Annotated in this window: 54 protein-coding genes, 1 tRNA gene and 2 pseudogenes (1 of these 57 cut by a window edge); 37 read left to right on the top strand and 20 right to left on the bottom strand. The window is 72.1% G+C overall.

Annotated elements, in window-relative coordinates:
• The 4 genes in view from AC1VM9_RS05020 to AC1VM9_RS05005 are tightly spaced (at most 20 nt apart) and all read left to right on the top strand, a layout consistent with a single transcriptional unit that may run on beyond the window.
• Positions 1–882: the 3' portion of an aldo/keto reductase gene (locus tag AC1VM9_RS05020; protein ID WP_483121520.1), read on the top strand. It extends 105 nt beyond the left edge of the window; 882 of the gene's 987 nt are visible here — the last part of the coding sequence; the start codon falls outside the window, past its left edge; the stop codon is at positions 880–882.
• Positions 879–1,691 (top strand): HpcH/HpaI aldolase family protein, encoded by an 813-nt coding sequence (locus AC1VM9_RS05015; RefSeq protein WP_481343818.1) that lies wholly within the window; start codon positions 879–881, stop codon positions 1,689–1,691. Before AC1VM9_RS05020 ends, AC1VM9_RS05015 begins: the two co-directional genes overlap by 4 nt.
• Positions 1,688–3,055: a sialidase family protein gene (locus AC1VM9_RS05010; protein ID WP_483121518.1), complete on the top strand. Its 1,368-nt coding sequence runs from the start codon at positions 1,688–1,690 to the stop codon at positions 3,053–3,055. The genes AC1VM9_RS05015 and AC1VM9_RS05010 overlap by 4 nt, the downstream gene beginning before the upstream one ends.
• A 20-nt stretch (positions 3,056–3,075) precedes the next feature.
• Complete coding sequence (locus tag AC1VM9_RS05005) at positions 3,076–3,795, top strand: SDR family NAD(P)-dependent oxidoreductase (protein ID WP_483121516.1); 720 nt, start codon at positions 3,076–3,078, stop codon at positions 3,793–3,795.
• A gap of 269 nt (positions 3,796–4,064) precedes the next feature.
• Here AC1VM9_RS05005 and AC1VM9_RS05000 read toward each other — a convergent pair whose 3' ends face one another.
• From AC1VM9_RS05000 to AC1VM9_RS04990, 3 genes are read right to left on the bottom strand one after another with little or no spacing between them, the layout of a single operon-like run.
• Positions 4,065–6,050: a multicopper oxidase domain-containing protein gene (locus AC1VM9_RS05000; RefSeq protein ID WP_483121514.1), complete on the bottom strand. Its 1,986-nt coding sequence runs from the start codon at positions 6,048–6,050 to the stop codon at positions 4,065–4,067.
• Positions 6,047–6,544 carry a DUF6220 domain-containing protein gene (locus AC1VM9_RS04995; protein WP_483121512.1) on the bottom strand — a complete coding sequence of 166 codons (498 nt, stop codon included), beginning with the start codon at positions 6,542–6,544 and terminating at the stop codon, positions 6,047–6,049. The genes AC1VM9_RS05000 and AC1VM9_RS04995 overlap by 4 nt, the downstream gene beginning before the upstream one ends.
• Positions 6,545–6,571: 27 nt before the next feature.
• On the bottom strand, positions 6,572–8,641 hold the full coding sequence (locus tag AC1VM9_RS04990; RefSeq protein WP_483121511.1) for an MMPL family transporter: 2,070 nt from the start codon (positions 8,639–8,641) through the stop codon (positions 6,572–6,574).
• 361 nt (positions 8,642–9,002) lie between these two features.
• Between AC1VM9_RS04990 and AC1VM9_RS04985 the strand changes: the two genes are divergently transcribed.
• Both AC1VM9_RS04985 and AC1VM9_RS04980 read left to right on the top strand, forming a co-directional pair.
• Positions 9,003–10,259 (top strand): sensor histidine kinase, encoded by a 1,257-nt coding sequence (locus AC1VM9_RS04985; protein WP_483121509.1) that lies wholly within the window; start codon positions 9,003–9,005, stop codon positions 10,257–10,259.
• Entirely contained in the window at positions 10,256–10,945 is a 690-nt protein-coding gene (locus AC1VM9_RS04980; protein WP_483121507.1) for a response regulator transcription factor, read from the top strand. Before AC1VM9_RS04985 ends, AC1VM9_RS04980 begins: the two co-directional genes overlap by 4 nt.
• A 188-nt stretch (positions 10,946–11,133) precedes the next feature.
• Here the strand turns inward: AC1VM9_RS04980 and AC1VM9_RS04975 are convergent.
• The 4 genes from AC1VM9_RS04975 to AC1VM9_RS04960 all read right to left on the bottom strand — a co-directional run bounded on the left by AC1VM9_RS04975 (position 11,134) and on the right by AC1VM9_RS04960 (position 15,222).
• Positions 11,134–11,209: transfer RNA gene (locus AC1VM9_RS04975), tRNA-Lys, on the bottom strand.
• A 212-nt stretch (positions 11,210–11,421) separates the two neighbouring features.
• On the bottom strand, positions 11,422–12,672 hold the full coding sequence (locus tag AC1VM9_RS04970; RefSeq protein ID WP_483121505.1) for a M24 family metallopeptidase: 1,251 nt from the start codon (positions 12,670–12,672) through the stop codon (positions 11,422–11,424).
• A gap of 12 nt (positions 12,673–12,684) precedes the next feature.
• Complete coding sequence (locus AC1VM9_RS04965; protein WP_483121503.1) at positions 12,685–13,542, bottom strand: creatininase; 858 nt, start codon at positions 13,540–13,542, stop codon at positions 12,685–12,687.
• 99 nt (positions 13,543–13,641) lie between these two features.
• On the bottom strand, positions 13,642–15,222 hold the full coding sequence (locus AC1VM9_RS04960) for a purine-cytosine permease family protein (protein WP_483121501.1): 1,581 nt from the start codon (positions 15,220–15,222) through the stop codon (positions 13,642–13,644).
• A gap of 153 nt (positions 15,223–15,375) precedes the next feature.
• Here AC1VM9_RS04960 and AC1VM9_RS04955 point away from each other — a divergent pair, with 153 nt between their 5' ends.
• The 7 genes from AC1VM9_RS04955 to AC1VM9_RS04925 all read left to right on the top strand — a co-directional run bounded on the left by AC1VM9_RS04955 (position 15,376) and on the right by AC1VM9_RS04925 (position 21,854).
• Positions 15,376–16,890, top strand: a complete 1,515-nt coding sequence (locus AC1VM9_RS04955; RefSeq protein ID WP_483121499.1) for a PucR family transcriptional regulator — start codon at positions 15,376–15,378, stop codon at positions 16,888–16,890.
• A 154-nt stretch (positions 16,891–17,044) separates the two neighbouring features.
• Positions 17,045–17,998, top strand: a complete 954-nt coding sequence (locus tag AC1VM9_RS04950) for a hypothetical protein (RefSeq protein WP_483121497.1) — start codon at positions 17,045–17,047, stop codon at positions 17,996–17,998.
• A gap of 34 nt (positions 17,999–18,032) precedes the next feature.
• Positions 18,033–18,647 (top strand): phosphoribosylanthranilate isomerase, encoded by a 615-nt coding sequence (locus AC1VM9_RS04945; protein WP_483121495.1) that lies wholly within the window; start codon positions 18,033–18,035, stop codon positions 18,645–18,647.
• A 228-nt stretch (positions 18,648–18,875) separates the two neighbouring features.
• Entirely contained in the window at positions 18,876–19,487 is a 612-nt protein-coding gene (locus AC1VM9_RS04940; protein WP_481343597.1) for a hypothetical protein, read from the top strand.
• A gap of 345 nt (positions 19,488–19,832) precedes the next feature.
• On the top strand, positions 19,833–20,102 hold the full coding sequence (locus tag AC1VM9_RS04935; RefSeq protein WP_481343596.1) for a hypothetical protein: 270 nt from the start codon (positions 19,833–19,835) through the stop codon (positions 20,100–20,102).
• A gap of 119 nt (positions 20,103–20,221) precedes the next feature.
• On the top strand, positions 20,222–20,842 hold the full coding sequence (locus tag AC1VM9_RS04930; protein ID WP_481343595.1) for a DUF47 domain-containing protein: 621 nt from the start codon (positions 20,222–20,224) through the stop codon (positions 20,840–20,842).
• A 7-nt stretch (positions 20,843–20,849) separates the two neighbouring features.
• On the top strand, positions 20,850–21,854 hold the full coding sequence (locus AC1VM9_RS04925; protein WP_481343594.1) for an inorganic phosphate transporter: 1,005 nt from the start codon (positions 20,850–20,852) through the stop codon (positions 21,852–21,854).
• Between the two features lie 203 nt (positions 21,855–22,057).
• On the opposite strand, the gene pstB is transcribed toward AC1VM9_RS04925, so the two are convergent.
• The 7 genes from pstB to mshD all read right to left on the bottom strand — a co-directional run bounded on the left by pstB (position 22,058) and on the right by mshD (position 30,581).
• The gene (pstB, locus tag AC1VM9_RS04920) at positions 22,058–22,834 is read right to left on the bottom strand and encodes a phosphate ABC transporter ATP-binding protein PstB (RefSeq protein ID WP_481343371.1); all 777 of its coding nucleotides are present in this window, start codon (positions 22,832–22,834) and stop codon (positions 22,058–22,060) included.
• Between the two features lie 20 nt (positions 22,835–22,854).
• Positions 22,855–23,814, bottom strand: coding sequence for a phosphate ABC transporter permease PstA (pstA, locus tag AC1VM9_RS04915; RefSeq protein ID WP_483121492.1), 960 nt, complete (start codon positions 23,812–23,814; stop codon positions 22,855–22,857).
• On the bottom strand, positions 23,811–24,818 hold the full coding sequence (pstC, locus tag AC1VM9_RS04910) for a phosphate ABC transporter permease subunit PstC (RefSeq protein ID WP_481343373.1): 1,008 nt from the start codon (positions 24,816–24,818) through the stop codon (positions 23,811–23,813). The genes pstA and pstC overlap by 4 nt, the downstream gene beginning before the upstream one ends.
• Positions 24,819–24,934: 116 nt before the next feature.
• Positions 24,935–26,059, bottom strand: coding sequence for a phosphate ABC transporter substrate-binding protein PstS (pstS, locus tag AC1VM9_RS04905; RefSeq protein ID WP_483121490.1), 1,125 nt, complete (start codon positions 26,057–26,059; stop codon positions 24,935–24,937).
• 231 nt (positions 26,060–26,290) lie between these two features.
• Positions 26,291–27,241: an NUDIX hydrolase gene (locus AC1VM9_RS04900; protein WP_481343375.1), complete on the bottom strand. Its 951-nt coding sequence runs from the start codon at positions 27,239–27,241 to the stop codon at positions 26,291–26,293.
• Positions 27,242–27,279: 38 nt separating this feature from the next.
• The gene (locus tag AC1VM9_RS04895; RefSeq protein WP_481343376.1) at positions 27,280–29,592 is read right to left on the bottom strand and encodes an RNA degradosome polyphosphate kinase; all 2,313 of its coding nucleotides are present in this window, start codon (positions 29,590–29,592) and stop codon (positions 27,280–27,282) included.
• Between the two features lie 71 nt (positions 29,593–29,663).
• Entirely contained in the window at positions 29,664–30,581 is a 918-nt protein-coding gene (gene mshD, locus AC1VM9_RS04890) for a mycothiol synthase (RefSeq protein WP_481346812.1), read from the bottom strand.
• Positions 30,582–30,741: 160 nt separating this feature from the next.
• Here mshD and AC1VM9_RS04885 point away from each other — a divergent pair, with 160 nt between their 5' ends.
• Positions 30,742–32,532 carry a bifunctional metallophosphatase/5'-nucleotidase gene (locus AC1VM9_RS04885; protein WP_481346813.1) on the top strand — a complete coding sequence of 597 codons (1,791 nt, stop codon included), beginning with the start codon at positions 30,742–30,744 and terminating at the stop codon, positions 32,530–32,532.
• Between the two features lie 120 nt (positions 32,533–32,652).
• Here AC1VM9_RS04885 and AC1VM9_RS04880 read toward each other — a convergent pair whose 3' ends face one another.
• Positions 32,653–33,339, bottom strand: a complete 687-nt coding sequence (locus AC1VM9_RS04880) for a response regulator transcription factor (protein ID WP_481346814.1) — start codon at positions 33,337–33,339, stop codon at positions 32,653–32,655.
• A 66-nt stretch (positions 33,340–33,405) separates the two neighbouring features.
• Here AC1VM9_RS04880 and AC1VM9_RS04875 point away from each other — a divergent pair, with 66 nt between their 5' ends.
• Entirely contained in the window at positions 33,406–33,723 is a 318-nt protein-coding gene (locus tag AC1VM9_RS04875) for a MoaD/ThiS family protein (RefSeq protein WP_481343741.1), read from the top strand.
• Between the two features lie 15 nt (positions 33,724–33,738).
• Positions 33,739–34,662 carry a hypothetical protein gene (locus AC1VM9_RS04870; protein WP_483121485.1) on the top strand — a complete coding sequence of 308 codons (924 nt, stop codon included), beginning with the start codon at positions 33,739–33,741 and terminating at the stop codon, positions 34,660–34,662.
• A gap of 10 nt (positions 34,663–34,672) precedes the next feature.
• Here the strand turns inward: AC1VM9_RS04870 and AC1VM9_RS04865 are convergent, their stop codons facing one another.
• Positions 34,673–35,044 (bottom strand): DsrE family protein, encoded by a 372-nt coding sequence (locus tag AC1VM9_RS04865; protein WP_481343743.1) that lies wholly within the window; start codon positions 35,042–35,044, stop codon positions 34,673–34,675.
• Positions 35,045–35,067: 23 nt separating this feature from the next.
• On the opposite strand from AC1VM9_RS04865, the gene AC1VM9_RS04860 reads away from it, so the two are divergent.
• The 9 genes from AC1VM9_RS04860 (at position 35,068) to AC1VM9_RS04820 (ending at position 41,690) form a co-directional block, all read left to right on the top strand.
• Positions 35,068–35,565: a heme-binding beta-barrel domain-containing protein gene (locus tag AC1VM9_RS04860; RefSeq protein ID WP_481343744.1), complete on the top strand. Its 498-nt coding sequence runs from the start codon at positions 35,068–35,070 to the stop codon at positions 35,563–35,565.
• A gap of 51 nt (positions 35,566–35,616) precedes the next feature.
• Complete coding sequence (ygfZ, locus tag AC1VM9_RS04855; protein ID WP_481343745.1) at positions 35,617–36,669, top strand: CAF17-like 4Fe-4S cluster assembly/insertion protein YgfZ; 1,053 nt, start codon at positions 35,617–35,619, stop codon at positions 36,667–36,669.
• A 103-nt stretch (positions 36,670–36,772) separates the two neighbouring features.
• Positions 36,773–37,627: a beta-keto acid cleavage family enzyme gene (locus AC1VM9_RS04850; RefSeq protein WP_481347274.1), complete on the top strand. Its 855-nt coding sequence runs from the start codon at positions 36,773–36,775 to the stop codon at positions 37,625–37,627.
• 84 nt (positions 37,628–37,711) lie between these two features.
• Positions 37,712–38,179 (top strand): helix-turn-helix domain-containing protein, encoded by a 468-nt coding sequence (locus AC1VM9_RS04845; RefSeq protein WP_481347273.1) that lies wholly within the window; start codon positions 37,712–37,714, stop codon positions 38,177–38,179.
• A gap of 1 nt (position 38,180) precedes the next feature.
• Entirely contained in the window at positions 38,181–39,155 is a 975-nt protein-coding gene (locus tag AC1VM9_RS04840; RefSeq protein ID WP_481347272.1) for a hypothetical protein, read from the top strand.
• 82 nt (positions 39,156–39,237) lie between these two features.
• Positions 39,238–40,272 carry an asparaginase gene (locus AC1VM9_RS04835; RefSeq protein WP_481347271.1) on the top strand — a complete coding sequence of 345 codons (1,035 nt, stop codon included), beginning with the start codon at positions 39,238–39,240 and terminating at the stop codon, positions 40,270–40,272.
• Between the two features lie 32 nt (positions 40,273–40,304).
• Positions 40,305–40,730, top strand: coding sequence for a D-aminoacyl-tRNA deacylase (gene dtd, locus AC1VM9_RS04830; RefSeq protein ID WP_481347270.1), 426 nt, complete (start codon positions 40,305–40,307; stop codon positions 40,728–40,730).
• Between the two features lie 97 nt (positions 40,731–40,827).
• On the top strand, positions 40,828–41,142 hold the full coding sequence (locus AC1VM9_RS04825) for a DUF2516 family protein (protein WP_481343952.1): 315 nt from the start codon (positions 40,828–40,830) through the stop codon (positions 41,140–41,142).
• Between the two features lie 92 nt (positions 41,143–41,234).
• On the top strand, positions 41,235–41,690 hold the full coding sequence (locus AC1VM9_RS04820) for a phosphomannose isomerase type II C-terminal cupin domain (RefSeq protein ID WP_481343953.1): 456 nt from the start codon (positions 41,235–41,237) through the stop codon (positions 41,688–41,690).
• A 76-nt stretch (positions 41,691–41,766) separates the two neighbouring features.
• Here AC1VM9_RS04820 and AC1VM9_RS04815 read toward each other — a convergent pair whose 3' ends face one another.
• Together AC1VM9_RS04815 and AC1VM9_RS04810 are read right to left on the bottom strand one after the other, a co-directional pair.
• Positions 41,767–42,780, bottom strand: a complete 1,014-nt coding sequence (locus AC1VM9_RS04815; protein ID WP_481346559.1) for an MEDS domain-containing protein — start codon at positions 42,778–42,780, stop codon at positions 41,767–41,769.
• 78 nt (positions 42,781–42,858) lie between these two features.
• Entirely contained in the window at positions 42,859–43,653 is a 795-nt protein-coding gene (locus tag AC1VM9_RS04810; RefSeq protein ID WP_481346560.1) for a class I SAM-dependent methyltransferase, read from the bottom strand.
• Between the two features lie 128 nt (positions 43,654–43,781).
• Here AC1VM9_RS04810 and mshA point away from each other — a divergent pair, with 128 nt between their 5' ends.
• The 3 genes and pseudogenes from mshA to AC1VM9_RS04795 all read left to right on the top strand — a co-directional run bounded on the left by mshA (position 43,782) and on the right by AC1VM9_RS04795 (position 46,388).
• Positions 43,782–45,101: a D-inositol-3-phosphate glycosyltransferase gene (gene mshA / locus AC1VM9_RS04805; protein WP_481346561.1), complete on the top strand. Its 1,320-nt coding sequence runs from the start codon at positions 43,782–43,784 to the stop codon at positions 45,099–45,101.
• A gap of 41 nt (positions 45,102–45,142) precedes the next feature.
• Positions 45,143–45,620: pseudogene (locus AC1VM9_RS04800) on the top strand (type III secretion system chaperone family protein).
• A gap of 24 nt (positions 45,621–45,644) precedes the next feature.
• On the top strand, positions 45,645–46,388 hold the full coding sequence (locus AC1VM9_RS04795; RefSeq protein ID WP_481342547.1) for a phosphoglyceromutase: 744 nt from the start codon (positions 45,645–45,647) through the stop codon (positions 46,386–46,388).
• A 71-nt stretch (positions 46,389–46,459) separates the two neighbouring features.
• On the opposite strand, the pseudogene phoU reads toward AC1VM9_RS04795, so the two are convergent.
• Positions 46,460–47,171: pseudogene (phoU, locus tag AC1VM9_RS04790) on the bottom strand (phosphate signaling complex protein PhoU).
• Between the two features lie 253 nt (positions 47,172–47,424).
• Here phoU and AC1VM9_RS04785 point away from each other — a divergent pair.
• Positions 47,425–48,666 (top strand): sensor histidine kinase, encoded by a 1,242-nt coding sequence (locus tag AC1VM9_RS04785; RefSeq protein ID WP_483121479.1) that lies wholly within the window; start codon positions 47,425–47,427, stop codon positions 48,664–48,666.
• Positions 48,667–48,765: 99 nt separating this feature from the next.
• Positions 48,766–49,449, top strand: a complete 684-nt coding sequence (locus tag AC1VM9_RS04780; protein ID WP_481342544.1) for a response regulator — start codon at positions 48,766–48,768, stop codon at positions 49,447–49,449.
• Between the two features lie 112 nt (positions 49,450–49,561).
• Here the strand turns inward: AC1VM9_RS04780 and AC1VM9_RS04775 are convergent, their stop codons facing one another.
• On the bottom strand, positions 49,562–50,083 hold the full coding sequence (locus AC1VM9_RS04775; RefSeq protein WP_483121477.1) for a hypothetical protein: 522 nt from the start codon (positions 50,081–50,083) through the stop codon (positions 49,562–49,564).
• 340 nt (positions 50,084–50,423) lie between these two features.
• Between AC1VM9_RS04775 and AC1VM9_RS04770 the strand changes: the two genes are divergently transcribed.
• From AC1VM9_RS04770 to AC1VM9_RS04740, 7 genes are all read left to right on the top strand, one after another.
• Positions 50,424–50,906 (top strand): CarD family transcriptional regulator, encoded by a 483-nt coding sequence (locus AC1VM9_RS04770; protein WP_076261794.1) that lies wholly within the window; start codon positions 50,424–50,426, stop codon positions 50,904–50,906.
• On the top strand, positions 50,903–51,709 hold the full coding sequence (gene ispD, locus AC1VM9_RS04765) for a 2-C-methyl-D-erythritol 4-phosphate cytidylyltransferase (RefSeq protein ID WP_483123971.1): 807 nt from the start codon (positions 50,903–50,905) through the stop codon (positions 51,707–51,709). Before AC1VM9_RS04770 ends, ispD begins: the two co-directional genes overlap by 4 nt.
• Positions 51,710–51,727: 18 nt before the next feature.
• On the top strand, positions 51,728–52,516 hold the full coding sequence (locus AC1VM9_RS04760; RefSeq protein WP_483121475.1) for an SDR family oxidoreductase: 789 nt from the start codon (positions 51,728–51,730) through the stop codon (positions 52,514–52,516).
• Positions 52,513–53,001 (top strand): 2-C-methyl-D-erythritol 2,4-cyclodiphosphate synthase, encoded by a 489-nt coding sequence (gene ispF / locus AC1VM9_RS04755; RefSeq protein WP_483121473.1) that lies wholly within the window; start codon positions 52,513–52,515, stop codon positions 52,999–53,001. Before AC1VM9_RS04760 ends, ispF begins: the two co-directional genes overlap by 4 nt.
• Before the next feature lie 52 nt (positions 53,002–53,053).
• Positions 53,054–54,505: a cysteine--tRNA ligase gene (gene cysS, locus AC1VM9_RS04750; RefSeq protein WP_483121471.1), complete on the top strand. Its 1,452-nt coding sequence runs from the start codon at positions 53,054–53,056 to the stop codon at positions 54,503–54,505.
• Between the two features lie 29 nt (positions 54,506–54,534).
• Entirely contained in the window at positions 54,535–55,506 is a 972-nt protein-coding gene (gene rlmB, locus AC1VM9_RS04745) for a 23S rRNA (guanosine(2251)-2'-O)-methyltransferase RlmB (RefSeq protein ID WP_483121469.1), read from the top strand.
• A 173-nt stretch (positions 55,507–55,679) separates the two neighbouring features.
• Positions 55,680–56,426 carry a DUF929 family protein gene (locus AC1VM9_RS04740; RefSeq protein WP_483121467.1) on the top strand — a complete coding sequence of 249 codons (747 nt, stop codon included), beginning with the start codon at positions 55,680–55,682 and terminating at the stop codon, positions 56,424–56,426.
• Positions 56,427–56,452: the final 26 nt, after the last annotated feature.

The following is a 56,452-nucleotide window of genomic DNA, read 5'->3' as shown; positions in this document are numbered from 1 at the left end:
CGGAGGATGGTCGACGTCGCGATCGGGGCCGGCATCACCTCGGTCGACACGGCCAACGGCTACGCCGGGGGAGCGAGCGAGGAGATGCTCGGGGAGATCCTCCAGGGCCGACGGGACGCCGTGACGCTCGCCACCAAGGCCGGCATCTACCCCGGTGACGCGGGCGGAGCGCCGCTGCTGTCGGCGTCCGCCCTGCGGTCCTCGCTCGAGGCGAGCCTGCGGCGACTGCGGACCGAGCACATCGACGTCTACTACCTGCACCAGCCCGACCGCTCCGTCCCGATCGACGAGACCGTCTCCGCCCTGGGCGACTTCGTCAAGGAGGGCAAGGTCCGCGCCATCGGCGTGTCCAACTTCGCCGCGTGGCAGATCGGTGACGTCAACGCCGCCTGCGACGCGCTCGGCACGCCGCGTCCGGTGCTCGCCCAGCAGCTGTACAACCTCGTCGCCCGACGCATCGAGGCCGAGTACGTCGAGTTCGCCACCACGAAGGACCTCGCGACGGTCGTCTACAACCCGCTCGGCGGGGGCCTGCTGACGGGCCGCCACACCTTCACCGAGTCGCCGACCGAGGGGCGCTTCGGCTCGTCGGCACTGTCGACCATGTACAAGGACCGCTACTGGAATGCCGAGACGTTCGCGGTCATCGACGCCCTGTCGGCCGTCGCCGCCGACGCGGGTGTCACCCTTCCCGCGCTGGCCCTGCGTTGGCTGCTGTCCAAGCCGGTCGTGTCCTCGGTGCTGCTGGGCGGGTCCAAACCACATCAGCTGGAGGCCAACATCACTGCTGCACAAGCCGGTCCGCTGGCCGAGGACGTCGTCGCCGCGTGCGACGAGGCGGGCTCGCCCCTCCTGGGCTCGATGCCGGGATACAACCGATGAGCGCGGCGGAGGCCCCTCGGACCGCCTTGGAGCGCAGCCGCGCCCGTGTCCTGGACTACGCCCGACGGGTCCGTTCGCGCGAGCCGATCCTGGGCTACTGGGTCATCATCGACTCGCCGGTGTCGACAGAGCGCCTCGCGCGCGTGGGCTGGGACTACGTGTGCTTCGACGCCCAGCACGGCCTCCTCGACTACAAGGGCATCCTGTCCGGGATGCAGGCCATCGACGCCGGGGGCGAGTCGGTGGGCATGGTCCGGGTCGGCGCCAACGACCCGTTCCTCATCGGGCAGGCTCTCGACGCCGGGGCTGCCGGGGTCATCGTGCCGCTCGTCAACACCGCCGAGGACGCCGCCCGCGCCGTGTCGTACGCCAAGTACGGCCCCGAGGGCATCCGCTCCTACGGCCCGATGCGCTCACAGCTGCGGATCGGCCCGGACCCGGCGGCCTCGAACGAGGCGACCGTCGTGCTCGTGATGATCGAGACCCCCCAGGGCCTGGAGAACGTCGAGCGGATCGCGGCCACCCCCGGTGTCGACGGGCTCTACATCGGCCCGTCCGACCTGCGACTGGCGGTGGGTGGCTCGACCTCGACCGACCCGACCGTCGACGACGTCTTCGAGGCCGCCGTCGAGCGCATCCTTCGGGCGGCGCAGACGGCGGGCATCGCCGCCGGGTTCCACACGCCCAGTGGGGAGGCCGCCGCCAAGCGCCTCGGCCAGGGGTTCACGCTCGCCACGGTGTCCTCCGACCTGGTCCACCTCGAACAGGTGGCGACCGCGCACCTGCGGGCTGCCCGGGGGGAGTCGTGACGCTCGCCGCCGATCCCGTCGCCGACGGCGTCGTCCGGGTGCGGGACGAGGCGACCTTTCCGCATGCCTTCCCGACGGCCCTGCTGCCCACGCCGACCGTGCAGTGCCACGCGGCCAACCTCGCGTGGCTGCCCGGCGGCGACCTGGCCTGCGTGTGGTTCGGTGGGACGCAGGAGGGGGTCGCCGACGTCTCGGCGTACCTGTCCGTGCTGCCCGCCGGGTCCGACACGTGGCGGGCCCCGGTGCGGCTCAGCGACGACCCGACGCGCTCGGAGCAGAATCCGGTGCTCTTCGTCGCCACCGACGCGGAGGTGTGGCTGCTCTACACGGCCCAGCTGGCCGGCAACCAGGACACCTCCGAGGTGCGTCGGCGCATCTCGCGCGACGGCGGCGTGACCTGGGACGAGCCGACCGTGCTGTTCCCGGCCACCGAGCAGGGCGGCGTGTTCGTGCGCCAGCCCCCGGTCGTCCTGCCGACCGGCCGCATCCTCGTGCCCGTCTTCAACTGCGTCACGTTGCCGGGGGAGAGGTGGGCCGGTGACGCCGACACGTCCGGGGTGCGGGTCAGCGACGACGGAGGCTCCACGTGGACCGACGTCGAGGTGCCTGGCTCCCTCGGCTGCGTGCACATGAACATCGTCGAGCGACAGGACGGATCGCTGTGGGCGTGCTTCCGCAGCCGGTGGGCCGACCATGTGTGGGAGACGAAGTCGACAGACGGCGGCAGCACCTGGAGCCGGCCGGTGCCGACCGTCCTGCCGAACAACAACTCGTCGATCCAGGCGGCCGCCTTCGGCGACGGCCGGGTGGCGCTCGTCCTCAACCGCAGCAGTGCCGCCGACGCCACGGCGCGCCGGGTCTCGCTCTACGACGAGATCGACGACGACGGCATCCGGGAGGACGTCCACGGCCCGGTGCTCGCCGATGTGGGCCCTGCACCCGGTTCCGCCGGCGGCCCCCCCTCGGGTGGCCTCGCCGTGGGCGGACCCGCCCGGGTGGACCGCGCCGAGGACCGCCCCAGGGCGTTCTGGGGTGCGCCCCGCGCGCCGATGACGCTCGGCGTCAGCGTCGACGACGGTCGCACCTGGCCGGCGCTGCTCGACGTCGAGACCGGTGACGGGTACTGCCTGTCGAACAACTCGCGCGACGGGCTCAACCGTGAGCTGTCCTACCCGTCGGTGCTGCCCGGCCGCGACGGTGACCTCCACCTGGCCTACACGTGGCACCGTCGCGCCATCCGGTACGTGCACGTGCCAGCCGACGCCGTCGACCGGTTGGTGGCGCAGGCCGGCCGGGCCGATGGCACGCAACCGCCCGCGGACGCGTCGACGCGTCCAGGGTCGACGTCCACCGGGTCGGCGTGACCGGACCGGAGAGCGCAGGCTTGTCGAGCCGGACCCCCGGACCGGCGCCGCGCACCGCCGTCGTCACCGGTGCCAGCTCCGGCATCGGGCTCGCCGTGGCCGCCGAGCTGCTCGACGCCGGGTGGCACGTCATCGGGCTGAGCCGGACCCGTGGGTCCCTCCCGGGCAGCGCCGCGTGGCTGGCCTGCGACCTGACTGACGTCACCTCGGTCAACGACGCCGTCGCGGCGGTGCGGGCGACCCCGGGCGGCGGTCTGGGCGCCGTGGTCCATGCCGCGGGACTTCAGCACTCCGGGCGCATCGGCGCTCTCGACCACGCCGGTGGCGAGCGGATGTGGGCCATGCACGTCCGCGCGGCCGAACGGCTCGTGGACGGGCTCATCGAGCACGTCCACGACGGCGGCCGCGTCGTGCTCGTCGGCAGCCGGACGATGACCGGGGTACCGGGCAAGAGCCAGTACGCCGCGACGAAGGCGGCGCTCGTGGCCCTCGCCCGCTCGTGGGCCGCCGAGCTCGCGCCGCGACGCGTCACGGTCAACGTCGTGGCGCCCGGTCCGACCCGCACGCCGATGCTCGAGGACCCGAACCGGGCGGCCACCCCGCCCGTCCTGCCACCGCTCGGTCGGCTCGTCGAGCCCGCCGAGGTCGCCGGGCTCGTGCGCTTCCTCCTCGAGCCCTCCGGGGCCATGGTCACCGGGCAGACTCTCGTCATGTGCGGGGGAGCATCGCTGCCACGGTGACGTCCCCGACCTCGCGAAAGCGCCACGGTGACGGATCCCCGCTGGGACGCTGGGGAGATGGACACCGTGGTCCGGGACCCGCCACGGCACGGTCCGAGGGCTCGTGCAGGACGGCGTGCGTCACCTTCTCGGGATGCCGTACGCCGCGCCGCCCTTCGGCGCGTACCGGCTCCGACCCCGGGATCCGTCACACCGTGGGACGGCACGCGTGATGCCACCCGCCTCGGACCCGAGCCGTCCCAGGTCGCCGCCCTGTCAGGCAACTCCTGTCAATGGCGGTGGTGGCCATCGCTCTCGTCATACGGGGTGATGCCGTCATAGACGAGCCGCAGCATCATTCCCTGGTCGGCGTGCGGAAGGTTGTGGCAGTGGTTCATCCAGATGCCGGGGTTGGTGGCGCGAAAGGCGACCTCCCAGACCTCTCCGGGCCGTACGTCGAAGGTGTCCATCCACAGCGGGCTGCCGGAAGGCGGCACGCCGTTCCGCGAGAGGACGAGCACGGCGTGGCCGTGCAGGTGCCACGGATGCGTCTCCAGGCTCCGGTTCACCACGGTGAACTTCACGACGTCACCCTCGGTCACGAGCTGGTCGGGGATCGACGGGTGGCCGAGACCGTTGACCGTCTGTGCGAACGCCGGCCTGCCGTCGACCATCGCCAGACCACGGTCGAGCACGATGGTGAAGTGCCGGTCGGCCTTCTCGGGATCGAGGACGCGTCCCACAGGTTGTCCGTACTGGAGCAGGTCCAGCTCCGGCCAGCGTCCGGTGTCCGTCCCTTCTGGCCCCGCTGCCGCCGAGGTGTCGCCAGGACGCAGCCGGAGTCCACCCGAGCGATCGTTGTCGACCAGCAGGGTGACGGTCCGGTCCGGCATGTCGAAGACGACGTCGCACCGCCCACCGGCGGCGAGCCTCAGCGCCAGCCCGCCCACCTCCCCGGGCTGGTGGAGGTCGCGGCCGTCGACGGCAGCCACCCGGAACCTCGATCCCACCACGGCAACGCGATGTGGGTCCGAGTCGGTGTTGACGAGCCGAAGCCGCACCGGCGTGCCCACGGACGCGACGCGATCGGTGAAGCGCACCAGGTCACCGATGAACACCCTGCCGTCCATCGTGTGCAGGGGCAGCGTCAGGTCCAGTGCCCCCGACGAGTCCCCCAGCCCGGCTCGCTCCCCCCGCGGGTGCACGACGAGCGTCCCGTAGAGTCCCCGGCGCACCCCTTCGTGCGATGCCTGGTGCGTGTGGTACCAGTAGGTGCCGACCTGTTCCGCCCGGAACCGGTAGACGAACTCCTCACCGGGGCGCACGGCGGCCTGGGTCACCCCCGGCGCGCCGTCCTCGCCGCAGGCGACGTCATACCCGTGCCAGTGCACGGTGACGCCGCCCTCGATGTCGGCGTTCCGCAGGGTGACCTCCAGCAGGTCACCCTGGGAGGCGACGATCGCCGGCCCGGGCACGCGGCCGTTGTAGGTCCACGCGTCGAGCCGCTCCCCGGAGGCGACTGCGACGTCGGCCTTCTGGGCGGTCAGGACCTCGCGGCGTACGACCCCGCCGGGTGCCGGCGTCGTCGCCCCGCGTAGCTCGGATACCGAGACGCCCCGACGTGGAGACGGACCGGCTCCGTTCCCGTTGTCGACGGTAGGACTCTGCACCAGCGTCAGCCCGAGACCCGCTCCGCCGGCCGTCACCACCGCCGCACCCCCGGCCACGGTGATGAATCGGCGGCGCGAGATGTCGGGCGGTCCACCGGAGCCGGCCGGGTCACCGGCCACGCTGCCCGAGTCCCGGGGGCTCCGGGTGACCACTCCAGCCGTCAGCAGAGCGCACCCGCCGACCGCCGCCACCGTGATCAGGGCGGCGCTCCATGTGACGGGGTACCCGACCAGGAAGGTCACCGCGAGCCCGGCGAGTGCCGCGTAGCCGGCCGTCAGAACGACGACGACACAGCCGGTCGGCAGAGCGGTGGCACCACGACGTGCCCTCAGCATGGCCGGACCGGCGATGAGGACGGCGGCGAGCCCCGTCGAGTACAACAGCGGCAGCCCGATCAGAACCTTCTCCTGCACGAACCACCAGCCGTGCCAGGCCAGCAGTGCGACCGTGACCACCCGGCAGATGACCAGGACGAGCGCAGCACCCATGAGCCAGCAGCCCAGCCGGATACGCCGTTGCGCCACCGCTGCCGCTGTCATGAACCACGCGACCACGCCGAGGAGTGCGACCGCATCGTCCAGCATGATGCTCTGAAGGGTCGTCATGAGGCGGATTCAGCCGTTCCCGAATCGGATTCGTCGACTGGGCGTGACCGGGCCGACCCCTCGGGCCCGACTGCATTCCCGGTTCTGGCTCGCGTCGGGCTCGACAGCTCGCGCGATCGCCGGACGAGCGTCCCGAGCACGGTCGCGATCACCAGCCCGTTGACGGCGTGCAGCCCGAAGACGAGCTTGCCGGCTTGGGTGGCGCCGTCCCCGGACTCATCGAGGCCACCGGCGACCACAGCGATCACCGGCTGCAACAGGGCCAGACCCACGACGAGGGCGGACATCCCCAGCAGCCGCCCCGGCATGCGGGCCACAGCTCCTCCCACCACCAGCAGCACGGCGAGCAGGAGGATGAGGTATCCCAGGGCGCGGTGGGGCGCGAACGACTCGTCGTTGGGCGCGGTGTCGAACGCGCCGCTGCCGGCGAGGAAGAGCTGGACGACGACAGCCAGCATCAGGATCGAGGCCAGCCCCGAGAAGGTTCTGCGCATGTCATTGCTCCTTTCGGATCGCTTGTGTCAGGTGCGGCGCGGGCCTACTGCGAGCTCGGAACCCCTCGGCAGGGCCACTCGAGCCCGGGGCCGTCCGTCGACGTCGAAGCGGGGTAGCCAGCGCTCCAGGTGCGCCGGTAGCCACCACGCCTTCGCGCCGAGCAGGCGCATCACGGCCGGGACGACCAGGCACCGGACCACCACGGCGTCGAGCAGCACCGCGATCGCCATGGCGAAGCCCGTCTGCTGCAGCATCCGGTCGGGGGCGAACACGAAGGAGCCGAAGACCACGACCATGATCGCCGCGGCCGCGGTGATGACTCCTCCGGTGTGCGCGAGCCCCTCACGGGCCGCATGCTGGGCGTCTCCGGTCGCGATCCACGCCTCCCGCATGCGTGACAGGAGGAAGACCTCGTAGTCCATCGACAGGCCGAACACGACGGCGAAGATGAACACCGGCATGAAGGCCTCGATGGGGCCGGCGTCTGCCCACAGCCGGCCGTCCTGGAAGACGAGCTTCATGGCACCGAGGGCCGCGCCGATGGACAGCACGTTGAGGACGGCAGCCTTGACCGCGATCGCCACCGAACGGAACACGCTGAGCAGCAGCAGTGCAGACAGCCCCACAACCACCACGACGAACAAGGGGAAGCGGGTCGAGATGGCGTCGGAGTAGTCGACATTGGCGGCCGTCGCACCACCCACGAGGTAGGGCTCACCGAGCTCCTCTCGCAGCTCGGTGACCAGCGCAGCCGTGGCCTCGTCCTGCGGCCCGGTCGTCGGCTGGGCGCGGATCATGAAGACGCCATCGGCCAGCGGGATGGGCGGGCTCACCCGGTCGGGCACCATGCCGGCGTTGGCGACGATGCGATCGTGGGCGGCCTCCGCCTGCGCGCGCGACCCCTCGGTCATCACGAGCAGGGGACCGTTGGCCCCTGGCCCCAGCTTCTCGCTGACCAGGTCGTATGCCGCCCGCGTCGTCGTGCCCGCCGCGTCGTTCCCGGCGTCGTTGAACCCGAGCTGCAGGCTCAACGCGGGAGCGGCCAACGCCCCGAGCGCGATGAGGGACACGACCAGCGCCGGCCACGGTCTGCGCTGCACCCGCCAGGCCCACCGGCGCCAGCGCTCACCAGGATGCCGTCCGGTCTTGGCCGCATGCGTCCTGACCCGCTTCTCGATCCTCCTTCCGAAGACCGTCAGCAACGCCGGCAGCAGGGTCAGCGAGGCGACCATGGTCACCAGCACCGTGATGGCGACTGCGGTCACCGTGCCCTCGAAGGCCGCGATCCCGAGAGCGAACATCCCGAGAAGCGCGAGGATCACACTGGCACCCGCGAACAACACCGAACGCCCAGCGGTGTCGAGCGCCGTTCGCGTCGCCTCGCCTCGATCGGCTCCTCGCAGCAGCTCCGTCCGGAACCGGCTGAAGACCAACAACGCGTAGTCGATTCCGACCCCGAGACCGACCAGGACGAGCAGCGACAGGCTGTAGTCAGGGATGGCGATCAGGTGAGACAGCAGCGCCACCAGCCCGAGGGTGCTTCCCACCGCGAACAGCGCGCTGATCAGGGGAAGGCTCGCCGCGAGCAACGAGCCGAACATGAAGACGAGGATCACCAACGCGGCGAGCATCCCGGCACTCTCAGCACTGTTGCCTCCGGCGCGCACCACCTTCCGGATGCCGGTGCCCGCGAGCTCGACCTGCAGGTGCTCGGACGAATGAGCCTGGGCCACCGCGATGATCTGCCGGTAGGTGGCCGGCGGAGCACTTCCGCGTTCGCCGTCGAGAGCCACCTCGACGAGCGCGAGGGTGCCGTCGGCCGACACCGGGCCCTGCGTCGGGTGCGGCGGGATGACCGCCTCCACGTGCTCCACTGACGACAGCTCACGGGTCAGGGCGCCGAGATCCAGGTCGGCGTCCCAGCCGCGCTCGTCGTGCAGCACCACCGTGACGCTGTCCCCCGTCTGCTCGGGAGCGTGCTTCTCGAGCAGCTGCGCCACCTGCTGTGACTGGGTCCCGGGCAGGGAGACGTCACTCCCGTTGTCGTAGCCGTCACCGACTGCCCGCGCCGCGACCGTGACGCCGATCAGGAGCACGACCCAGCAGAGCAACGCTGTCCAGTGGTGTCGCTGGGCGAATCCGGCGAGCCGCGCCAGACCGGTGCGCCTACCGATCCGGCCGGGTGCCCGGCGTGCGTTCGGGTCCACGGCACCCTGCGGCGGCTCACCGTCGCAGTCGTCTTGTCGGACAGGTGGGGACAGGTCGGTCACGGCAGCCTCCATGGGTGGGTTGATGCCCTCGATCGTGGCGTCGCCTCAGCCCGTGGGTCCTCGGCCAAGAGATGTCAGTGTCTACGCAGCTCGACGTAGCCGAAGGGCACCCGAATGCGCTTCTCTACGTGGCTGACCACGCGTCCACGAGGAGTCGCGTTCTCCTCGGGGTGCCTATGATCGCCGCATGCAGCGGAGTGTCGAGAGCTACCGCCTACCGGTGTGGGCGCAGGAGCTGTCGCTCGCCCTGTTCATCATCGTCATGCAGGTCCAAGGGACGATCTCCCGAGAGACAGCCGACCCCGCGTCGGTGGCGCGTCCCCTCACCGACCTCGGGAACCTCGGATACGCGCTGCTGATCGCGAGCGGTGCCGTCGTGGCGGTCCGCCGCCGCTGGCCCGTGGCGGTTTTCGTGACCACCGCCCTGACCAGCCTGACCTACTACACGCTGGACTTCCCGGACGGACCCGGGTGGCTCGGTCTCTTCGTCTCCCTCTACACGTTGACCACGCTGGGCGACGGGCGGCGCTCGCTCTTGATCGCCGGCGCGGGAGTCTCCGTGCTGACCATCGGCTGGCTGGTGGCGGCCAGGGACGTGGAGCCCCGCGCCGCCATCGGTTGGGTCTTCTTCCGCATCGGCGCCTCGGTGATGAGCGCTGCACTGGGAGAAAGCGTTCGGTCGCGGCGGGTCGTCGCGGCCGAGGCGTTGGAACGAGCCGAGCTGGCGGAGCGCACGCGGGAGGAGGAGGCGCGGGCGCGCGTGGACGAGGAGCGGCTCAGGATCGCGCGCGAGGTCCACGACACGGTTGCGCACGCCATCGCGATCATCAATGTGCAGGCCGGCGTCACCGCCCACGTCCTCGACCGGAGACCGGAGCAGGCCCGCGAGACGCTCGAGGCCATCGAGCGGACCAGCGCCCGTGCGCTCCGGGAGATGCGGACCATCCTCGACGTGCTGCGGGACGACAACGACGCGCGCGTTCCCGCTCCAGGCCTCGAGCAGATCGACGACCTCGCCTCGAAGGCACGCGACGCGGGTCTCGATGTCACGCTCCAGAAGGGCGACCCTCCGGTGCAGGTGCCGAGTGCGGTCGGCAGCGCCGTGTACCGGATCCTGCAGGAGTCCATCACCAACGTGATCCGGCACGTCGGTCCCACACGCGTCACCGTGTCGCTGGACTGCGACGCCGACACCATGGAAGTCCGGGTGACCGACGAAGGACGCCGGGGCGGCCGGGCGCTGACTCCTCGGGGCACCGCTCCGGACGACGCGGACCAGGCTGAGCACTCCGGGGAGCGGGACGAGACCGGCCGCGGCATTCTCGGAATGCGTGAGCGGTGCCAGCTCCTCGGCGGGGACCTCCACGCACGACCGGTGCCCGGTGGCGGTTTCGAGGTCACTGCACGGCTTCCTCTGCTGCCAGCAGGGATGGCTCGCGCATGAGCCCGAGTGCCCGGGGCCGGGACGGCAAGGAGATCCGGGTCCTGCTCGTCGACGACGAGGAGCTCGTGCGGTCGGGCTTCAGGCTCCTGCTCGACCTGGAGAGCGACATCGTCGTGGTCGGCGAGGCCACCAACGGTGCCCAAGCGGTGGAGCAGGCTCGGCTCACCCGACCCGATGTGGTGGTCATGGACATCCGCATGCCGAAGGTCGACGGCATCGACGCCACCCGGCAGCTCGCCTCCATCAACGGCCTGCACGACGTCAAGGTCCTCATCCTGACCACGTACGACACCGACGCGTACGTGTTCGAGGGTCTGCAAGCGGGCGCCAGCGGGTTCCTGCTCAAGGACGCCGGGCCGGCCGAGCTCCTGCACGCCATACGGGTGGTCGCCGCCGGGGACTCGCTGCTCGCTCCACGCATCACCCGACGTCTCATCGCCCAGTTCACCGCACACCGAGCAGCGAGCGTGGCAGCCGAGGACCGGCTCGCGGTGCTGACCGATCGCGAGCGAGAGGTCGTGGCTCTCGTCGGACGAGGCCTGAGCAACGACGAGATCGGTGCCGAGCTGTTCCTCAGCCCGGCCACCGCCCGCACCCACGTCAGCCACGCCATGGTCAAGCTCGGTGCCCGAGACCGTGCGCAGCTGGTCGTCATCGCCTACCAGACAGGCCTCGTCAGCCCCTAGGCGCCGTCTGGTCGCTGCCCAAGACCAACCGCACGAGAACGGTCCCGTTCCCGCCGTCATTGGCTGCCGGCCTCGTCGACGTCACGTCGCACGACCTGAGGCACGCCGCCGCGCCGGCGCTTGACGGTCTGAGGCCGACGCGCGAGAGAGTCGAAGGGTGCAGACAGCGCCTGACCTGCGCAGATGTGTGGTGGGCCCCGTCGGGCTCGAACCGACGACCAGCGGATTAAAAGTCCGACGCTCTACCAACTGAGCTAGAGGCCCGAGGGGTCGGCGTGAGAAGCAGCTTCCCGGCCGGCGTGATCGGAACACCAGCCGTGCGCGTCGCTGCCGAGCGCGACCCCCAGCGCAAGTATGCCTCAGGCGGTCATGGGGCAGGCACTGCCCACCGTCGTCCAGGGACCCGCGAGGAGCCCCGAGACGCGTCGGCCGGCTCGCCGTTCGACGAGCCGGCCGACGTCGGAGCCGGTGCGGGTTCAGCAGGGGACGATGTTGTGCTCGGGGCCGAAGGGGAACTTCGTGATGTTCTCGGCGCCGTCCTCCCCGACCACGAGGATGTCGTGCTCCCGGTACCCGCCGGCACCGGGCTCGCCGTCCAGGACCGTGATCATCGGCTCCATCGAGACGACCATGCCGGGCTCGAGCACGGTGTCGATGTCCTCGCGCAGCTCCAGGCCCGCCTCGCGGCCGTAGTAGTGCGACAGCACCCCGAAGGAGTGCCCGTAGCCGAACGTGCGGTTCGGCAGGAGGCCGTGGCCGACGTAGATCTCGTTGAGCTCTGCGGCGATGTCCTTGCAGACGGCGCCGGGCTTGATCAGCTCGAGGCCGCGGCGGTGCACCTCGACGTTGATCTCCCACAGCTCCAGGGAGCGGGCGTCGGGCTCGCCGAGGAACAGGGTCCGCTCGAGGGCCGTGTAGTAGCCGGAGGTCATCGGGAAGCAGTTGAGCGACAGGATGTCACCGCGCTGCAGCCTGCGGGTGGTCGCCCAGTTGTGGGCGCCGTCGGTGTTGATGCCCGACTGGAACCAGACCCACGTGTCGCGGATCTCGCTGTCGGGGAAGGTGCGTGCGATCTCGTGCACCATCGCCTCGGTCCCGATGAGGGCCACCTCGTACTCGCTGATGCCCTCGCGGATCGCAGCCTTGATGGCCTCGCCGCCGAGGTCGCCGATGCGGGCGCCGTGCTTGATGACCTCGATCTCCTCGGCGGACTTGATCATCCGCTGGCGCATCGCGTCCTGGGCCACGTCGACGAGCTCGGCCCCGCCGAGGACGGCCTGCAGCCTGGCGTGGGCGTCGAGCGAGAGCGTGTCGAACTCGACGCCGACTCGGCGTGCCGTGATGCCGCGCTGGGCGAGGGCCTCCTGGACTCCGTACTGGAAGTTGTCGCGGCGCCAGTCGGTGTACACGATGTTCTCGCCGTAGCTGCGCCGCCACGGCATCCCGGCGTCGATGTTGGCGGTGACGGTCACCTGTTCGGTCGGGGTGACCACGAGGGCGTACGAGCGGCCGAAGTACGTGAAGAGGAAGTCGGAGTAGTACTTGATGCCGTGGTAGGAGGTCAGCGCGACGGCATCGAGTCCCTTGGCGGCCATGATCCGGCGAAGGCCGGTCAGGCGACGCTCGAACTCGGCGTCGGAGAAGGTGAGCGGGACCTTCGCGCCGTTGTGCAGCTCCTTGAGCCGCTCGAGCTCGCTGACCGAGGTGACGGGGGTGGCGATGGACATGGTGTATCTCCTTCAGAGGGTGGTGAATCCGGGGACGGCGTGAGCCAGGTCGGTGCGTGACGGCTCGGCATCGGGTCGGTGGCCGGGCTCGGCGCCGGGTCGATAACCCAGCTCGACACCGATCGACGCCACGAGCGCGGCCGAGGTGCGCTCGAGGAGCAGGCGCCCTGCGCCCACGGATGCCGCGGCGGCCGAGGAGAGGCAGCCCGAGGCGGGCGTCAGCTCCGGACGGACGGGCAGCCGGTCGTAGCGGGGCAGCTGGGCGGCCGGCAGGTCCATGACGCGGTCGAGGTGGACCAGCTCGGGGTGCAGGTGCAGCATCAGCGAGGTCTCGAGGACGCCGCCGTGCTCGACGTCCCAGCCGGGGAACGCGCCGCGGTAGATCTCCTCGATCGTCTCGTCGTCGACGAAGTCCCAGTAGGACAACAGGACTGCCGAGACGTCCTCGCCGCGCCGCTGCAGCTCTGTCGTGGCCTGCTCGACCCCGTCGTAGAGGAACTGGTAGTTCTCGAAGTGGCCGTTGACGAAGACGATCCGGCGGGCACCGTGCCGCGCGAACTCCAGCGTCAGCGTCCGGGCGATGGCGATGACGGTCGTCGCGTCGAGGCTCGTCGTGCCGGCCAGGTGGTTGCCGCCGCCGGAGCGCTGCTGCGACTTGTAGCCGTACACGACGGGCGCCGCGACGACACCGTCGACGGCCTCGGCGAGACGCCCGCTCATGGCCTTGGCGAGCATGACGTCGGTCTGCAGGGGGAGGTGGGGTCCGTGCTGCTCGATCGCGCCGACCGGGACGATGACCGGTGCTCCGCGACCGATCAGCTCGCGGTAGGTGAAGGCGTCGAGCTCCTCCATGAGGACGGTGGTGGGCATGGCTGCTCCTGGGCGGGTTCTCGGGTGTGCGGGCAGGGTCGCGCGCTGCGGCGGGTGGGGTCGGGGACGGCCCCACCCGCCGCGCGGTCGGTGAGGTCGTCACCGCAGGGGCGCAGGGACCTCGGCCGGGGTCGTCGCCGGCTGGCCAGGGGCGTCCACGTGGTCTGCGTCGTGGACGCACGCGTCGCCGTGGTCGCGCAGGTAGTCCTCGTCGGCCAGGTCGGTCTTGATGCTCAGCGGCACGCCGTGGTGGATGCGGTCGCGGAACCGCGGGTAGCCGAGGGCGAGGTAGAGCAGCCCGGAGGTCAGCGTGCCCGCCAGCCACGACAGGTCGACCCCGCCCATGGCCGTGGCGGCCGGGCCCTGGAAGGCCGGGAGACCGCCGTACATGAACACCCATGTCATGGAGAGGCCGCAGAGGAAGGCGACGATCGCCGACCAGTTGACGGACTTCAGGCGGGTGTCGCGGGGGTTGACGAACAGGTAGCCGAAGGTCTTGTGACGGCGCTCGAAGACGAAGTAGTGCACGGCCATGATGCCGCCCCACGTCGCCACCCAGGCCGCGATGGCGATGATCCAGTTGTCGAGGAGCGTCGCGAAGTCCTCGGCGAAGAGGAAGCCGATGACGGCGCACATCGAGAGGCAGCCCACGATGACCGAGAGCTTCTTGCGGCCGATGCGGATGTCGAGCGCCTGGAACGCGACGCCGAACGTGTACAGGTTGATGATGTTCGTGGCGATGGGCCCGTGGATGACGAGCAGGATGACCGGGATCGCCATGGCGCCGAAGCTCTTGACGACGAGCTCACCGGGGTCGGCGGTGCCGTGCATCGTCGCGAGGCTCGCACCGAGCACGCCGAGCCACACGACGGGCAGGAACTGGCCGAGGACCGAGGTGAGGTAGAGCTTCCACTGCGGGATGCGCTTGGAGACGAACCGCGAGTAGTCCGGCGCGTACGTGAACCAGCCGATACCCCAACCGATCCCGATCGCGGTCATGATGCCCGACATGGCGGCCCAGCGCTCTCCGCCGGTCAGCACCTTTCCGGGAGGGCCGGCGTAGCCCCAGTCGATGGGCAGCTGGGTCCAGGCGATGACCGACATGACGATGAGCACGATGATCGTGGGCGGCATCGTGATGCGCTCGAACTTCGCGATGGCGCTGTAGCCGCGGTAGCAGATGCCGACCTGGATGCTCATGATCACGGCCGCGACGCCGATCTTCCAGGCGAGGTTGGACGCGTCCGGGTCGACCCAGCCGATCTTGGCGAACAGCGCCATGACGAGGTCGAGGATGACCCACGTGTTGACGGCCGACCAGCCCACCGCGACGACGGCCTGGATGGCGGCCGGCAGGTAGGCGCCGCGCCGGCCGAAGGCGCCGCGGGCCAGGAGCATGCCGGTGGCGCCGGTCTTCTGCCCGAGGAGGACGAAGAAGCCGAACCCGACCATGCCGATGATGTTGCCGACGACGAGGACGGTCATCGTGTCGGCGAAACCGAGGCCGAGCTGGATGCCGAGCGCGCCGAGGATCCAGTTGATGGGGGCGACGTTGGCGCCGGCCCAGATCCAGAACTGGCCGGACACCTTCGTCGTGCGAGCAGACTCCGGGACGGGCTGGAGCACGTCTTCGACGGTGTGCGTCACCTCTTCCGAGGTGCTGTGCGGGGAAAGGCTCATGTGGGGACTGCTTTCGTCGTTGAAACCCCTGCGGATGAATGCCGGCTGCCGACAACGGTAGGATCCGCATTTCCTCCCTTCCAGCCTCAGAGTGTCGCCTGTGACAACGTCGATGGGTGACAACCTGTCGCCGGCACTGGGATCGTGGCCGGTATGTCCCTGCTTCTGAGTGAGATCCTCGACAGCGGCGTCCTCGCCCCGGGCGCACCACGGGTGGTTGCCGGGGAGCGCGCGGTCGCCACGAGTCGCGTGCGCTGGGTGCACTCGAGCGAGGTGCTCGAGATCGCGCCCCTGCTGTCGGGCGGAGAGCTGCTCCTCACCGGCGGCGTCGCTCTCCTGGCGCTCAAACCCGCTGCACAGGTCGAGTACGTCTGGAGCCTCGGGCGGCGGGGCGTCGCCGCGCTCGCCGTCGAGACCGCCGGGTCCGGGCGGCACCTGCCGGCCGATCTGGTCGCGGCCGCCGAGGAGGCCGGCCTGCCGCTTCTCGAGCTGCGTCAGGTGGTCCCGTTCGTCGAGGTCGCCGAGGAGGTCAACCGACGGATCGTCTCCGCGCAGGTCGCCGCGCTGCAGGTCGCCGACCAGCTGTCCCGCGCGCTCACCGAGCGCATCGCGAGCTCCGGGACGGCCCTCGAGCCGTTGCTGGCCGTCATCGCCGAGGCCCTCGACGTCCACGTGCGCGTGCTCGACACCCGCGGCGGCCTGCTCGCGGCGGCCGGGCCCGAGCCGGACGTGGAGACGTCCGGTGACGGCGGTCGGCTGGGCGCCGAGCTGCAGGTGAGCGGGATCGGCGTCGCCCGGCTCGAGCTGCTCGGTGGCGTCGGAGCCGACGTCGAGACGCTGGAGACGGTGCTGGCCCGGGTCCGCAGCATCGTGGCGCTGGCGCTCGCTCGGCACAGCCGGCCCAGCCTCGCCAGGCTCGCCGAGGACGAGCTGGTGCGGCTCATCGGGGCCGGTGGGGGAGGCGAACGCCTCATCGAGCTGAGCCAGGCAGGCGGCATCGACCCGGAAGGACCCCTGGCGATGGCGGTGGTGCGACGCCCTGCCGACGGGCGCGTCGACACCGAACAGCGGACCCGGCGGGCCTTGCCCTCCACGCTCGTCGTGGCCCACGGGGAGTGGCTCGAGATCCTCGTGCCGCTGCGGGCGCCCACCCGGGCCGAACGCGCCCGGGCTCTCACGGCGCTGCGGGCATCGGTCGCGGGCACCGGGCTCACGGGTGCTCTCGGCCCGACGGCGCGGACCCTGCGCCAGGCGTCCTTCTCGCTGTCGGAGGCGCGCACGACCTGGCGGCTCGGCCGCTCGGCGAAGGGCTTCGGCACCGTGTACGACGCCTCCGACTTCCTCGTGGAGCGGATGGCCGAGCGGTCACTGTCCCGAGGCGTCGTCGATGCGCTCGTCGAGGAGGCGCTCGGCGAGCTGGTCCGCCTCGACCAGCGCTCCGGCGGCGAGCTGGTGAGGACGCTCGACGTGTGGATCTCCACCGGGTGCAACGCGACCGAGGCGGCGCAGCTGCTCTTCCTCGAGCGTCAGTCCCTGCACAAGCGGCTCCGCCGGATCTTCCACGTGCTCGGTGGCGACCCCCGAGGGCAGGGGCAGCTCGCAGCGCTGACGCTCGCGGTCCGGCTCGCCCGCGGCGGCGCCCAGCTGCGCGAGGACCCCAGACCGTGACCGCACCGAGGGCCGTCGTCGCGGCGGGCGGTTCGTCGAGGACCACGACCGGCGTCGTCGACGGGAGTCTTGCGAGAATCTTGCGAAACACCGCGGGGTGATGGCCCATTACGGACAATCGGCATGTCCCAGCCCGACGGCCCCGGAGTCCAGCATGTTCGCCAGCCGCTCACGCCAGAGTCGTCGCGTCCGCCGTGAGCGCATCGCGCCCGCCCGCCTCGTCATGACGAGCCTCGCGATCGTGTCCGCCGCCGTCGGGGTGCTCGCGACGGCACCAGCCGCATCCGCTGCCGCTGCGGCGGCTGCCGCGGCGACGCCGGTCGGCGCCGACACCCGGGCCCTGTGGGTGTGGGACACGAGCACGCCGGGCGCGACGGTCGACCTGGCGGTCCGGACCGGCATCGACCAGCTCTTCGTCGCCGTCCCGCCGAACGTCAACACCTCGAGCCGGCTGCCCGAGCTCAAGGACCTCGTCGCCCGCGCCCGCGCCGCCGGCATCCGCGTCGACGCGCTCGGCGGTGACCCCGGCTGGGTCGACAACCCCTCGTGGGTCGTCACCTCCTGGCTCAAGCCGGCCAGGAACACCGGGCTGTTCACCGGCATCCACGTGGACGTCGAGCCGTACACGACACCGGCGTGGACCACATCTCGGTCGACCGTCGTGGCGAAGTACCTGACCCTCATCGACAAGCTCAGGGCGAGCGCGGGCACCTCCCCGATCGAGGCGGACATCCCCTTCTGGTTCAACGAGGTTCCCGCCACCGGCGCAGGTGGCAGCGCCTCCACGCTCGACCGCGAGATCATGAGGCGCACCGCCGGCGTGACGGTCATGTCCTACCGCAACACGGCCACGGGCCCCGACGGCACCCTCGCCATCGCCGCGGCCGCGCTGACCGCCGGGGCGGCGCTCGGCAAGCCGGTGCGCCTCGGTCAGGAGACCACCTACCTCGGCGACACGGCCGTGGACACGAAGCAGACGTTCTTCGGCTGGACGCGCACCGACATGGAGACCCAGCTCGCCGAGGTCACCGCCGGGGCGTCGGCGTACGCGACGTTCGCCGGCCTCGCGCTGCACGACGCCTCCGGCTACGCCGCGATGGCGCCCTGACCGACGCCTCGGTCGCACCTGAGAGGCTGGGACCGTGTACGTCAAGGTGTGCGGGCTCAGAGATGCCGACATGGCCCGGGTGGCCGTCGACGCGGGTGCCGACGCGGTCGGCGTGGTGATGAGCGAAGGCAGCCCACGCCACGTGACGCCGGGCCGGGCCCGGGCCGTGGTGGAGGCGGTCGACGGCCGAGCCGACACCGTGCTCGTCGTCCGGGAGATGCCGGTGGAGCGCGCGGTGGAGGTCGCCTCGGAGCTCGGGGTCAGCGTCATCCAGCTGCACGGCGGGTACACGCCGCACGACGTCGCAACGGCACGAGCCGGGTTCGGCCGGGTCTGGCGGGCGACGGCCTTGACCGACACGACCGACGTCGTGGCCGGGGCCTGGGGCGAGGAGCTGCTCCTGCTCGACGCGCCGGTGGCCGGGTCGGGCAGCACGTGGGACCTGTCGGCCCTCGAGCGCCGTCGGCCCGTCGGGCGCTGGCTGCTCGCCGGTGGCCTCGACCCGCTCAACGTCGCCGGAGCGGTGGCGGCCGCCCGACCCTGGGGCGTCGACGTGTCGAGCGGGGTGGAGTCGAGCCGCGGCGTCAAGGACGCGGACCTCGTGCGCGCGTTCGTCGCCGCGGCACGCGGCATGTCGGAGCCCCGCTGACCGATCCGGAGCCGGCCGGGGTGACCATGGCGGGTGCGTCGTGGGTAGGCAGTATGCAGGGCCCCTCGACGATGCCGGCATCGGCCATCGGCCCCAGGTCCGGGCGGTTCTGACCGTGAGCCGTCCGGGCCGCCGGTCAGGCCCCTGGGCGTCGAACCGGCCGGCGCGCGGCCGAGCATGCCGCCGAGGTCGCAGCGGAGGGTCGGTCCGGAGGGTTAGCCTGCCGAGATGAGCGATGGCGACCACCGCACCCCGCGCCGTCCGGCGTTCTTCAGCCCGTCGGCGCTCGAGGCCCACGGCGGGGCCTACGACCCGACCGAGGAGATCCTCGTCGCCCACGAGACCGCCCGCGCCCTCGTCCACGCCGGGCGCGCCGCCGCCGACCCCGCCGTCACCACCAAGCTCGTCGCGCTCGTCGACGAGATCGGCCTGTCGACCATCGCCGAGCTGTGGTCCCAGCGCCCCGGACGCAGCCTCCCCGGGGCGCTGTGGCGGCTCTACGTGCTGCGCGAGTGGGTGCACCGGGCCCCCGACGACGCCAGCCGTGAGTACCGCGCCGGCATCCGGTTCACGGGCCCGAACCACGCCGTCGCCGGGGCCGCCGAACCGCCCGGGCCGCAGGAGGTCAGCCGGCTCGTCGACGAGGTCCTCCGCGGGGTCTTCGAGGGTGACCTCGCGGTGGCGCTCGAGCGGGCCGCCGCGTTCTGCCGCGTCGTGGCGGCAGGCCGGGCCGACACCGGCTCCGGCGACGCCAGCGCCGAGCAGGCGGCCAACGTCCTGTCGATGGGGGAGGACCTCGCCGCGTCCGCCCGGCTGTGGCGCGCAGACGCCCTCGCCTGACCGGCCGGCCACGCCGGCACGGGCCCGCGGGGACGGGCACGTATCCCCCGCATCTTGGTGATCGCCGCAGAGGCGCCTATCCTTGATTGCGCGTCGGGCCGCGGTAGCCCCGGGTCCCAAAATCCGCCGCTACGAGCGGCCCAGTGCCGAGAGGCGCTCCCGGCCCGACGTCACACCGTCACCGCGCTCGGTCGCGCTCCGCACCCGGTGTCCGATACCGGGCCGGCAGCGCCCCGCTGGGGCAGGAAGGGGGCCACGATGAGCGGCCTGGGTCCACCCCCATCGGCCTCATCCCGTTCCCTTCTTCCGCGCCCGGGACGCGTCGTCCGGATCTACGCTGGGCAGATGACGCCCGAGGAGGAGCGGTCGGCCGACCTGCTCGATGTTGCACTCCGAGACGAGATCGAGCTCGTCTCCGACCTCGTCGTCGCCGCCTCCGGCAGCGAGCGTCACTTCACCCAGGCCGAGATCGACGAGCTCCTCGGTCTCAGCGAGGACGCCGTCCCGGGCGTCCCCGCTGCGGCATCGTCCGGGCAGGACGCCACGAGCAGCGCCTCGCTGCCCGATCCGCCCCAGGCGCCGGGCGCCGTCGTCGGCGACGCAGCCTCCGGTTGAGACCACCGCGGGCCGACGAACGCCGGGTGAACGCCTGGTGGAACCGCGATTGCGCCGCACAGCGAACTTGCCCGTAGCATCGTCCCCGGACCAGACCCCGACTCGACCGGAGCACGCCCGTGGGTTTTCGCCTCACACCCCAGGACACGAGCTTTTTCTCGCTCTTCACCTCCTCGGCCCAGATCCTCGTCGAGGCCACCCGGGAGCTGACTCGCTTCCTGGAGGACGACCCGTCGAAGCGCCAGGCCATCGCCGAGCGGCTGCGGGAGTTCGAGCACGCCGCCGACGACGCCACCCACGAGCTCATCAACAAGGTGAACAGCTCGTTCATCACGCCGTTCGACCGCGAGGACATCCACAACCTGGCCGCGTCCCTCGACGACTGCATGGACCTCATCGAGGAGACCGCGGACCTCATCGTGCTGTACCGCCTCGGTGACATCCCGGAGGGACTCGCCGACCAGTTCGAGATCCTCGCGCGGATGGCCGAGGTCACCGCCGAGGCGATGCCGCGCCTGCGCTCGCTGCAGGACCTCAAGAGCTACTGGATCGAGATCAACCGCCTCGAGAACCAGGCCGACTCGCTGCACCGCCAGATGGTCGCCAACCTCTTCAACAACTCACCCGACGCGGTGCACGTCATCAAGGTCAAGGCGATCGTCGACGGCTTCGAGAACGCGGCCGACGCGTTCGAGAAGGTCGCCCACGTCGTCGAGGGCATCGCGGTCAAGGAGTCCTGACCCACCGATGGACACCACCATCCCGGTCCTCGGTGTGGGCGCGGTCATCGCGCTCGCCATGGGCTTCAACTACACCAACGGTTTCCACGACGCCGCCAACGCCATCGCGACGTCGGTCTCGACGCGCGCGCTGACGCCCCGTGTCGCCCTGGGCATGGCAGCGGTGGCCAACCTCTTCGGCGCCTTCTTCGGCGCCAAGGTCGCCAAGACCATCGGCAGCGGCATCATCGAGCAGCCGGTGGGCGTCAACGGCCTGTGGCTCGTCGCGGCGGCCCTCGTGGGAGCCACCGGCTGGAACCTGCTGACGTGGTGGTTCGGCCTCCCGTCGAGCTCCTCCCATGCCCTCATCGGCGGCCTCGGCGGCGCGGCCCTCGTCGCCGGCGTCGCGGTGCAGTGGAGCGTCATCTGGGAGAAGGTCATCATCCCGATGGTGGCCTCGCCGGTCATCGGCATCATCGTCGGCTACCTCGTCATGACCGCGATCCTCTGGATCTTCCGCGAGTCCAACCCCGGACGCGTCACGCGCGGGTTCCGCTGGGCGCAGACGGCCTCGGCTGCCGCGATGGCCTTCGGCCACGGGCTGCAGGACGCCGCGAAGACCGCCGGCGTCGTCGTCCTCGCGCTCAACATCTCCGGCCACCACCAGGACGACAGCATCCCGCTGTGGGTCCTCCTGCTGTCGGCCATCGTCATCTCGCTCGGCACGTACGCGGGCGGCTGGCGCATCATGCGCACCCTCGGCCGTCGCATCATCGACCTCGGTCCGCCACAGGGGTTCGCGGCCGAGACGACCGCCGCGGCGATCCTCTACGTGGCCGGCCTGTCCTTCGGTGCCCCGATCTCGACGACGCACACCATCACCTCGGCGATCATGGGCGTCGGTGCCACGAAGCGGGTCTCGGCGGTTCGCTGGAGCGTCGCCGGCAACATCGTCGGCGCATGGGTGCTGACGTTCCCCGGTGCAGGGCTCGTCGCGGTCCTCGCCTGGTACATCACCTCCATCTTCCGCTGACCGCCAAGGGCCGCGTCCCCCCGCTTCGGCGTGCGGGCCACCCGCTTCCGCCCCCCACCGCGTCCGGCCCCGGCACCAGCGCAACACACCGAGCAGCAGCCAACCCCGCACGGGTACTCCGAGCGGGGTTGGCGACTTCTCGGTGTGTTGCGAGGTCCGGCGGGGGGATCGCCTTGGCATGGGCGGGTCAGGCCGCGGGCGGGTCAGCCGAAGCGGCCGGAGATGTAGTCCTCGGTTGCCTGCTCGGTCGGGTTGTTGAAGATCCGTGCCGTGTCGTCGATCTCGACGAGCCGGCCCGGCTCGCCGGTCGCCTTGAGGTTGAAGAACGCGGTGCGGTCCGAGACCCGGGCCGCCTGCTGCATGTTGTGCGTGACGATGACGATCGTGTAGTCGCTCTTGAGCTCGTTGACGAGGTCCTCGATGGCGAGCGTCGAGATCGGGTCCAGGGCCGAGCACGGCTCGTCCATGAGGAGCACCTGCGGCTGCACCGCGATGGCGCGCGCGATGCAGAGGCGCTGCTGCTGTCCGCCCGACAGGCCCGCGCCGGGCTTGTTGAGCCGGTCCTTCACCTCGGTCCAGAGGTTGGCACCCTGCAGGGACTGCTCGACGATGCCGTCCAGGGTCTTCTTGTTCTTGACGCCGTTGAGGCGCAGGCCCGCGGCCACGTTGTCGTAGATCGACATCGTCGGGAACGGGTTGGGCCGCTGGAAGACCATGCCGACGGTACGGCGGACGGCCACCGGGTCCATCGACGACGCGTAGAGGTCCTGGTCGTCGAGCATGACCTTGCCCTCGACGCGTCCGCCCGGGATCACCTCGTGCATCCGGTTGAGCGTCCGGAGGAAGGTCGACTTGCCGCAGCCGGAGGGCCCGATGAACGCCGTGACGGACCGGGGCTCGACCGTCATCGAGACGCCCTCGACGGCCTTGAAGCCGCCGTAGTAGACGTTGAGGTCGGTGACGTCGATTCGCTTTGCCATGTCAGGGGATTCGCTTTCTCTTACTTCTTGACCGCGCTGTAGTGGGCGACGACGCGCCCGATCACGTTGAGCAGCAGGACGAGGAGGATCAGGGTCAGCGCAGCACCCCACATGCGCTCGGCGGCGGGTGCGAGCGCGAGGTCGCCACGGTCCTGGTTGATCATCATGGGCAGGGTGGGGAAGTTGCCGTCGAACAGGTCGCGCTGGAAGTTCTTCGTGTACGGCGCGAGGATCAGCAGGGGCGCCGTCTCGCCCATGACGCGGGCGATGCCGAGCAGTACGCCGGTGATGATCCCCGAGAACGCGGTGCGCAGGACGACCTTGACGACGGTCACCCACTTCGGCACGCCGAGCGCGTAGGACGCCTCCCGCAGCTCGTTGGGCACGAGCTTGAGCATCTCCTCGGTGGAGCGCACGATCACCGGGACCATGAGCAGCACGAGCGCGAGCGAGGCGGCGAAGCCGGACTGCCGGAGGCCGAGGGTCGTGACGATGACGGCGTAGATGAACAGGCCGGCGACGATCGAGGGGATGCCCGAGAGGATGTCGACCATGAAGCTGATGGCGCGGGCGAGCGCGCCGCGGCCGTACTCGACGAGGTAGACGGCCGTCATGATGCCGATCGGCACCGCGATGAGGGTCGTCATGCCGACCATCTCGAGGGTGCCCTCGATGGCATGGCGGGCGCCGCCACCGAGGTCGTCGGAGTTGATGTTGCGCTGGTTGCCCGTCCACCACGTCATCGAGCCGAGCATGTGCACGCCCTTGACGACGACGGTTCCGAGGATCCACACGAGCGGCACCATGGCGAGGGCGAACGCGAGCCACATGACGACCCGGGCCGCGACGTCCTTGACGGCGCGCGCCCGGTGCGGGTTGTTCATCTCGCGGAGGGCCTCGCGGCCGCGCTTGTCGCCGGCAGGCGCGACGTCGGTGGTGGCATCGTCGAGGGGGCCGCGGTCCTGCGTCACCGTGCTCATTCGCTGAAGGCCTTCCTGCGCTCGATGACGATCCGGGCGATGCTGTTGACGACGAAGGTCAGCACGAACAGCACCAGGCCCGCGGCGATGTAGGCGCCGGTCTTGCTCGGGTTGCTGAACTCGGACGCGTTGTTGGCGATCTTCGAGGCGAAGGTCTCACCGCCGTTGAACAGCGAGAACGTCCACGGGGTGCCGTCGGACAGGGCGGACACGAGGAAGGTCACGGCGATCGTCTCGCCGAGGGCGCGGCCGAGGGCGAGCATCGCGGCGGAGATGACGCCGGGCTTGCCGAACGGCAGCACGGCGGTGCGGATCATCTCCCACCGCGTCGCACCGAGGGCGAGCGCCCCCTCCTTGTGCGTGGCCGGCGTCTGGTCGAACACCTCGCGCGAGAGGGCGGTGACGATGGGCAGCACCATGATCGCGAGGACGATGCCGATGAAGGCGATCGTGCCGCCGGTGATGCCGGCCGGCGCGAAGAGCGGGAACCAGCCGAGGGTGTCCTCGATGCGCTGCTGGACCGGCTTCCACACCGGGAAGAAGGTGATGAGGCCCCAGAGGCCGTACACGATCGACGGCACGGCGGCGAGCAGGTCGACGAGGGCGGCGGCCGGGCGCCGCATCCACTGTGGCGCGTACTGCGTCAGGAAGAGCGCGACCGCGACACCGACGGGGACCGCGATGGCCATGGCGATCGTGGAGGCGGCCACCGTGGTCCAGAGGAACTCGAGGATGCCGAAGGCGGGCCTGTCGCCGCCGGGGGACCAGACGCGGCTGGTGAAGAAGTTCTCGGAGTTGTTCGTCAGGGCCGGCACGGCCTCGACGACGAGGAAGACCGCGATGAGGGTCACGATGGCGATGACGAGAACGCCTGAGAACGTGGCGAAACCACCGAACAGGCGGTCACCCATGCGTCCGGTGGAGGCGCGGTCGCCCTGGAGCGGTCGCCCGCCCTCGGGACCGGGAAGCTCGTCCGCGGCCGATACACCCGTCAGTGTCGACATCTGGTGCCTCTTCCTTGGTTGGAGGGGACCGGCGCAAGGGGCGGACGCCGAGTGCGGCGCCCGCCCCTGCGTCGTCGGCCGGTCCGGTGTGCTCCCGACACGGCCGGGGCGGTGGGTCAGGAGATCGCGTCGACGGCCGTCTTGACCTTGCTCGCGACCTCGGCGGGGAGCGGGGCGTAGCCCTTGCTCTCGAGGTCCTTCTGGACCTCGTCGGAGGCGAAGGTCTTGAGGAAGGCCTTGACCTTCTTGCCCGTCTCGGCGTCGGCGTACTTGGAGCAGACGACCTCGTACGTCACGAGGACGATCGGGTAGGCGCCCGCCTCCTTGGTCGCGTAGTCGATCTTGAGGGCGAGGTTGTTGCCCGTGCCGGTCTGCTTGGCCGTCGCGATCGTCTTGCCGGCCGACTCCGCGGTCAGCTCCACCGGGCCGGAGCCGGTGTCGATCTGGGCCATCGGCAGCTGGTTCTGCTGGGCGTAGGACAGCTCGACGTACGTGATGCCGCCGTCCTGGCCCTTCGTCGCGGTGGCGACGCCGGCGGACTTCTCCTTGCCCTCGCCCTTGCCGGTCCACTTCTTGCCCGGGTCGTAGCTCCAGGCCTCGGGCGCGGCGGCCTTGAGGTACTTCGTGAAGTTCTCCGTGGTGCCGGACTCGTCGGAGCGGAAGTAGACCTTGATCGGCGTCGACGGGAGGGCGACACCCTTGTTGAGCGCGGCGATGGCCGGGTCGTTCCACGTCGTGATCTTGCCGTCGAAGATCTTCGCGGCGACGTCGGCGTTGAGGACGAGCTTGTCGACGCCCTTGACGTTGTAGGCGATCGCGATCGGTCCGGTGACCATCGGCAGGTTCCAGGCCTCGGAGCCGCAGGCCTGCTTGGCCGCGTCCGCCTCGATGACGCCGTCCTTCGGCTCGGTCTTCAGCGCCGAGTCGGAGCCGGCGAAGTCGACCTGCTTGGCGATGAACTGCTTGATGCCGGCGCCGGAGCCGGTGGGCTGGTAGTCGATGTTGGCGTCGGCGCACGCGTTCTGGTACGCCTTGATCGCCTCGTCGATGGCGTTCTTCTGGGCCGAGGAGCCCTCCGCCTTGAGGTCGCCGTTGAAGCAGTCGCCGGCGGCCGTCGAGCCGCCCGCCGCGGCGGCGCCGGCGCCGGGCGCGGCGCCGTTGTTCTCGGACGCGCAGGCCGAGAGCGCAAGGGCCCCGGACAGGGCGATGGCGCCGAGGGCGCTGGTACGCGAAACGGACACGAGTGTGTTCCCTCTCGATGGGACTGTCTTGGCGTCGGGACGGGCTCGGCCCGCCGACGGTGCTGGACACTTCATCCATCGGCGAAGGTAGGCGCATCGGGTGTCGAATCCCCCACGTCCGGTTAACTCGCGGTGAACGCGGGGCGACGTCTTGGGATCGCGGCTCGCCTCGGGATGCGCGCGGGCGAGACCCGCCACACGATGGAGGGTTGGGCCGGCGTTCGCCGGGCCTCAGGTGTCGATGCGCTCGACGTCGACGACGCGGGCGCTCGGGCCGGTCCCGGTCAGATGGCACACCAGCACCTCGCCCTTGTGCATCGCCTCGTCGGCGGCCTCGGCCAGGCGCCTCCGCAGGAGGTCGGCATCCGGGCTCGACGCGTCGACGGCGTCAGCCAGACGGGCGAGGAGGGCAGGCAGCACGGGACCGTGGCTGCAGAGCGCGGACGGCTCGGCCCGACGCAGCAGCCGCTCCAGCTGGTGCGTGGCGCCCGACGCGTCCTCGGCGAAGTCCTCCTCGGACAGGGCGTCACGGGTGCGCAGCTTCACCCCGGCCTGCGTCGTGTACGGCTCGACGGTCTCGACGCAGCGCGCGCTCGAGGACGTGACGACCCGGCGGACGCCGTACGCGCCGAGGACCGAGGCGATGTCGCGGGCCTGGGCGCGGCCGACGGCGTCGAGCGGGCGCTTCCGGTCGTCGGCGTCCCACTTGCCGCGGGGACGCGCCTTGGCGTGGCGGACGAGCGCGAGCGGCCAGGTCGCCAGCTGCTCCGCTCGGTCGAGACGCACGAGGGCGAGGAGCTGGTCCCGGTCGCGGGCGTAGTCGAGCCGGTCGTGCGCGGTGCGCACGTCGACCCAGGCGACCTCGTCGATCTCGTGGAGCAGCCGGCCCTCGCCGCCGGTGACCTCAGCGGCCCAGTAGTGGACCTGCTTGGTGGCGGGGCCGCCCGTCGCGTCGAGCACGCCGTACTCGGCGGGCGGCAGCGAGGGACCGAGCCGCACGACGAGGCCGGTCTCCTCGAACGTCTCGCGCACGGCGGCGACGCAGGGGTGCTCGCCGGGGTCGAGCTTGCCCTTGGCCCACGACCAGTCGTCGTACTTGGGCCGGTGCACGAGGGCGACCTCGAGCCCGCCGTCGGCGCGGCGCCACGGCAGCGTGCCGGCGGCGGGGATCACGGAGGCCACGCGCGCCAGCCTGCCAGACGTACGTCCTCGGCCCGTGCTCAGCGTCGGCGCGCCTTGCGTCGACGCTTGTCGTGACGCTCGACGAGGGTCTCCTGGAGGTCGCGGAGGGGCTCGCCGTTCTCGTTCTGGTGGTGGCGGACCCACCGGCCGTCGGACCCGAGGTCCCACCGCGAGGTGGTCTCGGCGAAGGCGAGGTCGAGGAGGTCGTCGAGCTCGAGGAGGTGCCCCGGCTCGGTGATGCGCACGAGGGCCTCGACGCGTCGGTCGAGGTTGCGGTGCATCATGTCGGCGCTGCCGATGTAGACCTGCGGGTCACCGCCGTGGTCGAACCAGAAGACCCGCGAGTGCTCGAGGAAACGGCCGAGAACCGAGCGCACGCGGATGTTCTCCGACAGCCCCTCGACGCCGGGGCGCACGGCGCAGATGCCGCGGACCCACAGGTCGACCCGGACGCCGGCCATGCTCGCGCGGTAGAGCGCGTCGATGAGCGCCTCGTCGACCATGGCGTTCGCCTTGATGACGATGCGCCCGGCGGGGGCGTCCTTGGGCCGCGCCCGGTGGATCTCGACCTCCTGCTCGACGAGGTCGACGAGCCCGGAGCGGACGGTGCGCGGGGCGACCAGCAGGCGCTTGAACTTGCTCCGTGGCGCGAACCCGGACAGGAGGTTGAACAGGCGCGAGAGGTCCTCGCCGACCTGAGGGTCCGTGGTGAACAGGCCGAAGTCCTCGTAGACGCGGGCCGTCTTGGGGTTGTAGTTGCCGGTGCCGATGTGGCAGTAGCGGACGAGCCCGTCGGACTCCTGGCGCACGACGAGGCACAGCTTGGCGTGCGTCTTGAGGCCGACGACGCCGTAGACGACGTGGACGCCCGCCTCCTCGAGCTTGCGGGCCCACGAGATGTTGTTGACCTCGTCGAAGCGCGCCTTGATCTCGACGACCGCGAGGACCTGCTTGCCGGCCTCCGCGGCGTCGATGAGCGCGTCGATGATCGGGGAGTCGCCCGACGTGCGGTAGAGCGTCTGCTTGATCGCGAGGACCTTGGGGTCGTTGGCGGCCTGCTCGATGAAAGCCTGCACGGACGTGGAGAACGAGTGGTAGGGGTGCTGGACGAGGACGTCCTTGTGACGGACGGCCCCGAGCAGGTCGATGGGCTTGGCGCTCTCGGTCGGCGCGAAGTCCGGGTGCGTGCGGGGGAAGAACTTGGGGAACTCGAGGTCGGAGCGGTCGACGTCGGCGACGGTGAACAGGCCGCGCAGGTCGAGCGGCGTCGGGAGCCGGTAGATCTCGCGCTCGCTGATCTGCAGCTCGCGGCTGAGCATGTCGAGGACCTTGGGGTCGATGTCCTCCTCGACCTCGAGGCGGATCGGCGGCCCGAACCGGCGGCGTGTCAGCTCCTTCTCGAGGGCAGTGAGGAGGTTCTCCGCGTCGTCCTCCTCGACCTCGAGGTCCTCGTTGCGGGTGACGCGGAAGGAGAAGTGCTCCTGGACGAGCATCCCCGGGAAGAGCTGGTCGAGGTGGCTGGCGATGACGTCCTCGAGCGGCACGAACCGCTTGCGCTCGACGTCGGAGTCGATGTCCTCCTCGACGAGGATGAAGCGGGGCAGGCTCGGCGGCACCTTGACCCGGGCGAAGTGCTCCGAACCGGTCTTCGGGTTCTGCAGGAGCACCGCGAGGTTGAGCGACAGGCCCGAGATGTACGGGAAGGGGTGCGCCGGGTCGACGGCGAGCGGCGTCAGCACCGGGAAGACGCGGTCGGAGAAGAAGTAGTGCAGCGGCTCGAGCTCCTCCTCGCCGAGCTCGTCCCAGCGCACGATGGTGATGCCCTGCTCCTCCAGCTCCGGGCGCACCTCGTGCTGGAAGACGGCCGCGTGCTGGAGCATCAGCTCGTGCGCGAGCCGTGCGACGCGTTCGATGAGCTCGCGCGGCTCGATGCCCGCGGCCGTGCGCACGGCGAGCCCGGTCGCGATCCGACGCTTCAGCCCGGCGACGCGGACCATGAAGTACTCGTCGAGGTTGTTGGCGAAGATCGCGAGGTAGCGGGTGCGCTCGAGGAGCGGCACCGCAGGGTCCATCGCAAGCTGGAGCACGCGCTCGTTGAACTGCAGCCACGACAGCTCGCGCTCGAGGTAGCGGTCGGCGGGCAGCTCGTCCTCGGCCTCGGCCGGCTGCACCAGCCCGACGAACCGGCCGTTGGCGGCGCGGGCCGGGATCCGGCGCGTGTGGACGGTGCTCGCGAACGAGCTGACCTCGGCGCTCTCGACAAAGGCGTCCGGGCCCTCCCGCCCCGCGTCGGGAACCGGTTCCTCGTCGGTGTCGACGAGGTCGGTCGGGGTGAGGCTGCCGGTGCTCATGGCCTCATCGTGGCACCCTTCGGCAACGGCCGGGTGAACTCGTCCCAGCGGTCGGGCGCCCCGGCTCGGGGTCAGCCGCGCGCGAACTGACGGTGCAGCTCGACGTCCTCGAACCCCAGCCCCCGGTAGGTGCGCACGGCGGCGGTGTTCTCGTCGTCGACGTAGAGCACGACGCTGGCCAGCCCGAGCGAGCGCAGGTGGTCCAGGCCCAAGACGGTCACCGCCCGGCCGAGCCCTTCGCCCTGGTGCGCCGGCGACACGGCGACGACGTAGACCTCGCCGACCTCGCCGTCCGGGGGGTCGACCTTGGTCCAGTGCGAGGCCACGAGACGGTCCTGGTCGGCGGCCTCGACGACGAGGATCAGCCCGTCCGGGTCCCACCAGGGCTCCGCGGTGCGCTGGTCGAGGTCGGCCCGAGTCAGCGACCCCTGCTCCGGGTGGTGGGCGAAGGCGGCGGCGTTGAGCGCCAACCACGCGTCCTCGTCCCGTCCGGGTTCGAACCGTCGCACGGCGTACCGGTCGGGCACGACGGCGGCCGGCCAGTCCGGGCCGTCGGCGAGGGAGCGACCCATGACGTGGAGCGAGCGCACCGGCACCAGGCGGCGCGCCGCCGCGAAGGCCGACGCGGCATCGCCGGCCGCGCCGGACGCGTGGCTCCACACCCGGGTGTCGCCCGGCACCGCCTCGAGCAGCGCCGTGCCGACGCCGTGTCGGCGCTCCGCGGGGTCGACGACGACCTCGGCCGACGGCGGCTCGCCCGCCGCGCCGTCCCGCACCTGCGCGTAGCCGACGACGCGTCCGCCGGACCGCGCCACGAGGTGCCGGACGCCATCCGTGGACCGCGACCGCAGAGCGAGCCGGAACTGCTCCGACAGCGGGGGTGACCCGTCGACGTCGCCGGCGCTCGCCGCGACCGCCAGGGCCGCGGCGGCGTCGTCCTCCGAGAGGGGGTGGCGCGCGTCGTGGACCGTCACCTCGAGGTCGGGCATGGGCCGATTCCACCACACGCGGGACGAGTCGCCGGTGCCGCCGGAGGCGGAAGGCGTGCGCTCGGGAAAGCGTCACGCACCAACGCCCCGAAGGTCGGTGCCGAGCACTACAGTCCGTCGCGTGCCCACGGGCACGCTTTCGACCAGACAAGGGGAGACGATGTCCCGTTCCACTCGCCGCGCCCTGGGTGTCGCCGTCGCAGGTGTCTGCGCAGCGGCTCTCGCGGCCCCGGCCCTCGCGTCGCCCGCCGGCAACCCCGGCAAGGCTGACACGCAGGGGCCGCTGCTCAAGATCCAGATCCTGTCGTTCAACGACTTCCACGGCAACCTCGAGCCGCCGAGCGGCTCCAGCGGTCGCCTCCAGACCGGGGCCACGTCGACGCAGACCACCGACGTCGGGGGCGTCGAGTACCTCGCGACCCACCTCAAGGCGGCCCGCGTCGGCCACGACAAGACCGTCACCGTCGCGGCCGGGGACATGGTGGGGGCCTCCCCGCTGCTGTCCGCGGCCTTCCACGACGAGCCGACCGTCGAGGCGCTCAACAGCCTCGGCCTCGAGGCCACGTCCGTCGGCAACCACGAGTTCGACGAGGGTTACAAGGAGCTGCAGCGGCTCCAGACCGGCGGCTGCATCGACGACGGCGACGGCGCCAACAACCAGAACTCCTGCCCCGCCGGCACCTTCACCGGCGCGAAGTTCCAGTACCTCGCCGCCAACGTCGTCGAGAAGGCCACCGGCAAGACGATCCTGCCGCCCTACTGGGTCAAGAACTTCAACGGCGCCAAGATCGGCTTCATCGGGATGACGCTGAAGGACACGCCGACCATCGTCACCGCCTCCGGCGTCGCGGGCCTCCAGTTCAACGACGAGGTCGAGACCGCCAACGCGCTCGTGCCCGTGCTCAAGGAACAGGGCGTCAACGCCATCGTCGTGCTCGTCCACCAGGGCGGCTCCCCACCGGCCAACACGCCCTACGACTACACGTGCAAGGGCGGCGGCACCTTGTCCGCCGACTCGCCGATCATCCCGATCGTCAAGAACCTCGACCCGGCGATCGACATGGTCATCTCCGGCCACACGCACCAGCCGTACGTGTGCGCGATCCCGGACTCCACCGGTGTTCCCCGGCTCGTCACGTCGGCCTCCTCGTTCGGCCGCCTCTACAACGACACCGAGGTCACCTACGACCGTCGCACGTCCGACATCGTCCGACCGACCGAGGCCGACTCGGTCAACAACCTCGTGACCCGCACGGTCGCCCCCGACGCCGCCGAGACGGCGCTCATCACCAAGTACAAGCAGCTCGTCACGGCGATCGCGAGCAAGGTCATCGGCACGATCTCGACCGACATCGTCCGGGCCCAGAACGCCGCGGGCGAGTCCCCCCTCGGCGACCTCATCGCCGACGCCCAGCTCGCCGACCCGTCGGTCGTCACCGGGGGCCAGACGCCGGTCGTCGCCTTCATGAACCCCGGCGGCATCCGGACCGACCTCACCTACGCCAGCTCGAAGTACGGCGAGGCGCCCGGGGCGATCACGTACGAGGAGGCGTTCAACGTCCAGCCGTTCAACAACTACCTCGTGTCGATGAACCTCACGGGTCAGCAGATCTACGACGTCCTCAACCAGCAGCGGACCGGCAAGAACGCCGGCTCGGCCGCGAAGATGCTCCAGGTCAGCAAGGGCTTCACGTACACGTGGAGCACCGCCACCCAGAAGGTCGTCGAGGGGACCGTGATGATCAACGGCGTCCCCGTCGACCCGGCCGCGTCGTACCGCATCGTGACGAACAACTTCCTGTCCGACGGCGGCGACAACTTCCCGGCCTTCCAGGGCGGCACCGGCAAGTACTTCGGCGGCCTCGACATCGACGCCTTCGCGAACTACCTGTCCAGGCCCGAGAACGCGGGCTACGCGCCCGCCCCGCTGACGCGCATCTCGGTGAGCTGAGCCGGCTCGCCCGAGCAGGCCAGCACGACGCGTGGCCCGGACTCCGCGAGGGGGTCCGGGCCACGCCGGGTTCCCGGCCGTGGTCGGCCTGTTCGGCGCCGGCGGGTCGGCGCGGGCGGGTCAGGCGGTGGCGTCGGCGCGGTCGGGCACGAGGCGGTAGCCGACGTTGCGGACGGTGCCGATGAGTGCCTCGTGGTCGGGGCCGAGCTTGGCGCGCAGCCGCCGGACGTGGACGTCCACAGTGCGCGTACCGCCGTAGTAGTCGTAGCCCCAGACCTCCTGGAGCAGCTGCGCGCGGGTGAAGACGCGTCCCGGGTGCTGCGCCAGGTACTTGAGCAGCTCGAACTCCTTGTAGGTGAGGTCGAGCGGCTGGCCGCGGAAGCGGGCCGAGTAGCTCGCCTCGTCGATGACGAGCTCACCGGAGGTGATCGGCATGTCGAGGTCGGCCTCGTCGTCCTGCCCCTTGGTCATGGCGAGGCGCAGGCGGGCGTCGACCTCGGCCGGGCCGGCGGAGTCGAGGAGCACGTCGTCGAGGCCCCACTCGGCCGTGAGACCAGCAAGGCCGCCCTCGGTGAGGACGGCCAGGAGGGGCGTACCGATGCCGGTGGTGCGCAGCACCCGACACAGGGACCGGGCACTGGCCAGCTCGCGCCGCGCGTCGACGAGGACGACGTCGCAGTCCGGCGCGTCGACGAGCGCGGTGGCCTCGGCCGGCAGGATGCGGACCGTGTGGCTGAGCAGCCCGAGCGCGGGCAGCACCTCGGCGCTCGGGGCGAGCGCGTTGGTGAGCAGCAGCAGGCGGGCCATCTCCTGCAGGATAGGCGAGACTGGTCGGGCCGGGACCGAACGGCATGAACGATGAGACGGAGTCCGATGACCTCCAGCCAGACCCCTCCCGTGGTCGCCGACCCCCTCGACGCGGCGGGTGACGCCGACGCCGCGGCGGGCGCCGGGGCCCGTGTCACGGTGCGCTACTGGGCGGCCGCCCGGGCCGCTGCCGGCACCGACAGCGACGTGCAGGAGGGCGCGACGGTCGGTGCGGTCCTCGACGCCGCCGTCGCCGCCCACCCGGCGCTGGAGCGGGTCGCGCGTGTGGCGACCTTCCTGCTCGACGGCCGCAAGGTCGGCCGCGAGGTGCCGGTGACGCCCGGTGCGACGGTCGAGGTGCTGCCGCCGTTCGCCGGTGGGTGATGCACAATGACCCCCGTGCCCGACGACCCCACGGCCGCGCAGCCGGCCGACGGACCCCACTCGGGTGACCCCGGCGTCCGGTCCCGCCGGGGCCGCGGCAGCCACCGCGCCCCCCGCCGGCACCTGGCCCAGGCGTCGGACCGGCCCGTGCGCACCGACCGCCCCCGAGCCGCCGGTTCGCTGCAGGTGCCGCTGTCGCCGGTCGCCGCCGACCGGGTCCGCTGGGTCGCCGTCGGGGTGACGCTCGTCGGTGCCCTCGCGCTCCTGCTGACCTCGGTGTCCGGCTACGGCGTGACGCTGGCCGTCACGCTCGTCCTCGCGCTCGTCGCCTCGTGGGGCTGGCCGGTGCTGTCGGGGTCCGTGACGCCCGACGCCACGTCGGTCGTCCTCGTCCTGGCCTCGGTGGCCGTCGTGCTGAGCTCGCTGCGTGACGACCTGCGCTGGCTCGCGGCCGCCGTCGCGTTGGGGATCGTCCTGGCGTTCGCGGCGCAGCTGCTGCGACGCACGGGCCGCGAGGGCCTCGTCCTGACCCTGCTGTCGGCCTTCGGCGGCCTCGCGGTCATCGCGTCGGGCACGTCCGCGGTCGTCGTCGCCGACGCCGGGCGGGGCCGCGCCGTGGCCGTGCTGGCGATGGCCGCCGTCGCCGCCGCCGTGCTCGCCGACGCCGTCGCCGCGGTGCGCGCGGCCGCGCCGGTGCTCGGTCTGGTGGCCCTCGTGGCCGCCTCCGTCGTCGCGATGGTCGTGTCGACGCGCGTCGACGAGGTCGGTCTCGCCGGCGCCTTCGGCATCGGCGCCACCGTCGGGACCGTCTCGTGGTCCTTCCGGCGGGTCCTCGCGCTGGAGCCGGCGATGATGACGGTGCGTGGGCAGGTCGGTGCGGGCGCGGGCTCGGTGCTCGCCGTCGGTGCGCTCGTCCACCTCTTCGCCGTCTTCTCCTGACGGTCGGTCCTCAGTAGACCAGCGCCTGGGCGCCGGGCGCCGTGACCTCCTCGACGAACGCGGCCGCGCCGCGGATGACGGCGCCCTCGACGAGGGAGTCCTCGGCGAGGTCGCGGCGGGCGGCGCACTGGGTGCACACGGTGAGCCGGCCGCCGGCGAGGACGGCGTCGCGCAGGTCGACGATGGGGGCGGCATGCGGCAGGGCGAACGCCTCGGCCCGCCCCGGGACGGCCATCCACGACGCCTCGCCGGTGAGCCACAGCGACACGTCGACGCCGCTGGCCACCGCCGTGGCAGCGACGGTGAACGCCTGCGACAGCCGTTCGGGCGCCTCGACGCCGGAGGTGACCTTGACGACGAGCGAGCGAGCGGGGGAGTCCATGCGCTCAGGCTACGATTCCGGGCATGTTCAACCTCGACCAGGACATCCCGGAGCCGCTGCGACCGCTCGCCTGGCTCATCGGACGCTGGGAGGGTGCGGGTGTCGTCGGCTACCCGACGATCGAGTCCGCGCACTTCGGCCAGGAGATCGAGGTGACCCATGACGGACGCGGCTTCCTCAAGTGGGAGAGCCGGGCCTGGATCCTCGACTCCGAGAACGGCGCCAAGGTCCGCCCGGCGGCCGTCGAGTCGGGGTTCTGGCGGCCCCTGGACAACGGCGAGGTCGAGCTGCTCCTCGTGCACCCGACCGGCATCCTCGAGCTGTACTACGGGCGGATGGAGCCGGCCAAGGTCGAGCTGCGCACGGACGGCGTCCTGCGCTCACCGGGCGCCAAGGAGTACAACGCGGGGACGCGGCTGTACGGGCTCGTCGAGTCCCAGCTCATGTGGGTCATGGACATGGCAGCGGTCGGCCAGGAGATGCAGAGCCACGTGTCGGCCCAGCTCAAGCGGGTCGACTGACGCGATGCCTCCCCGCCGGAATGCCGTCGCCGCACCGCTCGTTCCCCTGACATGAGTGACGTCGACGTGCCCGCAGCCCCCGCCCGCGCGGTCCACCGCAGCCCGCTGCTCGACGCCCCCCGCGCGGTCGCCGGGGAGGGGCTCGAGTCGGGGGTCGCCGTGCACTACGGCGACCCGATGCGCGAGCAGCGCCTCCTCGAGGAGGGCCTCGCCGTCGTCGACCTCTCGCACCGGGACGTCGTCACCGTGACTGGTCCGGACCGGCTCGGCTGGCTGCACTCGCTGACCACCCAGCACGTGCTCGGGCTCGAGCCGCGGCAGTCGCGCGAGGCCCTGATCCTCACTCCCAAGGGCCACGTCGAGCACTCCCTGCACCTCGTCGACGACGGTACGACGACGTGGGTCACGACCGAGCCCGGGGCCGGACCGGCCTTGGCCGAGTGGCTGGACAAGATGCGCTTCATGCTCCGCGTCGAGGTCGCCCTCGTCACAGACGACTGGGCCGTCCTCGGTGAGCCGCACGCGTCGGAGTCGGTCGAGGGCGAGCCCCTCGCGTGGCGCGACCCGTGGCCCGACCTCGTCGGCGACACGACCGCCTACGGACCCGCCGAGGGCCACCCCGGCACCGAGCGGGCCTGGCGCGAGGTCATCGTGCCGCGCACCGGTCTCCTTGAGGCAGCGGGCGACCGGCCGCTCGCAGGGCTCTGGGCGGCGGAGGCGCTGCGCGTCGCGGCCTGGCGCCCGCGGCTCGGCCTCGAGACCGACCACCGCACCATCGTCCACGAGGTCGACTGGCTGCGGACGGCCGTCCACCTGCACAAGGGCTGCTACCGCGGTCAGGAGACCGTGGCCCGCGTCCACAACCTCGGCCGCCCCCCGCGTCGGCTCGTCTTCCTGCACCTCGACGGCTCGGGGCACACCCTCCCGGCGCGCGGCAGCGACGTCCTCGCCGGCGACCGCGTCGTGGGCCACGTGACCTCGGTCGGGCGCCATCACGTCGACGGCCCCATCGCGCTCGCGATCATCAAGCGCAACACCGACCCGACGCTCGACCTCACCGTCGAGGGCCTGGCCGCGGCCCAGACCGTCATCGTCGCGCCCTGAGGGCAGCTCGCCCCTGAGGGCTGTCGGCTGACCCGTCGCTCGTGACCCCGGGCATCGTGCCGGCGTGAGGAGTGGTGGTCCCTGGCGCTGGCAGGATGACGCCATGAGCCCCGCACGCAGCGCCGCGAGCACCCTGATCACCGTCGCGCCGACCGGCGCGGAGACCGCGAAGGCCGACGTCCCGGCGCTGCCGACGACGCCCGAGGAGCTCGTCGAGACCGCCGTCGCCTGCGAGCGGGCCGGGGCCGCGCTCATCCACATCCACGTCCGCGACCGTGACCACCAGCCGACGCTCGACCGGGTCCTGCTCAAGGAGGCCGTCGACGCCGTCCGTGAGTCCACGGACCTCGTCGTGCAGCTGTCCACCGGCGGCGCCGTCACCGACCCGTTGGAGCAGCGCCTCACCGTCCTCGAGGCAGACCCCGACTCGTGCTCGCTGACCTGCGGCACGACGAACTTCGGCGACGGCGTCTTCCTCAACCCATGGGGTTTCATGGTCGACCTCTACCGGCAGGCGCAGGACCTGGAGGTCGTCCCGGAGTTCGAGCTGTTCGAGCTCGGTCACGTGCACGCCCTGCGTCGGCTCATCGACGAGTGCGGCCTGCCCTTCGGCGGCAAGGTGCACGTCGACTTCGTCACCGGTGTGCCCGGCTCGATGCCGGGCACCCCGCAGGCCCTGCTCGCCGGCGTCGCGATGCTGCCGGAGGAGGTCACCAGCTGGTCGGCCACCGGCATCGGCCGGGCCCACCTGCCCATCGTCGCGGCCGCCCTCTCGGCCGGCGGGCACCTGCGGGTCGGGATGGAGGACAACCTGGTGTTCGCCAAGGGCCGGCCGGTGGTGCACAACCGCGAGCTCGTCACTCGGGCGGCCGAGCTCGCGACGACGATGCAGCGTCCGCCGATGCCGACCGTCGAGGCGCGTGCCCTGCTCGGCATCAAGGACCGTCGCTCCCGCTGACGCGCGGACCCGCCGGGTCGTTGTGGGCCGGCTCACGCTGTCTGGGGTTTGCATTCTGCTTGCTCCAGTTAGCACAATGGAGGGGTGAGCAAGCTTCCGCTACCCGACCTCGGGGCGTACCTGCGCGAGCAGCGCGAGAACGCCCAGCTGTCGCTGCGTCAGCTCGCCGAGATGGCCGGGGTCTCCAACCCCTACCTGTCCCAGATCGAGCGAGGCCTCAAGCGCCCGAGCGCCGAGATCCTCCAGCAGATCGCCAAGGGCCTTCAGGTCTCGGCCGAGTCGCTCTACGTCCGCGCCGGGATCCTCGACGAGCGGGTCGGCGACGACCCGGCCCCTGTCCCGGACGTCCTCTCCGCGATCGCCGCCGACCCGGTCCTGACCGACCGGCAGCGCGGGGTCCTCGTCGACATCTACCGCTCGTTCGCCGGCGAGACCGCCGCGTCCGAGACCACGAAGCGACGCTCACCGGCCGCGCCCCCGCGGCGCCGCCGACCCCTCTCGCCCGGCCCGAGCGCCGCGGCGACCACAGACGTCACCGAGAAGGAGAAGTGAGATGGCACTGAGCAAGAAGATCACCAAGGCCGTCAAGGACGCCCAGCAGCAGGCGGAGGCCGCCGTGGCCGACGTGCGCGGGCAGTTCGAGGGCCGCATCCCCGAGATCAGCGTGGACCCGACGCCCTTCTACGCGGTCGTCGGCGCGGCGAACCTCGCCATCGACACCGTCCGTGCCGCGGGCGAGCAGCTCGACGCCGCCCGCAAGCTGGCCAAGGGTGCCGACCTGCGCAAGGGCGCTCGCCAGGAGGCCGACCAGCTCCAGAAGGAGCTGCAGAAGCGCATCGTCGACCTGCAGGCCCGCACGGCCGACCTCCAGCGCCTCGCCGCGCGGTACGCCGACCGTTTCGTCGCCCAGGCCCAGGACCTGCCCGCCCAGGTCCTCAACCAGGGCCTCGTCCTCGCGAGCAACGCCAAGGACCAGTACGACGCCGCCGCCGCCCGTGGCGAGAAGGTCGTCACGGACGCCCGCGCCCAGGGCCAGCGCGCCGCCTTCGACGCGGTCGAGCGGGGCAACGCGGTCATCGCCCGCGGCCGCCGCGTCGCGAGCACGGCCGCCGGCGAGGGCCAGAAGGTGGCCAAGAGCGTCCTCGACGTCGTGTCCGACGACGCCGCGACCCTCACCACGCAGGTCGAGAAGTCGGCCGCCGCCGTGGAGAAGGCCGCAGAGCCGGTGACGGCCAAGCGGACCGCCGCCCACGAGAAGGCGATCCGCTCGTCCGCGGCGAAGAGGTCCGCCGCCACGCGCAAGGCCGCCGCCGTCGAGTCGACGACCGCGCACAAGGTCGCGGCCCGCTCCTCGGCCCCGGCCAACCAGGCGTCGACGGGCACGACGACGTCCGCCGCGAAGAAGACCGCGACCACGAAGACCGCCGCGAAGAAGACGGCGAAGAAGACGGCCAAGAAGACCGCGACGGAGACCGCGAAGAAGGCCCCGGCCGCGACGACGGCGACGACCACCGCCTCGAGCTCCTGACCCCCCGCGCCGCGAGGGCCGCCACCGACCGTCGGTGGCGGCCCTCCTCGCATCCGTGGGCCCCTCGGGCATACTGCGGGTCGTGTCCGACCACCCGCAGACCTCGTCCGCTCCCGCCGATCCCGCAGCGGTGCCCGCCTCCTCCGCCGACGGGTCGGTGTCCCCGGCGCTCGCCGACGCGCCCGTCGTGGCGCACGTGGTCCGTGCCGATTTCGTCGAGTCGGTCCACCACGGCACGGCCGTCGTCACGGCACCCGACGGTTCGGTCGAGCTCGAGGTCGGCAACGGGTCCGGCCCGGTGTTCCCCCGCTCGTCGAGCAAGCCGCTGCAGGCCCTCGCGATGCTCCGCTGCGGGCTCGAGACCGACGGCCGGCACCTGGCCCTCGCCTGTTCCAGCCACTCCGGCGAGGCCTTCCACGTCGAGGCCGCCCGCGAGATCCTCGCCGGCGCCGGCCTGACCGAGACCGACCTGCAGAACACGCCGGACTATCCCTACGACGAGGCCGCGCGCATCGCCTGGATCGCCGACGGCCGACCCAAGCAGTCGATCGTGCAGAACTGCTCGGGAAAGCACGCGTCGATGCTCGCGACATGCGTGCGCAACGGCTGGGACCTCCCCACCTACCGCGACCCCGACCACCCGCTCCAGGTGGCGGTGGCCGAGACGGTGCGCGAGCTGTCGGGGGCCGAGCCGAGCGCGGTGGCCGTCGACGGCTGCGGGGCCCCGATCCACGCCATCCCGCTGTCGGCCCTCGCCCGGGCCTTCGGGCGCCTCGCCGCGGCCACCGACGGTCCCGAGGCCCGCATCAGCGCTGCGATCCGCGCCTACCCGGAGTACCTCGGTGGCACGAACCGTGACGTCACGGTGCTGCTCCGCGGCGTGGACGGCCTCGTCGCCAAGGACGGTGCCGAGGCGGTGTACGCGGTCGGCCTCCCGGACGGGCGCGGGGTGGCCGTCAAGGTCGCCGACGGCTCGTCGCGGGCCCGGGCGGTCGTGCTCGCTGCGGTGCTGCGCCGCATCGGCGTCGACGCCGAGGACACCCTGGCGGCGCTCGAGCACCAGCCCGTCCTGGGGCACGGCCAGCCCGTCGGCTCGGTCCTCGCCGTCGGGATCTGAGCCCAGGAGCGGGCGGGACGGGAGAGGCGCCGATGCGGGCGGTGCTCCAGCGTGTCACGAGTGCGCGCGTCGAGGTGGACGGCGAGGTCGTCGGCGCCATCGACCGACCCGGCCTGCTCGCGCTCGTCGGCGTGACGCACGGCGACGGCCCCGAGCAGGTCGAGCGCCTCGCCCGCAAGATCGCCGAGCTGCGCATCCTGCGCGACGAGCAGAGCGTCGTCGACACCGGAGCACCGGTCCTCGTCGTCAGCCAGTTCACGCTCTACGCCGACACGCGCAAGGGACGGCGTCCGTCGTGGGGTGCGGCGGCGCCCGGCCCCGTCGCCGAGCCGCTCGTCGCCGACGTCGTCGCGGCCCTGCGCTCCCGCGGCGTCGAGGTCGCCGAGGGACGCTTCGGCGCGATGATGCAGGTCTCGCTCGTCAACGACGGGCCCGTCACCCTCGTCGTCGACGCCTGAGCCTCCGACGGCACCCCGCACGGACACGTCGCGACCCGGCGCCGGCGGGAGCGCCGCTGGACCGACCCGTGCTCGGGACCCGGGTTACGCTTCCCCCATGCAGCTCTACTACGGGTTCCAGAGCGTCGTGCAGCTCGTGCTCGGCGTCGTCGCGCTCGGCTGCGAGGTGTGGGCCTTCACGGACGCGCTCCGGCACCCGCAGGGCGCCTACGTCGCCGCTGGCAAGCGCACCCGCACCTTCTGGCTCGTCCTGCTGGGCATCGCCCTGGCGCTGGGCTTCGTCACGATGCTCAACCCGCTGAGCCTGTTCGGCCTGCTCGGGTTCGTCGGCGCCGCGGTGTACCTGGCCGACGTCCGGCCGGCCCTGCGGCAGGTGCGCGGCCTCGGCGGGCGGTCCGAGCGGCCCTGGTAGCCGCCGTCCCGGGAGCCGAGGCGAGCGGGCCGCCGCGCACCGGCCCCGCTCCCATGGGGCACACTGGTGCACTCACAACCGATAGGAGAACCATGTCCGACCAGCAGCCTGCTGCTGCCGTCGTCGAGGACGTCGACACGCACGTGCACGACACGCGGCCCATCCACGGGCCCGACGAGTACGACCTCGGCGACCGCAACCCGACCGAGGACATCTTCGTCGCGGAGCGCCCCTGGGGCCGGTTCCAGCAGTTCGTGTCGAACGAGCAGGTCACCGTGAAGATCATCACGGTTCAGCCCGGGCATCGGCTCTCGCTCCAGCGCCATGACCACCGTGGCGAGATGTGGCAGGTCCTCGACGTGCCCATCGACGTCAGCGTCGACGGCCGTGAGTGGACGGCAGCGCCCGGCGAGACCGTGTGGGTTCCCCGCGGTGCCACGCACCGCATGGGCAACTCCGGTGACCAGCCGGGACGCCTTCTCGAGGTGGGCTTCGGCCACTTCGACGAGGCCGACATCGAGCGCCTCGAGGACGACTACGCGCGCTGAGCGCGACGCATCGACTCCGCGTGCCGTGTGCCGCCGGACCCTGGGTCCGGCGGCACACGTGCGTCCGGCCCGCCAGTCAGGGCAGGTCGAGGTCGGCCCAGACCACCTTGCCGCCCGGCAGCATCTGTGATCCCCACGTGCCCGAGAGCGCCTCGACGATGTCGACGCCGCGCCCGCCCACGGCGTCGAGGGACGGTTCGCGCCGCTCGAGCGGGGCGTCGGTCGCGTCCTCGACGGCGATCCGTACACCCCCGTCGAGGCGCTGAACCACCGCGCGGAACGGCGTGACGGCGTGGGACAGGGCGTTGGTCGCCAGCTCGGAGACGATGAGGGCCGCGTCGGCCACCAACCCCTGGTGGCCCCACGAACGCAGGACGTCGAGGACGAAGTGGCGCGCGGCCGGTACCGACTCGGGGACGGGCTGGTACACCTGCGAGAAGGCGTGGGTCAGGCTGAGCACCGCCCTGCGGGCCGTGCCGTCGGCTCCGCCGGTGCCGATGGTGCCGAGGGGGCCCGGCGTTGTCGACCCGTCCGGGTCGGTGCCGGCGTCGACCTGCAGGTCGGTGTGCAGGGCGGTGATGCGGGCGACGTCGACGACGTCGGCGTGCTCGGCCATGCCCCCGGGATAGGCGCAGACGAGCTGGAAGCCGTAGACGTCCATGGCCTCGGCCCACAGCACCTCGAGCTCGACGGCGGCCTCGACGAGCCCGCGCTGCCACAACAGCGAGATCGTCTCGCTGAACACGCGCACCGGGCGGCCGCCGTCGACCTGTGGGTCGACGAGCGCGAGCACCATGCCCCAGAACGCGTCGACGTCGAGGGAGCCGTCGACGACGAGGTCGGCGATGGACGCATCGGGGTCGAGCGGCCGGTAGCGAGTCCCCTCCTCGGCGGCAGGATCGCAGCCCAAGGTGGCGAGCGCGCCCTCTACGCGTCGCCGAAGTCGCGGAGTGCAGATCGACACCACGTACTCGTCGTGGGCCCAGCCGTCTGCGACGAACCTCGCCACAGCAGCCACACCCTCGTCGTCGAGTGCGTAGAAGCTCACCGCACGACCCCGCCCCCACGCAGCCATGCCGCCCTGCGACATGGCGCTCATGCTACGCGGGGGCGGACGTACGGGGCGGAAAGGCGACCCTGTGAGAATCATGGGAGGACCCGGTGAGGCTCAACCCGGGGCGACGGCCTCCCACGCCACCGTGAGCTCGCCGAGGCGCCATCTCGAAGGCCGGTCGAGCAGCGGCCACCGGTCGCGCATCTCGCGGGCGGCCGCGAGGAACCGCTGGCGGGCGCCCCACGACGACTGTGGAGCGCTGCGTGCCCAGGCGACGTCGAGGTCGGCGAGGAACGCGTGGACGCGCTCGCCCGGCACGTTGCGGTGGATGAGCGACTTCGGGAGGCGCTCGGCGACGTCCGACGGGCGCTCGAGCCCGCCGAGCCGCAGCGAGAGCGTCAGGCTGACCGGCCCCGACGCGTCGACGGCGACCCACGCGGCGCGGCGCCCGATCTCGTCGCACGTGCCGTCGACGAGCAGGCCGTCGGGTGCAAGGCGCGACCGGACGAGCGCCCACGCGTCGGACACCTCGTCCTCGGCGTACTGGCGCAGCACGTTGAAGGCGCGCACGACGGTCGGTCGGGCGCCGCCGTCGAGGGGCACCTCGAAGCCACCGAGGCGGAACGCCAGCCCGTCACGCTCGAGCAGCCGCCCGGCGGCCACGCGTTGCGGGTCGATCTCGATGCCGACGACCCGGACGTCGGGGCGCACCTGCCGGAGCCGGTCGTGCAGCTCGACCGCGGTGATCGGCGACGCGCCGTAGCCGAGGTCGACGACGACGGGCGGCGTGGGGCTCCTGCGCAGCCGCCAGGCGTGCGGGCCGGCGATCCAGCGGTCGCAGCGTCGGAGCCGGTTGGGGTTCGTCGTGCCCCGGGTGATGGTCCCGACGGGGCGTACGCGGACGGCCACGCCCGCAGCCTACGGCCCGGGTCGATCGGGTTCGACGGTCGTCCATGATCGTGGAATACATCGAATCGGGCGTGTGGTTGAGTCGGGGGAGAGCAGGCGAGCAGGTGCTGCGGGACGAAGGGATGCCGATGGAGGCCGATCCGAAGCGGGTCGCGATGATCACCGTGCACACCTCGCCGCTGGAGCAGCCCGGCACCGGCGACGCGGGCGGGCTCAACGTCTACGTCGCCGAGACGGCCAGGGAGCTGGCGGCGCGCGGCGTCGAGGTCGACATCTTCACCCGGCGCACGACGGGAGACGTCCCCGTCGAGGCCGACCTCGTCCCCGGCGTCCGGGTCCGGCACGTCACCGCCGGCCCGTACGAGGGGCTGTCGAAGGAGGACCTGCCCGGCCAGCTCTGTGCGTTCTCGGCCGGCATCATGCACGCCGGGCTCTCGGTGCCGGAGGACCACTACGACCTCGTGCACTCGCACTACTGGCTCTCCGGCCAGGTCGGGTGGCTGGCCGCCGACCGCTGGCGCGTCGCCCTCGTCCACACCATGCACACCATGGCCCGGGTCAAGAACCTGCACCTGGCCGACGGCGACACCCCCGAGCCGCGGGGTCGCGAGATCGGCGAGGTGCAGGTCGTCGAGGCTGCGGACCGGCTCGTCGCCAACACCGACGACGAGGCCCGCGAGCTCGTCGAGCTCTACGACGCGCCGCCGGCGAAGGTCTCGGTCGTGCCGCCGGGCGTCGACCTGTCGACCTTCACCCCCGGCGACCGGCTGCAGGCGCGGCGCGAGCTCGGCCTGCCCGTGGAGGGGCACCTGCTGCTCTTCGTCGGTCGTATCCAGCCGCTCAAGGCGCCCGACGTCCTCGTCCGCGCGGCCGCCGAGCTGGTGCGTCGCGACCCGACGCGGCGCCAACGGCTCACCGTCGCCGTCCTCGGCGGCCCGAGCGGTTCCGGCCTCGCCCGTCCCCGCGACCTCGAGGAGCTCGCCGCCGCACTGGGCATCGCCGACGTCGTGCGCTTCGTCCCGCCGGTCGCGCGCCCCGAGCTGGCCCGCTGGTACCGCGCCGCCGACGTCGTCGCCGTGCCTAGCCACTCGGAGTCCTTCGGCCTCGTGGCGATCGAGGCGCAGGCCTGCGGCACACCGGTCGTCGCGGCCGACGTCGGTGGCCTGCCCACCGCGGTGGGCGACGCCGGCGTCCTCGTGCCCGGCCACGGCACGGGGGAGTGGGCCGACGCGCTCGAGGCCCTCCTGCTCGACGACGCCCGGCGCGGCGAGCTCGGCCGCCGGGCGGTGCGGCACGCCGCCGGGTTCGGCTGGGGTGCGACGACGGACCGGCTCCTCGACGCGTACCGTCAGGCCATGCGAGCCCGCAGCGACGCGCCCGAGACCGCCGAGCCGTCCGTGGACGAGGCCGTGAGCCTTGCCGACGTGCCGACGGCCGTGATCCCGTGACCGCCCCGGCAGAGGGCCTGCGCCCCGATGCCGAGGCAGGGCTGCGCGGCTACCTCGACTCCGTCGACCTCGAGTGGGAAGCTCGGCGGCCGCGACGGTGAGTACGTCGTCACGCTGCCGGGCGAGAAGAAGCTCAGGACGGTCGTCTCGCTCCTCGTCCGCGACCGCACGACGAGCGTCAGCGCCTTCGTCATCCGCAACCCGGACGAGAACCACGAGGCGTTCTACCGGACCCTGCTGCGCAAGAACCTTCGCCTCCAGGGGGTCGCGTACGCCATCGACACCGACGGCGACGTCTACCTGCGCGGGGAGGTGCCCACCGCCGCCCTCGACGCCGAGCACCTCGACCACCTCTTCGGCGTCGTCCTGGCCGCCAGCGACGACGCCTTCAACGAGCTGCTCGCCCTCGGTTTCCTCGGCTCGATGAAGAAGGAATGGGCCTGGCGGGTCTCGCGCGGCGAGTCCACGCGCAACCTCGAGGCCTTCCGTCACCTGCTGGACGGGTCTGCCGGGGCCTGAGGCGGCGTCGCTAGGCTGCCTCGCATGACCTACACGCTCGTCCTCGTCCGTCACGGCGAAAGCGACTGGAACGCCAAGAACCTCTTCACCGGCTGGGTCGACGTCGACCTCACCGACAAGGGGCGCGCCGAGGGTGTGCGGGCCGGGCAGCAGCTCGCGGAGGCCGGGATCCTGCCCGACATCGTGCACACGTCGGTCCTGCGCCGGGCCATCACGACGGCCAACCTCGCGCTCGACGCCGCCGACCGCCACTGGATCCCCGTCAAGCGGGACTGGCGCCTCAACGAGCGGCACTACGGCGCGCTGCAGGGCAAGAACAAGAAGCAGACCCTCGAGCAGTACGGCGAGGAGCAGTTCATGCTGTGGCGTCGGTCCTACGACGTGCCGCCGCCGCCCATCGACCCCGAGGACGAGTTCGCCCAGACGCACGACGCGCGGTATGCCGGCATCGGTGACGCGATGCCGGACACCGAGTGCCTCAAGGACGTCGTGGCACGGATGCTTCCCTACTGGGAGAACGAGATCCAGAACGACCTCGCCGACGGCCTGACCGTCCTGGTCGCGGCCCACGGCAACTCGCTGCGGGCCCTGGTCAAGACGCTCGACGACATCTCCGACGAGGACATCGCCGGCCTCAACATCCCGACCGGCATGCCGCTCGTCTACGAGCTCGACGACGCCTTCCGTCCGGTCACCCGGGGCGGTCGCTACCTCGACCCGGAGGCCGCCGCCGAGGCGGCCGCCGCCGTCGCCAACCAGGGCCGCTGACGCCGCCCGCACCACGCCGAAGGGCCACGTCCCGTCACGGGAGGTGGCCCTTTCGGGTCGGGGCGTGACGGTCAGGCGGAGGCGCCGCCCTCGATCGAGGCGACGGCCTCCGCATCCTCCTCGTCCTCGTGGTCGACCGCCTGGTCGTACTCACCGGTGACGAGGTAGATGACGCGTCGGGCCACCGACACGGCGTGGTCGGCGAACCGCTCGTAGTAGCGGCCGACGAGGGTCAGGTCGAGGATCGCGCTGCGCGACCACGACGTGTTCTCGTCGAGCAGCGCCGCGAACAGCTGGCGGTGCAGCTCGTCCATGGCGTCGTCGTCCTTCTCGAGCGCGATGGCCGCCGCGACGTCCTTGCTCGCGATGATCGAGCCGCACTTGGCCACGATCGCCTCGGCGACCTGGCCCATCTGCAGGATGTGCGAGCGCAGCTCGGCCGGCACCGCGGAGTCCGGGGTCCGCAGGCGCGCCACCTTGGCGACGTGCCGGGCGAGGTCGCCCATGCGTTCGAGGTCCGAGCTCATGTGCATCGCGGTGACGACGATGCGCAGGTCCGTCGCGACCGGCTGCTGCCGCGCGAGCAGGTCGACGGAGAAGCTCGTCGAGCTCGATGCGGATGTCGTCGAGCTGGCGGTCGGCCTCGATGACCGACTCCGCCAGGTGGACGTCCGCGTCGAGCAGAGCGGTGGTGGCGCGGGAGATGGCGGACCCGGCCAGACGGGTCAGCTCGACGAGCTGGTCCGTGATGGTGTCGAGGTCCTCGTGGAACTGGTCGCGCATGCTGGTCCTGTCGCTAGCCGTACGTGCACCGGCCGTGCCGTCGCGGTGTCGACCGGCCGTCGCGGTGGTGCTCTGGGCGCCCCAGCCTGCCACCGGGCGGCGGCCGACACACGGCCGGCACGGCCCTGTCCCGCAGAGGGTGGCACCCGTGCGTGAACGGGCGGGTTCGGGCAGGTGAACACTCGGTTCACCGCACGCGTGGGGGCCGCCGGGGTGTCCGGGTGGCGCGTCGCCCGTGCGTACGCTGTGTGTCGTGGACCCGACGACCGCGGCAACGCTCGGTGGCATCGCCGGCCTCGCCCTGGGCGGCCTGGCGATGGTCGCCGTGCGCCTGTCGGACCGCGCGAGCGCCGCGGAGGGTGTCCCGGCTCCCGAACCGTCCCTGCCGCCCGGGGTCTCGGACGTCATCGCCGTGCTGCGCTCGAGCGGCGTCCTCCTCGACGCGTCCGACCGCGTCGTCAACAACTCACCCGCCGCGGTGGCCCACGGCATCGTCCGCGGGCAGGAGCTCGTCCACCCCGAGCTGCTCGACCTCGCCCGTGCCGTGCGCCGCGACGGTGTCATCCGGGAGGCCGAGCTGACCCTGCGCAAGGGCATCGGCGAGGGCCGGATCGTCGTGTCGGCCCGCGTCGCACCGCTCGGCGCGCACCACGTCCTGGTCCTCGTCGAGGACCGCACCCAGGCAGCGCGGGTCGACGAGATCCGCCGCGACTTCCTCGCCAACGTCAGCCACGAGCTCAAGACGCCGGTCGGCGGCATCGCCCTGCTCGCCGAGGCCATCCGCGACGCGCACGACGACCCGGAGGCGGTGGCCCGGTTCGCCACCCGCATCGGCGTCGAGTCGACCCGGCTGACGCGTCTGGTCAAGGAGATCGTCGAGCTGTCCCGGCTCCAGGGCGCGGACGTCGTCAAGGACCCCGTCCTCGTCGACGTCGGGGCGTGCGCCGAGGACGCCGTCGACCGCAGCAGGCTGCTCGCCGAGGAGAACGGCATCACGCTGGCCCGCTCCCTCGACCCGGGCTGCGAGGTGTGGGGCGACGCCGAGCTCGTGACGACCGCGATCAGCAACCTCGTCGGCAACGCCATCGCGTACTCCGACCGTGACACCAGGGTCGGCGTCGCCGTCCGTCGCACCCCGGCGGGCACGATCGACGTCTCGGTGACCGACCAGGGCCTCGGCATCGAGCCCGAGGAGCAGGACCGGATCTTCGAGCGGTTCTACCGGATCGACACCGCCCGGTCCCGGGCGACGGGCGGCACCGGTCTGGGCCTGGCCATCGTCAAGCACGTCGCCGACAACCACGGCGGCAGCGTCCGGGTCTGGTCCGAGCCCGGTCGCGGCTCGACGTTCACCATCACCCTGCCCGCCGCGACGGTGGCGACCCGAACCCTGCCGAGCGACGCCTCGCTCCCCGCCGCGACCGACGGTGAGGCCCCGGCCACCTCGTCCCCGCCCGCGCGCTCGCCGGACCGGCCGTCGCGCACCGTCGCCTGATCCGTGGCAGGCCCGTGCGCGCCGTTCGTCCCCCTGCCCGACCGCTACCGAACATCTCTCCGACCGTCTCGACCCGTCTGATCCCGAAGAGGACACCCCTTGAGCCGCATCCTGATCGTCGAGGACGAGGTCTCGTTCTCCGACCCGCTCTCCTACCTGCTCAAGAAGGAGGGCTACGACGTCGCCGTCGCCGACACCGGCCCGGAGGGCCTGGCCGAGTTCGACAAGAACGGTGCCGACCTCGTCCTGCTCGACCTCATGCTGCCCGGCCTGTCCGGCGTCGACGTGTGCCGTGCGCTGCGCCAGCGCTCCTCGGTGCCCGTCATCATGCTGACGGCCAAGGACAGCGAGATCGACAAGGTCGTCGGCCTCGAGATCGGGGCGGACGACTACGTCACCAAGCCGTACTCGAGCCGTGAGCTGCTCGCCCGCGTCAAGGCGGTCCTGCGCCGCCTCGCCGAGCCGGAGGACCTGCTGCCCTCGACGCTCGAGGCCGGGCCGGTGCGGATGGACGTCGAGCGCCACACCGTGAGCGTCCGCGGCGACTCGGCGTCCTTGCCGCTCAAGGAGTTCGAGCTGCTCGAGATGCTGCTGCGCAACTCGGGTCGCGTCCTGACCCGGATGCAGCTCATCGACCGCGTCTGGGGCAGCGACTACGTCGGCGACACGAAGACCCTCGACGTCCACGTCAAGCGGCTCCGGGCCAAGATCGAGCCCGACCCGGCCAACCCGGTGCACATCGTCACCGTCCGCGGGCTCGGCTACAAGTTCGAGGCCGGCTGAGCCGAGCAGAGGCCGGGCGGCCGGGTCCGTGGGACGCCGACGGCCGCCCCGCAGGAGCGGGGCGGCCGTCGGTTTCGCGTCGGTTTCGCGTCGGGCTCGCGGTACGGGCCGGTCAGGCCGTGCCGGTCGCGGTGGTCGGCGCGGGCGTCACGGTCGAGTAGTAGCCGGTGGCCGGCAGCACGGGCACCTGGACGACGGTCGTGCCGCCGGTGCTCGAGGTGATGGAGACGGGCACGAGGGTGCCGGGCTTGGAGGAGACGCCGGACAGCTCGAGTCCCTTGGTCGCCAGGTCGACCTGCTCGCGCGGTCCGAGCTCGACCTCCGAGCCGGACGGGGCCGTGCTGGAGCCCTCGGTGGCCTGCGGCACGAACCTGACCGTCATCTGGTCGGCGCCGAGGTTGATCGCCGAACCGGAGACGACCGTCTGGCCCTTGCCGTCCCCGACGAGGACGAGGTCGCGGACGGCCAGCTGGCCGATGTCCGCCGGGACGCCGTCGGCAGGGATGTACGGCTGGTCCGTCTGCACCGGGGAGTTGACCTGGCACCCGGCCGTCACGGCGGCGAGGGCGACACCGGCGGCGAGCGCCGAGACACGGCGACGCACGGGGGTCTGCACGAGGGATCGACGCTTCACGGGGCACAGCCTACCGGCGGGCCTCCGCCCACTGCGGCCAACCCCGCGCCCGCCGCTCCGACGGCGCGGGGACGCCACCGGCACAAGGCTCTCGCGCCTCCGACGGGGCGGGTCACGGGTCGGGCGGCTCGCCGCGGCGCCGCCCCGACGACGGCGAACGGACGCCGAACCGGCGATGAAAGCGCTCGCGCGAAGCATGTTCACGGGCGTTCTGTCAAGACGCGCACGGTGGCGGATGGATCACCGACTGTGGCTCTGACCTGCGCATATGCCAGATCCTGAGATCGCGGTGTGCTGCGGATCGTGATAATCTGGAGGTCGCGAAAGGGGAAAACAGCACATGGTTTTCAAGGTCGGCGAGACGGTCGTGTACCCCCACCACGGGGCGGCACTGATCGAGGAGATCAACACACGCACGATCAAGGGAGAGGACAAGCTCTACCTGAAGCTCAAGGTCGCCCAGGGCGACCTGACGATTGAGGTACCCGCGGAGAACTGCGACCTCGTCGGCGTCCGCGACGTCGTCGGGCAGGAGGGTCTCGACCGGGTGTTCGAGGTCCTGCGCACCCCGCACACCGAGGAGCCCACCAACTGGTCCCGCCGGTACAAGGCCAACCTCGAGAAGCTCGCCTCCGGCGACGTCATCAAGGTGGCCGAGGTCGTCCGCGACCTCTGGCGACGTGACCAGGACCGCGGCCTCTCGGCCGGCGAGAAGCGGATGCTCGCCAAGGCCCGTCAGATCCTCGTCTCCGAGCTCGCGCTCGCGGAGAAGACCGACGAGGACAAGGCGGAGTCGATCCTCGACGAGGTCCTCGCCTCCTGACGGCGAGCCCTCTCCTGAACGGTAGCACCGGAGCCGGTCGCGTCGGCGTCATCGTCGTCGCGGCCGGCTCCGGTTCGCGTCTGGGGGCCGGTGTCCCCAAGGCGTTCGTGCCCCTCGCCGGGCGGCCCCTCCTCGGGCACGCCCTGCGGGGGGCGTTGTCGTGCCCGGACCTGCACCAGCTCGTCGTGGTCGCCCCCGCCGACCGGGTGGGCGAGGCGCAGGAGGCCTGCCGCGTCGCCGCCGCCGAGCACGCGGAGCACGCCCAGCACGCGGAGCACGCCGTGAACGCGGTGCCCGGCGTGACCGTCGTCGTCGGCGGGGCCGAGCGCGGCGACTCCGTCGCTGCCGGCCTGGCCGTGCTCGACGCGTCGGTCGACCTCGTCCTCGTCCACGACGCCGCCCGCTGCCTGACGCCGCCCGAGGTCTTCGCCCGTGTGGTGACCGCCCTGGAGGCCGGGGCCGTCGCCGTCGTGCCCGGTACCCCGGTCGTCGACACCGTCAAGCAGGTCGACGCCTCCGGCCGGGTCCTCGCGACGCCGGACCGGGCCGCCCTCCGGGCCGTGCAGACGCCGCAGGGGTTCGCGCGCAACGTCCTCGCACGAGCCCACGCCGTCTCGAGCGAGGCCACCGACGACGCCGGGCTCGTGGAGCGCCTCGGCGAGCCGGTCCTCGTCGTCGACGGTGACCGGCTCGCGTTCAAGGTGACCACCCCGGACGACCTCGAGACCGCCGCCCACCTGCTCGCGGCGCGAGTCGAGGTGACCGCGCGCGCTCCGGGGCACGCGGATACCTCGAACGACTGAGCGCCTATCCTCGGTCGCGTGACCGAGCAGACCGCTGACGCGACCCGCCCCCTCGCCCTCATCACCGGCGGCGGCACCGGCATCGGTGCGGCCACCGCGGAGCGGCTCGCCGCGGAGGGCTTCGACGTGGTCGTCGCCGGCCGGCGCCGCGAGAAGCTGGACGCCGTCGTCGAGAAGATCGGGCCGGCCGCCCGCGCGCTCGTCCTGGACGTCACCGACACGGCCGGCGTCGAGGCCGGGGTCGCGACCCTCGGACGCTGCGACGTCGTCGTCAACAACGCCGGTGGTGCCCTCGGCGTCACCCGGGTCGAGGACGCCGACCCGGCCGAGTGGGAGCGGATGTACGCGACGAACGTCATCGGCACGTTGCGCGTCACCCAGGCCGTGCTGCCACTGCTGCGCCGCTCCGCCCGGGCGACCATCGTCGACGTGTCCTCGATCGCCGGCGAGCGCGTGTACGAGGGTGGAGGCGGCTACGTCGCGGCCAAGCACGGCACGTCGGTCGTCTCCGAGACCCTGCGGCTCGAGCTCAACGGCGAGAACATCCGGGTCGTCGACATCCGGCCCGGCATGGTGCGGACCGAGGAGTTCTCGCTCACCCGCCTGCACGGCGACCAGGCCGCGGCGGACAAGGTCTACGAGGGCGTGGACCGGCCGCTCGTGGCGGACGACGTCGCCCGGTGCATCGCCTTCGCCGTCGGGCTGCCGCAGCACGTCAACATCGACACCCTCGTCGTCAAGCCCGTCGCCCAGGCGGCCCCGCACAAGGTGCACCGCGGCCCCATCGACTGGAAGGACGGCCGGTGACCGCGCTGCCGCGGGTCGGCATCGGCGTCGACGTCCACGCGCTCGCGCCCGAGGGCTCGGACCGCGAGCTGTGGGTCGCCGGGCTGCACTGGCCGGGCGAGCGCGGCCTCGACGGGCACTCCGACGCCGACGTGGCGGCGCACGCCGCCTGCGACGCGCTCTTCTCCGCGGCGGGCATCGGGGACCTGGGCGCCCACTTCGGCACCTCGCGGCCCGAGCTCGCCGGGGCGTCGGGCGTCACGCTCCTCGCGGAGGCGGCACGGCTCGTGCGCGCGGCCGGCTTCGAGGTCGGCAACGTGGCGGTGCAGGTCGTGGGCAACAAGCCCAAGGTGGGCGCCCGCCGCGACGAGGCGGAGACGGCCCTCTCCGCGGCGGCCGGGGCGCCGGTCTCGGTCAGCGGCACGACGACCGACGGTCTCGGCCTGACCGGGCGGGGCGAGGGCGTCGCTGCGCTCGCCACCGCGCTCGTCGTCCCGCTGCGCTGACGACCGCCGCACGCGTCCGGACCGGGGCCTGCGCGCCGATAGACTGCCGCGGGTGAGCCTACGACTGTTCGACACCGCCGCCCGGCAGCTGCGCGACTTCACGCCGCGCGAGGCGGGCAGGGTGGGCATGTACATCTGCGGGCTCACGACGCAGGGTGCCCCGCACATCGGCCACGTCCGCTTCGCCGTCGCCTTCGACGTGCTGCGCCGCTGGCTCGAGACCGGCCACGGCTACGAGGTCACCCTCGTGCGCAACGTCACCGACATCGACGACAAGGTGCTGCGCAAGGCGGCCGAGTCCGGCGAGGACTGGTTCGCCCTCAGCTACCACAACGAGCGCCTGACCAGCCAGGCCCTCGACGCGCTCGGCGTCCTGCCCGCCTCCTACGAGCCGCGGGCCACGGGGCACGTGCCCGACATGGTGACCCTCATGGAGACCCTCGTCGAGAAGGGCCACGCCTACCCGGCCCCCGACGGCTCGGGCGACGTCTACTTCGACGTCCGGTCGTGGCCCGAGTACGGGGCGCTCTCGCACCAGTCGATCGACGACATGGTCGCGGCCGAGGACGCCGACCCCCGCGGCAAGCGCGACCCCCGCGACTTCGCGCTGTGGAAGGGCCGCAAGGCCGAGGAGCCCGAGACCGCCTCGTGGCCGACGCCGTTCGGCGCGGGCCGGCCCGGTTGGCACCTCGAGTGCTCGGCCATGGCCCGGCGCTGGCTCGGCGACGAGTTCGACATCCACGGCGGCGGCATCGACCTGCGCTTCCCGCACCACGAGAACGAGCTGGCCCAGTCGCGAGCGGCGGGCCTCGGCTTCGCCCGCTACTGGCTGCACAACGCGTGGGTCACGGTCAAGGGCCAGAAGATGGGCAAGTCGCTCGGCAACGCCCTCGAGGTGCGCCACCTGCTCGAGACGACGCGTCCCCTCGTCCTGCGCTACTTCCTCACTGCAGCGCACTACCGTTCGACGATCGAGTACCACCCCGGCTCGCTCGACGAGGCGGCCGCCGCGGTCGAGCGCATCGAGGGGTTCCTCGAGCGGGCCGCCCGCCGGGGTGACGTCGTGGCGGCTGCGTCCGAGGCGAGCCTGCCGGCCGACTTCGTCGCCTCGATGGACGACGACCTCGGCGTGTCCGGGGCCCTCGCCGTCGTCCACGACACGGTCCGCGCCGGCAACACGGCCCTCGACGACGCCGACGACGAGGCGGCGGTCGCCGCGGCGGCGTCCGTCGTCGCCATGACCGAGGTCCTGGGCGTCAACCCGCTCGCCGACCACTGGGGCGGCACGCGCGGTGGCAGCGACGCGGCGGCGGAGTCCGCGCTCGACGCGCTCGTGCGCGTGCAGCTCGAGGCGCGCCAGCACGCCCGCCAGGAGCGCGACTTCGCTCGCGCCGACGAGATCCGCGACGCGCTCGTGGCCGCGGGCATCACCATCACCGACACGCCCTCGGGCGCGCAGTGGTCGCTCGCGCGGCCCGAGCGCGCCGATGCCTCGGCGGACTGACCGCCGACCGACACACTCGAAGGACTCCCATGCCAGGCAACTCCCAGCGTCGCGGCGCCGTCCGCAAGAGCGGCAAGAAGCCGACGGTCGGCTCCGGCGGCCAGCGCCGTCGCGGCCTCGAGGGCAAGGGCCCCACGCCCAAGGCCGCCGACCGCGAGTACCACCCCGCCCACAAGCGGGCGAAGGCGGCGGCGAAGCGCTCGGGATCCGGGCCCGCCGGTTCCGCTGCGCGCGGCCAGTCCCGCCCGAGGAGCCGCGGCAAGACCTCGAGCGAGATGGTCTACGGCCGCAACTCGGTCGTCGAGGCGCTGCGCGCCGACGTGCCGGTGGCGACGATGTACGTCGCCACGCGGATCGACACCGACGACCGCGTCCGCGAGGCCCTCAAGCTGGCGACCGAGCGCAGCCTCGCCATCCTCGAGACCCCGCGCGGCGAGCTCGACCGGCTCACCGACGGCGGCGTGCACCAGGGCCTGGCCCTGCAGGTTCCGCCGTACGACTACGCGGACCCGGCGGACCTCATCGACCCGGAGGCCCCCGGTGTGCCGCTCGTCGTGGCGCTGGACGGCATCACCGACCCGCGCAACCTCGGCGCCATCATCCGGTCCGTGGCGGCGTTCGGAGGCCACGGGGTCGTCGTGCCCGAGCGCCGCTCGGTCGGCATGACGGCCTCGGCGTGGAAGACCTCGGCCGGTGCGGCGGCGCGTGTCCCCGTCGCCAAGGCGAGCAACCTGACGCGCGCCCTCGAGGAGTTCAAGCGGGCCGGCTTCTTCATCCTCGGTCTCGACATGGATGGCGACGTCGAGCTGCCCGACCTCGCGCTCGCCGCCGAGCCGCTCGTCGTCGTCACCGGCTCCGAGGGCAAGGGGCTGTCGCGCCTCGTCCGCGAGACGTGCGACCAGATCGTCTCGATCCCGATGAGCTCGGCCGTCGAGTCCCTCAACGCCGGCCTGGCCACCGGCGTCACCCTCTACGAGATCGCCCGCCAGCGGCGTCGCTGACCGCGAGGGCCTGACCGCGAGGGCCTCCCGTCGTCGGCGTCACCCCGGCTGAGACGTCCGGGGAACTCACCGGGTGCGCCCGACGCTGGTCAAGGGGACGTCGGTAGAGTGGGCGCCGTTATACGACGCCGTGTAGTAGTCGCAGCACCCCGGAACGAGCGAAGGACGCACACGTGGGCAAGAGCAGCAGGGCCGAGACCGCCGCGCGCGCGGCGCAGATGCGGGCCGAGGCGGCCCGCCAGGAGCGCCAGCGCCGGCAGGTCATCGCGGCCGTCGTCGCGGTCGTCGTCGTCATCGTCGCGGTGGCCGTCGGGGTCGCCGTGTCGAACCGGCCCACGCCGGCGCCGGCCGCCACCGCCTCCAGCGGCGCCGACGCCGCGCTGGCCTCGCTCACCTCGCTGCCTCAGGCGACCCTCGACGCCGCGCCTGCGCCCGACCCGAACGGTGCGCCGGCCCCGCTCCGGGGCGGCACCCCGCTGACGCAGGACGGCAAGCCGAAGGTCCTCTACATCGGTGCCGAGTACTGCCCGTTCTGCGCCATGGAGCGCTGGGCCCTCATCGGTGCGCTGTCCCGCTTCGGCAGCTTCAGCGGCCTGGCCCCGACGACGAGCTCGTCGACCGACGTGCACCCCGACACCCCGACGTGGACGTTCGCCAAGGCGACGTACACCAGCGACGTCCTCGCCTTCGAGGCCGTCGAGACCCAGGACCGCGACGGCAAGCCGCTGCAGACCCTCGACGGCGAGAACGCCCAGCTGTTCCAGAAGTTCAACCCCGGCGGGGGCATCCCGTGGATCGACTACGGCGGCACCCGCGCGACGAGCGGAGCCACCGTCGACGCCAACGCTCTCGAGGGCAAGACCTACGACCAGATCATCGCCGGCATCAAGGACCCGCTTCCCCGATCGGCAGGACGATGACCCCGGCCATCAACACGATCTCGGCC

Source organism: Monashia sp. HAY1-11D, assembly GCF_056868035.1.
Note: the sequence above shows the minus strand (reverse complement) of the source record. Positions and strands in the feature narration are given on the sequence as shown.

Coding starts and splice junctions, on each gene's coding strand:
- AC1VM9_RS05015 (WP_481343818.1), top strand. CDS start 879: ATGAGCGCGGCGGAGGCCCCTCGGACCGCCTTGGAGCGCAGCCGCGCC.
- AC1VM9_RS05000 (WP_483121514.1), bottom strand. CDS start 6,050: ATGACGACCCTTCAGAGCATCATGCTGGACGATGCGGTCGCACTCCTC.
- AC1VM9_RS04995 (WP_483121512.1), bottom strand. CDS start 6,544: ATGCGCAGAACCTTCTCGGGGCTGGCCTCGATCCTGATGCTGGCTGTC.
- AC1VM9_RS04985 (WP_483121509.1), top strand. CDS start 9,003: ATGCAGCGGAGTGTCGAGAGCTACCGCCTACCGGTGTGGGCGCAGGAG.
- AC1VM9_RS04980 (WP_483121507.1), top strand. CDS start 10,256: ATGAGCCCGAGTGCCCGGGGCCGGGACGGCAAGGAGATCCGGGTCCTG.
- AC1VM9_RS04970 (WP_483121505.1), bottom strand. CDS start 12,672: ATGTCCATCGCCACCCCCGTCACCTCGGTCAGCGAGCTCGAGCGGCTC.
- AC1VM9_RS04965 (WP_483121503.1), bottom strand. CDS start 13,542: ATGCCCACCACCGTCCTCATGGAGGAGCTCGACGCCTTCACCTACCGC.
- AC1VM9_RS04960 (WP_483121501.1), bottom strand. CDS start 15,222: ATGAGCCTTTCCCCGCACAGCACCTCGGAAGAGGTGACGCACACCGTC.
- AC1VM9_RS04955 (WP_483121499.1), top strand. CDS start 15,376: ATGTCCCTGCTTCTGAGTGAGATCCTCGACAGCGGCGTCCTCGCCCCG.
- AC1VM9_RS04950 (WP_483121497.1), top strand. CDS start 17,045: ATGTTCGCCAGCCGCTCACGCCAGAGTCGTCGCGTCCGCCGTGAGCGC.
- AC1VM9_RS04940 (WP_481343597.1), top strand. CDS start 18,876: ATGAGCGATGGCGACCACCGCACCCCGCGCCGTCCGGCGTTCTTCAGC.
- AC1VM9_RS04935 (WP_481343596.1), top strand. CDS start 19,833: ATGACGCCCGAGGAGGAGCGGTCGGCCGACCTGCTCGATGTTGCACTC.
- AC1VM9_RS04925 (WP_481343594.1), top strand. CDS start 20,850: ATGGACACCACCATCCCGGTCCTCGGTGTGGGCGCGGTCATCGCGCTC.
- pstB (WP_481343371.1), bottom strand. CDS start 22,834: ATGGCAAAGCGAATCGACGTCACCGACCTCAACGTCTACTACGGCGGC.
- pstA (WP_483121492.1), bottom strand. CDS start 23,814: ATGAGCACGGTGACGCAGGACCGCGGCCCCCTCGACGATGCCACCACC.
- pstC (WP_481343373.1), bottom strand. CDS start 24,818: ATGTCGACACTGACGGGTGTATCGGCCGCGGACGAGCTTCCCGGTCCC.
- AC1VM9_RS04895 (WP_481343376.1), bottom strand. CDS start 29,592: ATGAGCACCGGCAGCCTCACCCCGACCGACCTCGTCGACACCGACGAG.
- mshD (WP_481346812.1), bottom strand. CDS start 30,581: ATGCCCGACCTCGAGGTGACGGTCCACGACGCGCGCCACCCCCTCTCG.
- AC1VM9_RS04885 (WP_481346813.1), top strand. CDS start 30,742: ATGTCCCGTTCCACTCGCCGCGCCCTGGGTGTCGCCGTCGCAGGTGTC.
- AC1VM9_RS04880 (WP_481346814.1), bottom strand. CDS start 33,339: ATGGCCCGCCTGCTGCTGCTCACCAACGCGCTCGCCCCGAGCGCCGAG.
- AC1VM9_RS04875 (WP_481343741.1), top strand. CDS start 33,406: ATGACCTCCAGCCAGACCCCTCCCGTGGTCGCCGACCCCCTCGACGCG.
- AC1VM9_RS04865 (WP_481343743.1), bottom strand. CDS start 35,044: ATGGACTCCCCCGCTCGCTCGCTCGTCGTCAAGGTCACCTCCGGCGTC.
- AC1VM9_RS04860 (WP_481343744.1), top strand. CDS start 35,068: ATGTTCAACCTCGACCAGGACATCCCGGAGCCGCTGCGACCGCTCGCC.
- ygfZ (WP_481343745.1), top strand. CDS start 35,617: ATGAGTGACGTCGACGTGCCCGCAGCCCCCGCCCGCGCGGTCCACCGC.
- AC1VM9_RS04850 (WP_481347274.1), top strand. CDS start 36,773: ATGAGCCCCGCACGCAGCGCCGCGAGCACCCTGATCACCGTCGCGCCG.
- AC1VM9_RS04840 (WP_481347272.1), top strand. CDS start 38,181: ATGGCACTGAGCAAGAAGATCACCAAGGCCGTCAAGGACGCCCAGCAG.
- dtd (WP_481347270.1), top strand. CDS start 40,305: ATGCGGGCGGTGCTCCAGCGTGTCACGAGTGCGCGCGTCGAGGTGGAC.
- AC1VM9_RS04825 (WP_481343952.1), top strand. CDS start 40,828: ATGCAGCTCTACTACGGGTTCCAGAGCGTCGTGCAGCTCGTGCTCGGC.
- AC1VM9_RS04820 (WP_481343953.1), top strand. CDS start 41,235: ATGTCCGACCAGCAGCCTGCTGCTGCCGTCGTCGAGGACGTCGACACG.
- AC1VM9_RS04815 (WP_481346559.1), bottom strand. CDS start 42,780: ATGTCGCAGGGCGGCATGGCTGCGTGGGGGCGGGGTCGTGCGGTGAGC.
- mshA (WP_481346561.1), top strand. CDS start 43,782: ATGGAGGCCGATCCGAAGCGGGTCGCGATGATCACCGTGCACACCTCG.
- AC1VM9_RS04795 (WP_481342547.1), top strand. CDS start 45,645: ATGACCTACACGCTCGTCCTCGTCCGTCACGGCGAAAGCGACTGGAAC.
- AC1VM9_RS04770 (WP_076261794.1), top strand. CDS start 50,424: ATGGTTTTCAAGGTCGGCGAGACGGTCGTGTACCCCCACCACGGGGCG.
- rlmB (WP_483121469.1), top strand. CDS start 54,535: ATGCCAGGCAACTCCCAGCGTCGCGGCGCCGTCCGCAAGAGCGGCAAG.